Here is a 56167-nt window from a genome sequence, read left to right on the forward strand (position 1 = left end):
GGCCTCGCGCCTGCAGCTCGGGGACTACTACCGCCAGACGTACGCGTCCAAGCCGGACTGGCAGGGCCTGTAGACCCTCCGCCGGGCGCCGAGAACGACGCCGCTCGCCGTCGAGCACGACGTTGCTGTCGCTTTCGCCCCGATAACGACACCAGTGTCGTTCTCGGCGCCGGACATTCACCCGGCATCGAACTGGACGTCTGTCCAGTTGCCTGTCTAGCGTGGGGGACAGCCGGTGCCCGTACGCTCAGCCCCCTGCCAGTGCGGGCACCGGCGATCACGGCGGTGCCGCCTCACGCGTCCGACACGCCCGCGCCCTTGCCACCCCGAACCGCCGGTCCGGCGGTGGCACGGTCGCGCCCCAGGACGGTACCCGTCGCGCTCGACCGACCACGACCCGACGGGACCCACCATGAGCACCACGACCGGACGCCGCACCCTGGTGCGGGCCACCACCGCCGCCCTCGCCGCCTCCGCCGCGCTCCTCGCCGGCCCGGCCGCCCACGCCGCGGAGGGCGACACCTACGTGCCGTCCCAGCCGTCGATGCGCCTCACGACCCTCGTCTCGGCGTGCGAGGACGACGCCGCGTACCTCGACTACGCGATCGAGGTCGAGGGCACCGACCACGACACCGTCACGGTCACCTGGATCAACCCCGACGGCGAGAGCGTCGTCACGTCCGGGCTGCCGCTCCAGGGCCGCCTGCTGTGGCCGGGCTCCGTCGTCGACGACCAGGGCAAGGGCGTCGACTGGCCGGGGTGGCGCCTCGAGGACGGCGAGTGGGTCGAGGGCGACGAGTACGACTGGGTGCGCCCCGCCGTCGACGTGAGCTTCGAGGTCAACCCGCACGTCCTGGTGACCACGGTCTACCCGCCCTCGTCGCCCGACTGCGCGACGAACCCGCCCGGGCACGACGACCCGGTCGAGGTCGTCCCCGTCTCGAACGAGGTGAGCGCGTCCGCGTCGAACCCGAGCCTGGCGGAGACCGGCGCGACGGTCGGGCTGTACGCGGCCCTCGCCGCCGGCCTCGCCGCGGTGGGCGCCGCCATCGTGCTCCTGTCGCGCCGCGCGCGCCGAGGCTGAGACCCCCGCGCCACCACCCCGCGACGCCCGCCGGACGCAGACCCCTGCGACCGGCGGGCGTCGTGCTGCGTCACGACCCCTCCCCTTGACCCGCGCGCCCCCTCGGGCTACCTTCCTGACGTCAGACATCTGACGTCATCTGTTCAAGCGTCCTCGGCAGCGTCGCCGCGTTCCACGTCGTCCCCGCCGCGCCGAGCACCGACCGGAAGGAACGGCATGATCGGACACCTCCGCAGACCCGCGCGCCGCGCGCTGACCCTCGCCACCGCGCTCGCGCTGGGCGTGGGCGGTGCCGTCGTCCCCGTCACGACGGCGGCCGCGCACCACGCCACCCTCGCGCCGGACCACGACCTCGCTCCCGCGACGGGCGGCCCGGGCACGTACACCGAGCAGCAGCTCGCGACGAACGGCCAGGGCGGCTTCCCCAACTACCGGATCCCGGCGCTCACCGTCGCACCCAACGGCGACGTCCTCGCCTCCTACGACGGCCGCCCCACCGCGGCCGACTCCCCCGGGCCGAACTCGATCCTCCAGCGCCGGTCCACCGACGCGGGCGTCACGTGGGGCCCGCAGGAGGTCGTCGCTGCCGGGAAGACCACCGCGCCGATCGAGGGCTACTCGGACCCGAGCTACGTCGTCGACCGCGAGACCGGGACCGTCTTCAACTTCCACGTGAAGTCGTACGACCAGGGCTTCGGCGGCTCCCAGCCGGGGGTCGACCCGAGCGCCCGCAACGTCATCCACGCGAACGTGTCCGCCTCGACCGACGACGGTCGCACGTGGACCCACCGCACCATCACGGCCGACGTCACGGCCGACCTGGGCTGGCGCTCGCGCTTCGCCGCCTCGGGCCAGGGCATCCAGCTCCGCTACGGCGAGCACGCGGGGCGCCTGCTCCAGCAGTACACGATCATCAACGGCTCGGGGCAGTTCCAGGCCGTGTCCGTGTACTCCGACGACCACGGCGCGACGTGGCAGGTCGGGACCCCCGTCGGCACCGGCATGGACGAGAACAAGACGGTCGAGCTCTCGGACGGGCGCGTCATGCTCAACTCGCGCGACTCGGCGCGCTCGGGCTTCCGCAAGGTGGCCTACTCGACCGACGGCGGCGTGACCTACGGCGCGGTGACCCTCGACCGCGAGCTGCCCGACCCGACGAACAACGCGGCGATCGTGCGCGCGTACCCGAACGCGCCGCAGGGCTCCGCCGAGGCCAAGGTGCTCCTCTTCTCCAACGCCGCCTCGCAGTCCGGTCGCGTCAACGGCACGGTCCGCGTCAGCTACGACGACGGCGAGACCTGGCCCGTCGCACGGGTCTTCCAGCCGGGAGGCATGGCGTACTCCACCCTCGCGACGCTTCCCGACGGCACGGTCGGCCTGCTCTACGAGCCCGACGGCGGCGGCGGGGGCATCCGGTTCGCCAAGCTCGACCACGACTGGCTCCTCGCCGCGCCGAGCAGCACGCCGGGCGACATCGAGGTGACGCGAGCGAGCGTGACGAGCACGGCTCCCGCGGGCGGGTACGGCGTCGGCGACGTCGTCACGTACTCGTTCACGGTCACGAACCTGTCCGACGCCGTCACGACGGTCTCCCCGACCGGGGACCTCGAGCGGTTCGACCCGGCCCAGGGCGCGCCGAACTGCCGCTTCCGCGACCTCGCCGCGCGCGCCGCGTACACGTGCACGTCCGCGCGGCACACGGTCACGCAGGCCGACCTCGACGCCGGGTTCTTCGCGCCGCGCACGACCTGGACGTCGACCTCCGGCGCGACCGTCACCACGGTCGAGCACGACGACCCGGCCGTCTACTTCGGGGCGCCCGGGAACATCTCGGTCCAGGGGGTGCACGCGAACCCGCAGGAGACGTACGCCGTCGGCGACGTCCTGCGGTTCACGTACACGGTCCGCAACCTCTCCACGACGGCGACCTCGGTGGTCCCCACGGGCAACCTCGCCGGTCTCGACCCCGCTACCGCGGCCCAGAACTGCCGCTACCGCACCCTGCCGGCCGAGGGGTCGTACACGTGCACGTTCGCGCACCACGTGGTGACCCAGGGCGACCTCGACCGCGGGTCGTTCACGCCCGACACGACGTGGACGTCGACGGCGGGGTCGAGCGTGACCGTCGTCGAGCTCGACGGTCCGACGGTCGAGCTCGGCAGCGCGGTCCCGCTCGACGTCCGGGCGACGAGCCGGTGCCTCGCGGGCCGGGCGTACGTCGCCGTCACCGCGCGCAACACCGGGGACGCCCCCGCCGACGTCACCCTGCGCACGCCGTACGGCGAGCGCACGGTCGCGGGCGTGGCCCCGGGCGGCTCGGCGTACCAGTCGTTCGCGGTGCGCACGGCCTCGGTCGACGCGGGGACCGCGAGCGCCGCGACCGGGCCCGGTTCGGTCGAGGCCGCCTACGCGGCGACGACCTGCGCCTGACCCGCGAGCGCTGCGCACCCGGTCGAGCGACGCACCCCGACGTGCGTCACACAACCGGGTGCGCGGCGCTCGGCGCCGGCACGTCGACCGTCCGCCGCGACAGCAGCGCCGCGACGAGGAAGCACACCGCCCCGACGAGCGTGCCCGCGTCGTCCCACCACTCGCTCACGTAGGTGCCCGTGGCCGGGGAGACGTACGCCCCGACCGCCGACGCGCCGAACGCGACGGACCCGACCAGGTTGAGCCACGTGCCGTGCCAGGTGCGGGCGTCGCGGTCCCACAGGTGCCCGCGGTCGCGCGTCGCGACGACGGCGAACGCCGAGGAGACGAGGAACGCGACGGACCCGTAGGCGTCAGGCTTCCAGCCCACGCCCAGCCGCGTCGGGTCGTGGACCGCCGCCACGAGCGCCGCGGTCGTGCTCACGTTGAAGCACAGCGTGCCGACGAGCTGGACGGCCGCCGCCCACCAGTCCCACCGGTCGGCCGGGTGGGTCCCGGCACGCGGCGGACGCCGCCCGCTCAGGCCGAGCTGCACGAACGCGGCGGCGGTGAAGAACACCGCGCCGACGACGAACGTGACGTTCGTGGCCACCGCGCCGACGGCGTCGGCGTAGGGCGGGAGCGCCCCGACGAGGAAGCACAGCGAGCCGACCGCGAACCCCCACGCCTCGCGCCGCAGACGACGCTCCCGCCGGTCCACGACCGTCAGTGGTGGAAGCCCGAGCGCCGGCCCTCGGCGGGCATGGGCGACGTGAGCCCGTCGAGCCACGCCGTCTCGACCCGGATGTCCTCCAGCAGGTCGTCCGCGAGGTCGCGGCTCACGCCGTTGCGCACGACGATCCGCTGCACCGTGAGGTCGGCGAGGTCGTCGGGCATCGGGTAGGCGGGAACGAGCCATCCCTTCATGCGCAGCCGGTCCGAGAGGTGGTAGAGGTCCCAGTTCTCCGTGTGGCCCGGCCTGAGACGCCAGGCGAACACCGGGATGTCGGACCCGTCGTTCCACAGGTCGAACGCGCCGATGCCCTCGATCCCGTGCGCGAGGTACTTCGCGACGTCCTGGCACTCCTGCTGGATCGCGGTGTACCCCTCCCGCCCGAGCCGCAGGAACTGGTAGTACTGCAGCAGCACCTGGGCGCCGGGCCGGGAGAAGTTGAGCGCGAGGGTCGGCATGTCCCCGCCGAGGTAGCTCACGCGGAAGACCAGCTCCTCGGGCAGGGCGTCGAGCGTGCGCCACACGACCCAGCCGACGCCGGGGTACACGAGGCCGTACTTGTGGCCCGACGTGCTGATCGAGTGCACGCGCTCCAGGCGGAAGTCCCACACGACGTCCGGCTGCAGGAACGGCGCGATCATGGCGCCCGACGCCCCGTCCACGTGGATCGGGACGTCGAGACCGGTCCGCTCCTGGAGCGCGTCGAGCGCCGCCGCGATCTCCTGCACGGGCTCGTACATGCCCGTGTAGGTGACGCCCATGATCGCGACGACGCCGATCGTGTTCTCGTCGACGTACTGCTCGAGAGCGCTGCCGTCGAGGCACGGGTGCTCCTCGGTGATGGGCACGTAGCGCGCCTCGACCTCGAAGTAGTTGCAGAACTTCTCCCAGCACACCTGCACGGCCGAGCTCATGACGAGGTTCGGCCGGTCCGCCGGCTTCCCCGCGGCCCGTCGCGCGAGCTGCCACCGCCGCTTGAGCGCGAGGCCTCCGAGCATGCACGCCTCGGACGACCCGATGGTCGACGTGCCGATGCAGTCCCGCACGTCCGGCACGTTCCACAGCGACCCGAGGATGCGCCAGCAGTTCTCCTCGACCGCCGCCGTGCGCGGGTACTCGTCCTTGTCCACCATGTTCTTGTCGTAGACCTCGGCGTAGAGGCGGTCCGCCTCGTCGTCCATCCACGTCGCGACGAACGTCGCGAGGTTGAGGCGCGAGTTGCCGTCCAGCATCACCTCGTCGTGGACCACCTGGTAGGCGGACGTCGGCTCCATCTCGGCGTCCGGCAGGGTGAAGCGTGGCGCCACCGCCCGCACGCCGGGTCGCGTGTAGGTCGGGCGCAGCACGTGCTGCTCGTCGGTCATGCTGGTTCCTCCCGACACGCCGGGTTCCGGCTCGTTCGATGGTCCTGACGAGGTCGCGTCAGGCGAGGGCCTTGGCCTTGAGGGCGGAGAACTCCTGCTCGTCGATCGCACCCGCGTCGAGCAGCGCCTTCGCGTCCGCGATCTGCGACGACGGGGACGAGCCCGCGACGCCGCGGATGTACGCGTCGGTCGCCGCCTGGGCGCTCGCGACGCTCTGCGCGTGCCGCTCGCCCATGCCCTTGCCGCGCGCGATCAGGTAGACGAGCGCCGACAGGAACGGCACGACGATCAGCGCGAGCAGCCACACCGCCTTCCACCACCCGCTCAGGTGCCGGTCGCGGAACAGGTCCGCGACGATCTGGAAGAGGATCACCAGATACATGACGAAGAAGAACCACCACACCATGAGCCAGAATCAGTCCCAGAACGTGTCCATGTCCGTGCCTTTCGTGTCGGGGTCGTCCTCGCTCAGTCCGCGAGGATGCGTGCTTTCTGCGCCTCGAACTCCGCGGGGCTGAGCACCCCCTGGTCCCGCAGCGCGGCGAGCTGCGTGAGCTGCGCGATGCGCGCGTCCATGTCCGGCGCCGCCGCGGGCTCGGGGGCAGGCGGCGGCGCGTAGGCCGGCTGCGGGGCCGCGTACTGCTGCGGGGGCGGCGCGTACTGCGGCTCCTGCGCGGCCCAGCGCCCCGCCTGGCGACGGGAGACACGGTTGGAGACGGCGGTCGCGGTTCCGGCGACGACGGCGGTGCGCGCGACACCGCGGATCAGTCCAGGCACGGGGTCCTCCTTCGGGCGGCCGGATCAGGCGTCCGGCTCGGTGGCGTCCAGCGACGCGATGAGCGCCTGGACCGGGATGCGCCCGCTCGCGACGAGCTGGGCGCCGTTGCGGCGCAGGGCGGTCGCGAAGGGCGCCGCCCAGACGTTCTCGTAGACCAGCACGACGGCCGTCATGCCGGGCTCGACGGCGCTCGCGGCCTCGTCGAGGTCGTCGTCGCCGAGCAGGCCCGACCGCGCGCCCTCGAACACCGCGAGCTCGGTCGACCCGTCGTCGAGCTCCTCGAGGCCGAGGCCGACGACGCTCCCGTCGTCCTCCCGGCGCACGACCACGAGGTCGAGCACCCGGATGATCCCGCGGTCCACGAGGTCGACGAGGTGCGGGAAGGCGGCGTCGCCCGTCGCGCGGTCCGTCGGCAGCTCGATGACCAGGAAGTCGATCGGCCCGCTCTCCTCGAGGTCGCCGAGCTCGCTCCCGACCCCGTCGCTGAGTTCCTGCGTCATCGTCGCGTCCTCTCCGCGTCCGTCCCGCGCGCCGTGCGCGGGCGTGTCCTCAGGCTCGTCGCCGCCGTCGGCCGCGTCCTCACCCAGAACGAGTGAACTCCCGACCGGCCGCGCCGCCCGGCGCCTACCGGTCCGTCCCGTCGGTCGCGGGCAGCAGGTACTCCACGTGCACGGCGTCGATGCGCCCGTCGAGCGCGAACGGCATGCGGTCCGCGTACGCGCGCGACACCGCGCCGCCGTACGCGCGCCCGACGTCGAGGCAGTCGTTCGCGGAGAACAGCAGCGGCGCGCTCACGGGCACCGTGCCCGAGCCGACGTCGGCGCCGTCGACCCGGAGGACGACGTCGAGCGGACCGCCGGGCCGCGGCTCGACGTACGTCGTCACGACCTCCACCGTGTGGTCGCCGGCCGCGAGCGGTGCGCTCGACCGGACGACGGTCCGCTGGATGAGGAACAGGTTGTACTCGTACGTGAGGACGCCGTCGAGGAGGAAGCACGTGAGCCCGCCGCCCGCTCCCCCGAGCTTGTAGAGCACGCCGTTCGCGGCGTCGGGCACGGAGAGCCGGATCTCGACCCGGTTGGGGCGGTTGCCCAGCGCGGGCGCGCAGAACTCCGGGACGCGCACCGTGTCCCCGGACAGGTCCCACTCCGTGTACGGCGGGCTGATCCGGTCCTCGGGGTGCATTGCCGGGACCCACAGGCCGCCGCCCACGGGCAGGACGTCGTTGCGTGCGGCCTCGATCGCGAACAGCTCCTTGAGCTGGGCGAGCTTCTCGGGGTGCTGCGCGGCGAGGTCGTGCGCCTGGCTCCAGTCCTCGTCGAGGTGGTAGAGCTCCCAGGGGTCGTCGTCCGGGGTCCAGGTCCGGATCCCGGCCGGCATCCCCTGCACCCACGGCAGGCGCGGACCGGTCGCCGAGGCCATCCAGCCGTCGGCGTAGATCGACCGGCTGCCCATGATCTCGAAGTACTGCGTCCGACGACGGCCCTCGGCACCGGCGTCGTCGATCGAGTAGGCGAAGCTCGTCCCGTCGATCGGGTCCTGCGGGACGCCGTTCACCGTCTCGGGGTGGGAGATGCCGAGGATCTCGTAGATCGTCGGCACGAGGTCGACGACGTGGTGGAACTGCGTGCGCGGCACGGGGTCCGGCTCGATGCGACCGGGCCAGCTCACGAACATCGGGTTGCGCGTGCCGCCCAGGTGGGACGCGAGGAGCTTCATGCCCTGGTACGGCGACGACCCGGCCCACGCCCACGCGGCGTGGTACTGGTTGTCCGTCGCCGGGGTGCCGAGGGCGTCGAGCCCGCCGAGCTCCTCGAGCGCGGCGAGGTGCTGCTCGACCGTCGAGGGGATGCCGTTCTGGGCCAGCAGCTCGCTGATCGTCCCGTTCTGCCCCTCGCCCGACGACCCGTTGTCGCCCCAGATGTAGACGACGATCGTGTCGTCCGCGTACCCCAGCCGCTCGACCTCGTCGAGCAGCCGGCCGGCCTGCACGTCCGCGTGCTCGCCGAACCCGGCCGCGACCTCCATGAGCCGCGCCTGGAACGCCTTCTGGTCGTCGGGGATGTCGTCCCACCCGGCGAGTCCGTCCGGACGCGGCGTGAGCTCGGCGTCCTCGGGCACCCAGCCCGCCGCCTTCGCGCCCGCGAGCGCCCGCTCCCGGTAGACGTCCCAGCCGTCGTCGAACGCCCCGGCGTACCGGTCCGCCCACTCCTTCATGATGTGGTGCGGCCCGTGCAGCGCGCCGGTCGCCCAGTAGACGAAGAACGGCTTGTCCGGCGCGTTCGCCTTGTGGTCACGGAGCCAGCGCATCGCGTCGTCGGCGATGTCCTCGCTGAGGTGGTACCCCTCCTCCGGGGTCTTCGGCGGGAGCGTCGGGGTCGTGTTGCGCACCAGGTGCGGCTCGTACTGCGACGCCTCGCCCGCGAGGAAGCCGTAGAAGTACTCGAACCCGTACCCGGTGGGCCAGCGGTCGAACGGGCCGGCCGACGTCGTCTCCTCCGCCGGGGTGTTGTGCCACTTGCCCCACGCGCCGGTCGCGTAGCCGTACTGGCGCAGCACCTCGGCGATCGTCGCGCTGCTCTTCGGGATGTGCCCGGAGTAGCCGTCCCAGTCGTTCGCGAGCTCCGCGATCTGCCCGTTGCCGACCCGGTGGTGGTTGCGCCCGGTGAGCAGGGACGCGCGCGTCGGGGAGCACATCGCGGTCGTGTGGAACCGGTTGTACCCGATGCCGTTCGCGCGGACCCGGTCGAGCGTCGGGGTGCGCACGGCGCCGCCCAGCGTCGTCGGGAGCGCGGGCCCGGCGTCGTCGATGAGGATCACGACGACGTTCGGGGCGTCCGCGGGCAGGTGCCGCTCGGGCGGGCGCGGAGAGTACGTGGACTCCTGGATCGTGCGTCCGGCGACGCTGCCGGACCGACGGGGCGGGAACGGCAGCGATCGCTCGGCGGGCAGCGGCGGTCCGACGACCGTACGGCGGGGCTCGTCACTCATCGACTTCTCCTGTCTGTCCAGGACCTCACGGACGGCGCTCTCGACCGTAGGTCCGCCACCACGGGCAGGGCATCACGCAGATCGCGCGAACGACGCTCCCGCGCTCCGGGCCGGGCTAACCTCGGTCGCATGGCGCACCTCGTGACCGACCTGGAGGACTACACCCCGCGGATCTCCGAGGCGGTGGTCGCGGACCTCCGGTCCCGCCTCCGCGCGACCCGGTGGGTCGACGCCCCGGACGGGCTCGGGTGGGACGCCGGCACCGACGTCGCGTACCTGCGCGACCTCGTCGCGTACTGGGCCGACGGCTTCGACTTCGCCGCGCACCAGGCACGGCTCTCCGCGCTCCCGAGCCGGCGCGCCTCGATCGACGGCACCCGCGTCCACCTCCTCCACGCGCTCGCGAGCCCGCGTCCCGGCGACCCGTCCCCGCTCCCGCTCCTGCTCGCGCACGGCTGGCCCGACTCGGCGTGGCGGTACCGCAAGGTCGTGCCGCTCCTGACCGACCCGGGCGAACCCGCGGCCCCGGGTGAGGCGGGTCGACGCACCTTCGACCTCGTCGTCCCCGACATGCCCGGCTTCGGGTTCTCCGACGTTCCCTCCGGCCCGGCCCCGGACAACCGGACGGTCGCCGCCCTGTGGGCGGAGCTCATGACCGCCCTCGGCTACGACCGGTTCCTCGTCGCGGGCGGAGACATGGGCAGCCACGTCGCCCGGTTCCTCGCGCTCGACTTCCCCGACCGGGTGATCGCGGTGCACCGCACCGACGCCGGGCTGCCCGTGTTCACGGGCGACCCCGCGTCCCTCACGCCCCAGGAGCGCGACTGGCTGGAGGAGAGCGCGCGGTGGCGCACGGCCGAGGGCGGCTACGCCGCCGTGCAGGCCACCAAGCCGCAGTCGCTCGCGGTCGGCCTCACCGACTCCCCCGCCGGTCTCGCGGCGTGGGTCGTCGAGAAGCTGCGGTCGTGGAGCGACTGCGGGGGCGACCTCGAGTCGGTGTACACGCGGGACGAGGTCCTCGACCTCCTCACCGAGCACTGGGCGGCCGCGAACGTCGGGTCCGGCCTCCGCGCCTACCGGGCGAACGCCGCGATCCCCCGCGAGCAGCTCGCCCGCTACGTCGACGTGCCGTCCGGGTTCTCCGTGTTCGCGGGCGACGTCGTCCGGCCCCCGCGCGCGTGGCTCGACCGCGTCGCGCACACCGTGTACGCGACCGAGCCGTCGCGCGGCGGGCACTTCGCCCCGTTCGAGCAGCCCGAGGTCTACGCCCACGAGCTGCGGGCGTTCTTCGGCCGGTTCTAGCCGCCCGTCAGGCTGCCGTGCGCGCTCTCGTCGCTGGTCGTGGGCTCGGTGCGGGGGCTGCCTCTGCTGCCGCGGACCGGCTCCGGCGCAGGCGAGGGAGCCGGACGGTACGGCCGGCCGCACGCAGCGCCCAGGCGATCGCGAGGACGTCGACGGCCTCCTGGAGCCACGCGCCCACCACCGCCGGCAGCGCACCCGTGGTCGCGACGAGCATGAGGGCGACGCTCACGGCGATCCCGATCCAGATGCTCTGGCGGGCGACGTCGACGGTGCGGCGCCCGATCTCCAGCGACTCGGCCACGCGCCCGACCTCGTCGGGGAGGATGACGACGTCGGCGGACTCGGTCGCGGCGCTCGAGCCGCGGGCGGCCATGGCGACGCCGACGTCGGCCGCGGCGAGCACCGGGGCGTCGTTGACGCCGTCCCCGACCATGACCACGGGCCGCTCGGGCACGTCGCGCACGGCCGCGACCTTGTCCGCGGGCAGGCACCCGGCGCGGACGTCGTCGATGCCGACCTGGTCGGCGACGGCGCGGGCCGTCGCCTCCTCGTCGCCCGTGACCATGAGGACGTGGCGGATGCCGTGCGCGCGCAGGCCGGCCACCGTCTCGGCGGCGTCGGCGCGCACCTCGTCGCGCAGGACGAGGCATCCGGCGTAGGCACCGTCGACCGCGACGTGGACGGCGAGCTCGCCCGGGGTGAGCCCGGGCACGGGCACCTCGGACCCGGTCAGCTCGGCCACGAACGTCCGCTTGCCGACCACGACGCGGACGCCGTCGACGGTCGCGGTCACACCACCGGCCGTCGTCTCGGTGACGTCCTGCGGCACCGGCAGCACGACGCCGCGGGCGGTCGCACCCCGCACGATCGCGTCGGCGAGCACGTGGACGGAGGCCTGCTCGGCCCCGGCGGTCAGGCGCACCAGCGTGCCCGCGTCGAGGTCTCCCGCGGGTCGCACGTCGGTCAGCGCGGGCGTGCCTCGGGTGAGGGTGCCGGTCTTGTCGAAGGCGAAGGTCGCTGCCCGGTGCAGCTTCTCCAGGGTGGCGCTGGACCGGATGATCGCGCCCCGGCGGGCCGCACGGCTCATGCCCGCCATGAACGCCACCGGCGCGCCGATGATGAGGGGGCAGGGCGTCGCCACGACGAGCACCTGGGCGAACCGGAGCGGGTCGCCCGAGGCCCACCAGGCGATCCCCGCGATCGCGAGGGCGAGCGCCGTGAACGGGAGGGCGTAGCGGTCGGCGAGACGCACCATCGGGGCGCGGCTCGCCGCGGCCTCCTCGACGAGCGCGACGATCCGCTGGTACTGCGAGTCCTCGGCGCGTCGGGCGACCCGGATCGTCACGGCGCCCGCGCCGTTGATCGCCCCCGAGTACACGGTGTCCCCCGCGACGCGCTCCTGCGGCAGCGACTCCCCGGTGAGCGACGAGTCGTCGAAGACCCCCGCGTCGGACACGAGGACGCCGTCGAGCGGCACGATCTCGTGCGCGCGGACCAGGACCCGCTCGCCCACCTCGACGTCGGCGACGTCGACGTCGCGCACCGCCTCGTCGGCGGTGAGGAGGTGCGCGGTGCGCGGGGCGTTGGACACGAGCGAGGTCAGGTCCTTGCGCGCCCGGCCCGACGCGTACTCCTCCAGGGCCTCGCCGCCGGTGAGCATGAGCACGATGACGGCGGCCGCCCAGAACTCCCCCACCGCGATCGTCGACCCGATCGCCGTCACAGCGAGGACGTCGACGCCGAAGGTCCCCGAGCGCAGCTCCGCGACCATCGCGACCGCGGCTCGCAGCGCCATCGCGCCCGCGTAGACGCCCAGCACCCACGGCACGGCCTCGGGCCGCACCGCCGACAGCACGCCCGCGACGGCGATCACGGCGAGGGTCGCGGTCACGTACGGAAAGGCGCGCGCAGCAGAGAAAATGCGGCTCATGCCAAACATGTTTGTCGATGATTCGCATTGATTCAAGCAAGCAGAGCCTTGCCGAACACCATTGATGGAAAGGCAAGAAAGGAAAGCCTCACCATAATGTGGGGGCCCGGGAACCGGGCGCCGGGGGCACGCGCTTCCTCCTCGGCGACCTAGCTCCCGAGGAGGCCGAGGGTCACGGCACGCTCCACGGCGGCGCCGCGCGTCGTGGCGCCGAGCTTGCGGTAGATCGCGCCGACCTGCGTGCTCACGGTGTTGCGGGAGACGAAGAGCCGACGGCCGATCTCGGCCATCGTGAGGTGGGTCTGGAGGTACGGCAGGAGGCGGAGCTCGGCCGGGGTGAGCGGCGGGGCTCCGCGCGTCGCGGCGACGGTCTCGAGCCGGGCCCGGAACGCGGCGACCTCGCCCACCAGGAGCCCCACACGGGGGCGGCGGCGCAGCAGCTCGGCCGCCTCGGCGGCGAGGTGGGTCGCCGTCGTGCGGTCCCCGAGGGCGAGGCACGCGTAGCCGAGCTGGAGCCGGACGCGCAGCGCGAGGTACGGCATGACGTACGTGCACGGCACGCGCGCCCGCATCCCGCGGGCGACGAACCGCTCCGCCGCGGTGCGCTCGCCCCGGTGCGCGGCGACGCGAGCACGCACGGCGAGAGCGATCGCCGTGGTCGAGTAGCCCTCCATGTGATGGTCGTCGACCGTGGCGACCGCGGCACGCGCGTGCCGTTCGGCGTCGTCCCACCGACCGTCGTCGATCGCGAGGATCCCCAGCTCCGCCTCGCTGAGCAGCACCGAGTCCGGGTTCCCCGCCTCCGTCCCGCACGCCACGGCCTCGACGAACGCCTCGCGCGCCGCGTCCCGGTCGCCCACGAGCAGGTGCGCGGAGCCGAGGAGGTGCAGCGCCTGGTCGCGCCAGGGGCTCCACGCGGGCTCGTGCTCGACGGCGTAGGCCGCGCACGCGAGGGACGCCTCCGGCCCGTCGGCGCACATGGCGGCCCGCACCTGGCACCGGGCGGACTCGAGCGCGACCCGGTCCTCGTCGGGGAGGAGGTCGGCGTCGAAGCCCTCCAGCACGGCGGCCCACCGCTCGGCCGCCGGGGACTCGCCGAGCAGCAGCGCGCGCCACGCGGCGACCACCGTGAGCTCGGGGAAGGCCTCGACCACGGCGTCGCCGAGCGTGTCGAGCCAGCGCGTCACGACGGCCACCCCGCCGTCCTGGTACGTCGGCAGCGCGAGGCGCCCGACGAGGACGGCCGCCTCCTCGACGTCGCCCGCCGCGAGGAGGTGCTCGACCGCGCGGGCCTCCAGCCCCTCCTCGACGTGCCACGCGGCGGCGCGCCGGTGGAGCGGCGCGACGGCGTCGGGCTCGACCCGGTCGAGCTCCGCGAGCAGGAACTCGCGGAACAGCGCGTGGTAGCGGAACCAGCCGCGGTGGTGGTCGAGCGGGACGAGGAACAGGCTCGCGTCCTCCAGCTCGCGCAGCCGCTCCGCGGCGTCCGTGGTGCCGAGCAGGGCGTCGCACGTCGCCGCCGAGAGCTGGTCGAGGACGGCCGTGGCCCGCAGGAAGTGCTGGGTCCGCGCGGGGAGGAGGGTCATGCACTCGCGGTACAGGTAGTCGGCGACGAACCGGTCGGTCCCCGTGAGGGACGACGGGTCCTCGCCCTCGCGCACGAGCAGCGCGCAGAGGAAGACGCCCGTCGGCCAGCCCTCGCACCGCTCGACCACACGGTCCAGCGCCTCGTCCGAGACGACCCCGGCCGCGCGGAAGATCTCGCGCGCGCCGTCGGCGTCGACCCGCAGGTCGTCGGGGCCGACCTCGACGAGGTCGCCCTCCACGCGGCGTCGCGCGTCGTACCCCGGGGCACGACGGCTCGCGACGACGACCTGCGACCCCCGCGGGACGCCGCCGAGCACGATCTCGAGCGCGTCCCGGCAGGATGCCGAGCCCGCCTCGTGGAGGTCGTCGACGAACAGGACGAACGGCGTGCCCGTGCGCGCGAGCGCCGACGCGAGCAGCGGGGCCGACCGGCCGAGCATCGCCGCGCCCGTGCCGCGCATCTCGGCCGCGACCGCGGCGACCTCGGGCGACACGCGCGCGCACGCGAGCGCGAGGAGCGTGAGCAGGGCGCCGGGGTCGTCGTCGAGCCGGTCGAGGCTGGCCCACGCGACCGCGCGGTCCTCGACGCTCGCCCACTCCGCGAGCATGGTCGTCTTGCCGTACCCCGGGGGAGCCGTCACCACGACGACCCGCGCGCCGTCGCGCCGCGCGCGCTCGACGAGCCCGCGCCGGGAGACCGCACCCCGGCGCGGCACCGGAGGCTCGACCTTGCCCGCGAGCAGCGCGGTGCTGAGATCCGGTCGCGCGGTGACCGCCTGACGGCTCCCGTCGGACACGCGAGCAGCCTAGGAGCGGCCCCCGAGGCCCTCAACCGGAGCGGGGGAAATCACCCGGGGCGCCGGGGCGCGCCCTCCGCCGCCGCGTCGTCCGCGGCGGCGTCGGCGTCGTCCCACCCCTCGACGGGTTCCAGGCCCAGGGCCAGCGCGACCCGCGGCGCGGCCGCCACGACCGTCGGCAGCCCGACGACCGGCACGACCGCCGCGAGGACGCCCACCACCTCCGCCGGGTCGATCCCGGCCTCGACCGCGGCGTCGATCTCGGCGCCGTACGTGGGGACCGACGCGCCGACGGCGACCGCGGCCGCGATCCGCACCAGGGCACGGTCGCGCCCGGACAGCGCGTCGTCCCCGAGCGCCGCGCCGTCGGCGACGCGCTCGTCGTTGATCGTGAGCCGCCGGAGCACCTCCGCATGGTCCACGCCGACCACCCACCCTTCCGACCCGGGCCCGGCCGGGGTCCCATCGCGCCTGTCCCCTGCCCGATCGCCCCTCCCCGCCAGCATGACGACGCCACGGCGCGGGGTCGTCACGCAGAACGCATGACGACCACGACGGGGCGCGGCGGCGCTCGTCCGGGTGCCGCGCCGCCCCAGCACGAACGGCGCGGCACCCCGATGGACCCTCAGGCCGGTCGGACGGCTTCCGACAGACCGATGAGGACGTCCCCGCCGGCGACGTGCTGCCCTGGCGCGCGGGCCAGGAGGATCTCGGTGAGCGCGGACTCGAGCGCGCGCGGCAGTCCGAGCGCGTGCAGGTGCGACACGCGCACCGACAGGGGCCGGTCCGCCGTGAGCACGCGGTGGGCGCGCTCCTTGTCGTCGTAGGGGACGCGAGCGCGGTCGAGCGCGGTGAACACGCGGGCCGCGACGTCGTTGTCCGCGAGGCGGGGGTCGTGACCGAGGTCGACGACGAGGCGGGACGTCGGTGCGACTGCCTCGACCGTGACGTGCAGCCCGTGGTCGTCGCGCTCGACGAGAGCGTCGGCAGGCGTGCCGTCGACCGTGACGACGGGCGCGACGTCGGCGGGGGCACGCAGGCCCCCGAGCGCCGGGAACGTCAGCGTCCAGCGCCGCGCCGCGGGGACCACGCGGACGTCGCCCTGGACGGGCCCGACGGCGGCGCGGCCCGCCGCCTGGTCGAACGTCACCGGCGTGCGCGCCTCGTGGGCGGGGTCCCCCGGGGTCTCCCGGAGCAGCCCGCCGGGGAGGCCACCCGACGGGAGGCCCTCCGCGTCCTCGACGAGGTCGAGCGCGCCGTCGGACCCGACGACGACGAGCACCTCGACGTGCTCGGGGTGCACGACGCCGTTGCCCGGGACGGTCGCGCCGTCGAGCGGCACGACCGCGCCGGTGCGCGCGAGGACGGGGATGCTCGCGAGGTCTCGATGCAGCCAGACCTCCCGGCCGCCGTCGTAGACGAGCCCGCCGAGCAGGTCGACCCACGTGCCCTCCGGGAGCCACGCGCGCACCGCGGCGGTTCCGGAGGCGCGGTCCGCAGGGGCGGTGATCGGCGCGACGACGAGCTCGGAACCGAAGAGGTACTGGTTGCGTGCCCTGTAGGCCTCGGGAGCCTCGGGCCACTCGTGGTAGAGCGGCTGGACGAGGGGGACGCCAGCGCGCGCGGCGCGGACGTTCATCGTGTGCAGGTACGGCAGCAGGCGGTGGCGCAGGCGCAGCGCCGCGACCTGCGCGTCGCGGGCCTCGGGGCCGAACGTCCACGGCTCCTTGCGCGTGAACGGGTTCCCCGCCGAGTGCAGGCGCAGGATCGGCGAGAAGACGCCGAGCTGCACCCACCGCGTCGCGAGCTCGTCGTCCTTGGTGCCGTGCATGTGGCCGCCGACGTCGTGGCTCCACCACCCGTACCCGATGTTGCTCGCGGTCGCGGTGAAGTACGGCTGGAAGTCGAGCGACTCCCACGAGATGACCGAGTCCCCCGAGAAACCGACCGGGTAGCGGTGGCTCCCCGGACCGGCGTACCGGGAGAAGGTCAGGGCCCGCGTCGCCCGGCTCGCGGCGGCGCGCGACGCTTCACCCGCGTTGTCGAGGTAGTGCACGTGGTTGAGCATCCACAGCGGATCGATCCCGGGTACGCGCGAGACGGCGCCCTGCTGCCAGTCGACCCACCAGAAGTCGACGCCGTCGCGCTCGAGCCCGCGGTGCAGCACCTCGACGTAGGCGCGCAGGAAGTCGCGGTCGGTCGCGTCGAACGCGACCGGCTCGCCGCTCTCCGGGTCGAGCCCGAGCGCCTCCGCCATCGCCGGGTAGGCGTCCTCGAACGCCCGGACCCCGTCGGCAGGGTGCACGTTGAGCGTGACGCGCAGGCCGTCGTCGTGCAGCGACCGCAGGAACGCCGCCGGGTCGGGGAAGAGGTCGCGGTTCCAGGAGTACCCGGTCCAGCCGCTCCCGTGCCGGGGGTCGACGTCGGTCACGTGCCAGTCCATGTCGAGCACCGCGACCGACAGCGGGACGCCCTCGCGACGGAAGCGCCGCACGAGCTCGGCGTAGGAGTCGGCCGAGTACCGGTGGAACCTGCTCCACCACGTGCCGAGCGCGTACCGGGGCAGCACCGGCTGCGGCCCGGACAGCGCGTACAGCGCCCGGAGCGCGGCCCGGTAGTCGTGCCCGTACGCGAAGACGTAGAGGTCCTGGCGCGACCCGTCGCGCGGAGCGACCCAGCCGTCGTCGTCCAGGACGAGGCCGGCCGAGTCGTCGATCACGGCCCAGCCGTCGCGCGAGACGACCCCGGGGCCCAGCGGGACCGGGCCGTCCGCCTCGTCGAGCGTGCGCGCCGTCCCGCCGAGGTTGCCCGGCCCGTTCCCGACGGCGTCGGGCTCCACGGGGACGGCCGTCGCCGGGACGCCCGGCCCGCGCTGCCCGTACCGCCACACCCCGTGGTAGGCCGAGTGCGCGCCGAGCACCTCGACGCTGAGCCCGCTCGCGCTGAACGGCCCCCCGTCGTACCGCAGGCGCAGCCGGTCCGTGACGATCTCGACCCCGTCCGCGGGCCCGGTGCCGGGCCGGGTCACCCGGAAGTCCGGCACCGGCAGGTCGCGGTGCAGCGCGAACGCCGAGGCGCGGTCCTCGAACACGCCGTCCTCCGCGCGCTCGAGGCGCACCAACCCGTCGGCGAGCACCGTGATCCGGTACTGGTCGCCGAGGATCGTCGCCCCAGGGCGGGCGACGGGGCTGGTGGCGAGGCGGGGCGGGAAGGTCATGTGCGGCAGTTCCTGTCGGTGCGGGTTCGGGGGTGGTCGTGGCGGGGCGGGGCTCAGGTCACGGGCGGGTCACCCCGCACGCGAGGCCGTCGAGCGTGGCGGCGTCGAACGCCGGGCCGGCTCCCAGGCCGGGGACGTGCGTGGTGCCGAGCACGACGAACGTCGTGCTGCGCCCCGGGCGCAGCGCGGTCCGTCCCGAGGCCGTGACCCGCGTGCCGTCCTGCGCGACGGTGACGCCGATCCCCGTGGCCACGACGTCGTCCGGCCTCGCGTACCACGCGAGCTCCCAGCCATCCAGCGGCTCGGTGCCGGTGTTGGTGACGCGCACGGTCGTGAGCGTCGTGCCCCCGACGGTGAGCGTCCCTGCCCCGACCGAGCACGTTGCGGGCGCGTTCTCGAGGAGGCCGTAGTTGCCGCCCTCGTCGTGGACGGTGCCCCACAGGTGGTGGTCGCCGTCGGGCTGCGAGGTGACGCCCGAGACGCGGACGTCGGAGAACCGATGGTCACCGCCGAGGCGCGCGGCGACGCCGTACGAGCCGGTCCGCTCGATCCTGGTGTCACTGACCCGCAGGTCGTTCACCCAGTGGCTGCCGCTCACCAGGAGCCCCTCGTACGTCGAGTCGAGGATCTGGGTGCCGCGGATCACGACGGGCGTCGTGATGTGGCTCGTGTCCGCGAACACCCAGATGCCCCCGAACGACGTGCTCCAGTTGGGCTCCCACCCGCCGGTGCGGATCAGCGTGCTGTCCTCGACGACCGTGGTCCCCGAGAAGGGCACGGGGTTGAAGCGCGTGCTCACCGCGACACCCGCGGCGGCGGTGAGCGTGTCGCGCACGACGAGCCCCGAGACGCTGTTCGAGTCGCCGCCGTAGATCGCGGCGCCGTTGCCGAGCAGCGGGCTCGTGACCGTGCTGCGCACGAACGACGAGCGCGTCACCGCGCCGCCCGAGGACCACATCGCCATCGCGTCGTCGCCGGTGTTGCGCACCGTCGTGTGCTCGACGCGCGTGTCCGTGACCCGACCGTGCAGGTGGACGCCGTCGGCGAACGTGTCCCGCACGCGGAGCCCGAGCGCGTACAGCCCGTCGGTGCCGGTGTCGGCCCAGAGGCCGACCTTCGTGTGCCTGACCCACACGTTCTGGACGAACGAGCCCTGCCCGAAGCTGCCCTCGAGCGCCGCGTCGAACCGGGCGTCGTCGCGGTACCGGACGTCGCCGTCGACCATGAGATCCGCGATCGTCACGCCGGACCCCTGCGCGTAGAACCCTCCCTTGCCGTCGCGGCCCGCGACCACGGAGTACCAGGGCCCTGCGCCGCGGACCGTGACGTCGTGCACGCGCACGCGGTCGGTCAGCGTGAAGCGGCCCGGTGGGACCCACACCCCCGTCCCGGCCTCGCGCGCCGCGGCGACCGCAGCGACGAACGCGGCGGTGTCGTCGGTCGGGGTGGCTGTGGACGAGTCCGTGGAGGAGTCGTCCGTGGCGCCGTGGTCGCGCACGTCCACGAAACCGAGAGGTGCCGTGAGCGGCGCGGGCGCGACCTCGGTCTCGACGAGGTCGACGGTGTACGGGAGGTCGGCGGAGGCGCTGTCGCGCTGGAGGCGCAGCGTCGTTCCGACCTTCAGCTCGCGCGGGAGGACGACGCGCGTCTCGTCGAAGAACCGCTGCGTCCCGCCCTGCGTCGGGTCGTTGCCGTACGGGTAGCCGCCGTAGACGTGGGAGTAGCGCGAGGTGACGTCGACGTCGGCGACCTTGCGCCCGCCCGCGTAGACGCCGAGCGAGCCGTCCTGGCCGGTCCCGTCGGCCGAGTCCGGGACCGACGCGCGCAGCACGATCGCGTTCGCCGGCTCCGTGAGGGTCCACTCGACCCGCTCGCCGGTGCGGTCGAGCGTGACGGCCTGTCGGCCGGACGCCTCGGCCGCGACCGTGCGGAACGCGCGGCTCGGCGCGAGCACCTCGCCGGTCGTGCGGCCGTGCTCGGCCTCGTACGTCGTCGCGGGCGTGGACGCGCCGCGGTCCGCGAACGGTTCGCCGCGCTGCAGCGTCACGCGGTCGATCTCCAGGCCCGACGGCGCCGGCGCACCCTGAGCGGACGCGTCCCCCTGGGCGCCCGTGCGGCGCAGCTCGACGCTGCCCAGCCCGGCGCGGAGCGGGAGGGTCACCGCGACGTCGCCCCAGCGCTCGCGCGGGGCCAGGACGAGACGCCCGACGGGCTGCCCGTCCACCGCGAGGACCACGTCCTGGTCGGCGCCGGTGCTGTTGCGGTACCGGAACGTCACGGTCTGGTCGCCGGCCTTCGCCGCGTCCACCGCGACGACGAGGCGCGCACGGGGTGCGGCCAGATCGACGCCCTCCACCCCGGCGGTTGCGCCGTTCGCGGTGAACGCGCTCTCGGCCTCGTACTGCTGCCCCGCACGTGGAGCGGTGGTGCGAAGGACGTCCGCGACGTCGTCGTACCGCGTGTCCGGGCCGGAGCCCGGCTCCGTGCCGGGCTGGGTCGCGCCGCCGCCGGGTACTGAGAGGTCGCCGACCGACGTCAGCGCGATCGCGTCGAGGTTGACGTTGCCCGTGTCGTCGGCGTCGAAGCGGTAGACGACGGTCTGCTCGCCCGCATCGAGCGACACGACCTCCTGGTGCACGAACCACGTGCTCCACGACGCCCCCACCGCGGAGGGCAGGGTGACCTGCCGGTCCTCGACCGCGTCGTCGTGCACGACGACCTGCGAGAGCGTCATGTCGGAACCGAGCCCGTTCGCGTACCGGAGGTTGAGGCCGTACTCGCCGGCCTCCGGGACGTCGAGCGTGAACGTCACGCTCGCGGTCCCGGTGTGGTCGATGACGAACCCGTCGACGAACCCGGTCCCGGAGAACCCGAGGTGGTTGTCGTTGACGCCCGCGCCCCCGACGAGCACCGCATCCTCCGCCTCGAGCTCGATCGGCAGCGTGGCGGTGACTGCCGGGGCGACCTCGGTCGGCAGGGCGGGAGCGACGGCGGGCTCCGCCGCCGCGGGCCCGGCGACCAGCGCGGCCCCGACGAGCGCGGCGACCACAGCCCCCGCTGTGGGCATGGAATGGGCCCTGTCGGAACGACGCGAGCGTGCCCAATTCATGCCCTCAGCGAGGGTGGAGGTGGGCCAGGTTCGGTGCACGACGATCTCCTTCGACCGCAGGGCGGACGGGCGGGCTGGTGGTGGTCTGTCGGGGCGCTCACCCGAGGGGGCCGTCGGGCGAAAAGCCGAACCCGGGGTTCTGGACCGGGGAGCGGCCGAACCCGGGGATACGGGCGGGTTCGGCACCGGGGGGTGCAGTGCAGCAACCCCGGGTTCGGCGGTGGGCGTCAGCCCTGAGCGGCGTCGAGGAGCGCCTGGGCCTGCTCTTGCACCTGGGCGACGAGCGCGTCGATGTCCGCGTCCTCGTCGGTGAGCACGGCCTGGACCACCGGGTCGAGCAGCGCGTAGATCTCCTGCGTCGAGCGTGCGGGCTCGGGGACGACCGGCTGGTCGAAGATGTTCTCCGTGTAGGAGCTCATCTGGTCCACCGGCACGTTGACGTACTCCTCGGTCCAGGCGCGCGACTCGAGGTACGTCTGCTCGTCGAAGACCGGGAGCTCCGGGGCGCCGACCGGCTGGTCGTTCGCGACGGCGGTCTCCGCGTCGAGCTTCGCCGCCGCCTCGTCGGTGAGCTTCTCCATGTAGTAGAAGTCGATCCACTCGACGCCGGCCGCCTGCTCCTCGGGCGAGGCCTTCGCGCTCACCGCGGCGAGCGTGCCGCCGCCGAGGACGCCGCCGTCGCCGACCAGCGGGATGACGGTGAGCCCGTAGTCGTCCGGGTTCATCGCGTTCTGCGTGAAGAGGTTGCCGTAGTTGCCGCCGCCCGAGACGTACATCCCGATCTGGCCCGCGGCGAAGTCCTGGTTGATGCTCCCCCAGTCGTAGAGGAAGTTCGCGCCCATCGAGTCGTCCTCCCACCGCAGCGCGTGCAGGTACTCGAGCACCTCGGTGAGCTCGGGCGTGTCGATCGTCGACGTCGCGGTCTCGCCGTCGAACTCCTGGACGGAGCCGCCGAACGCGTTGGTGAGCGTCGTGAGGATCCAGCCCCCGGTGTTGCCCGACGTCATGGTCGCGTAGCCCGCGACGCCGGTGGCGTCCGCGATGGTCTTCGCGTCCTCGCGGACCTCCTCCCACGTGGTCGGAGGGTCGTCGGGGTCGAGCCCCGCCTGCTCGAACAGCGTGCGGTTGTAGTGCAGGCCCTGGCTGTAGGCGGCGATGGGCACGGCCCACATCGAGCCGTCGGCGGCCTGGCCGGCCTGCGCGACGTTCGGGTTGAAGTCCTCCGCGTACGGGAGCTCGGCGACGAGGTCGCTGATGTCGGCGATCTGCTCGCGCTCGATGAGCCCGCGGCCGTCGGTGAACGGGATCGTGAAGACGTCGGGGAGCGTGCCGCCCGCGAGCTCGGTGGCGAAGGTCGTGCCCTCCCACGTGTACTCGCGCGCCGTGACGGTGATGTCCGGGTGCTCTTCCTCGAACTGCGCGACGCGCTCGTCGAACTTGGCTCGTGCGTCGTCGTCCAGGCCGGCGTCGATCGAGACCTCGATCTCGACCGCGCCGGAGGTGGCGGCGCCGTCACCCTCGGCGTCGTCGCCGGTGCCGCACGCGGTCAGGGTGAGGACCAGGGCGCCGGTGAGCGCAGCCGCGCCCACCGTGGTTGCTGACTTCATCGTCTCTCCTCGCTGAGGACTCCGGGCCATGATGCCCGCGTCTGCTGGGTGTCGGGAACGCGCTGCCCCTCGACGCCGCCGGTACGTCCCGTCGGTCGCCGTCCCCACCGTGAGCAGTGCAGGTTTAGCGGTATACGTTTAACGCTAAACGCGCTTAGGATCGGCGTCAAGCGACCGACGGGTCACGAGTTGGTCACGGTGCCCGGACGCCGTCGCCGCTACCGTCGACCCTCGGGCCGACCCGCGCCCCGCCCACGACCGAAGGAGCCGCGCCGACGATGGCCCGCGTCACGCTCAAGGACATCGCCCGCGAGGCGGGCGTGTCCGTCATGACCGTCTCCAACGTGGTGAACGGCAACCTCGGCCGCGTCTCCCCCGCGACGGCCCGCGAGGTCGAGCGCATCGTCGCCACGCGGGGCTACGTGCCCAACGGTCCGGCGCAGAGCCTCGCCGCGCGGCGCACCCGCCTCGTCGGCCTGCTGCTACCCGACCGCGCCGACGGCGGCAGCCTGCTCGGCAGCCCGCACGACGTCGCCGTCGCCGGGGCCGTCGAGGCGCGCCTGCGCGAGCGCGACCACCACCTCATGCTGCGGGGCGTCACGCACCACCGCGACGTGCTCGACTCCGTCCAGCGCTGGAACCTCGACGGGATCGTCGTCATGGGGTTCACCGACGACGAGCTCGCGACGCTCGACCTGCCGCGGGGCGTGCCCGCCGTCGTCGTCGACACCTACGTGGACGCCCCCGGTGCCGCGACCGTGCGCGCCGACGACTTCGAGGGCGGGCGGCTCGCAGGCGAGCACCTGCGCGCCCTGGGTCACCGCGAGGTCGTGCTGTGCGGGCCCGTGGGCACGACGAGCCAGGTCGTCCGCGAGCGCCTCGCCGGCTTCCGCGCGGGGCTCGGGCTCGACCCGGCCGACGCGGCCGAGCCGAGCGCGCCCGACCGTCACACCCGGGAGGAGCGAGCGGCGCAGGACGTGGTCCGTGGCGAGGCGGGGGACGGCGTCGTGCTGCATGTCGTACCGGCGAACACGACGTACGACGACGGCCTCGACGCGGCCGCGCGCGTCGCGGCCAGTCATCCCGGCGCGACGGCGGTGTTCGCCACGGCGGACGTCCTCGCCGCCGGGATCTCGCGCGGGCTGACCCAGGCCGGGGTCCGTGTGCCGGGCGAGGTGTCGGTCGTCGGGTTCGACGACGCGGAGATCGCGCGCTACGTCGACCCGCCGCTCACGACGGTCGCGCAGGACACCGCGCTCAAGGGGCGCACCGCGGCGGACCTGCTCCTGGACGCGCTCGACGACGGTGCGTCGCGACCGCGGCGGCCCGCCCAGGACGCAGCCCGCGACGAGCTGGCCGACCGACCCACCGGCGTTACCCGCATCGACGTCGCGCTGGTCGAGCGGCGGTCGACCGCGGCCGCGCCGTAGCCGCGGCTGCCTGCTCGCGCATCGGGGCCACGGTCGACAGGACGCACCCGTCGCGAGGACCTCATGACCGCGACGACCGCACCGCTCGTCACGACCCTCGCCGTCCCGGCCCGCCGGAGCGCGCGGTCGGCGTCTTCACCGCCGAGTGGGCCGCGTCACGCGCTAGGACCCGCCCCACGCCGTCGCCTTCACCTGGCACAGCGGGGAGCGTGCGGGCACTTCGCACTGACCGTCCCCGGCTTGCGGGTGCAGCCGGGCGCCCCGAGCGTGGTGAGGGTCCGGGACGGGCCGCGAGGCCGGTCCGCCGACGCGAGCGTCGTGCGCCGAGGCGACGCCCACCGAGGAGGCCGCCATGACCGAGAGCAGCAGCGGACGCCGCGCGTCCGAAACCGCGGCGGACGCCGAGGCCGGGCCTGCCCCCGACGCCGAGCGCAAGCCGGGCTCCCCCACCGACCTGCACAAGCCGTCGTGGGGGTTCGCGCTCAAGGGCGCGGTGCGCGAGTTCCTGGACGACCAGTGCACCGACCTCGCCGCGGCCCTCACGTACTACGCCGTGCTCGCCTCCGCGCCCGCGCTCCTGGCGCTGGTGTCGATCCTCGGGCTCGTGGGCGACGGCGAGAAGGCGGTCGACTCGGTCCTGACGAGCGTCGAGGGGGTCGTGCCGTCCACCACGCTGAGCATGATCGAGCCGCTCGTCGAGCAGGCCGCCGACACCGACAAGGCCGGGTGGGCGCTGGTCATCGGTGTCGTGCTGGCCCTGTGGTCCGCGTCGGGCTACGTCGGGGCGTTCGGCCGGTCGATGAACCGCATCTACGAGGTCGAGGAGGGGCGCCCGATCTGGAAGCTGCGGCCCGTCATGCTCGGCGTGACGGTCGTCGTGGTGGTTCTCGCGGCGCTCGTCGTCGCGAGCCTCGTGCTCTCCGGACCGATCGCGCGCCAGGTGGGCGAGCTCGTGGGCCTCGGGGACACCGCGATCGCCGTGTGGCAGGTCGTGAAGTGGCCGGTCGCGCTCCTGCTCGTGGTGGTCCTCGTCGCGCTGCTGTACCACCTCACGCCGAACGTGAAGCAGCCGCGCTTCCGGTGGGTCAGCCCCGGGGCGCTCCTCGCGATCCTCGTGTGGGCGCTGGCGTCCGCCGCGTTCGGGCTCTACCTGGGCAGCGGCCTCAGCAGCTACGGCGCGACGTACGGGACTCTCGCCGGCGTCATCATCTTCCTGCTCTGGCTGTGGATCACGAACCTCGCCCTCCTGCTCGGCGCCGAGCTCGACGCGGAGGTCGAGCGCAGCCGCGAGCTCCAGGGCGGGCTCGAGGCCGAGGAGCGCCTCCAGCTCCCGCCGCGCGACACGCGCGCGAGTGACAAGAAGGCGGCCAAGCGCGACGAGGCGGTCGAGCAGGCCCGTGCGCTGCGCCGGAGCGGCGGGCGCTCCGCGGACGCCGAGACCCGGGACGGCGGCCCCGGTCAGGAGTCGGGTCGCGGTGTCCACCGCTCCGCCGACGGGCCCGACGCCGCCGGAGACCGCGAGGTGTAGCGGGCTACCGGGCGGGCGCGGGGTCGGGGATCTCGTCGGGCCGGTAGCGCGGCAGGCGGCTCGCGGGGAGGATCGCCGTCGCGCTGACCGCGGCCAGGACGAGGAGGCCGATCTTCAGCGTCCCGAGGCGCGCGTCCTCGTTGAGCGCGACGGCGGCGTCCACCTGGGCGGGCGTCGCGTCGGTGCCCGCGAGGACCGTGCGCAGGTCGTCGTTGCTCACGAAGTTGACGGTGTCGAGGTCGACCTGAGCGACGAGCGACGGCGGCAGCTCGGGGTGCTCGACGACGGCGCGCCCGACGCTGAACGACAGGATCGTCACGAGCAGCGCCCCCGCGAGCGCCGTGCCGACCGCCGAGGCGAGGTTCTGCGTCGTGCCGCGGATAGAGCCGACGTCGCCCGCGAGGGTCTTGGGCGCCGCCGTGACGAGCACGTTGAACACGAGCGTCACGAGCGCACCCTGACCGATCCCGAAGACGACGAGGCCGAGGATCGTGGGCAGCGTCTCCCAGTTGTTCGTCACGACGAACGACAGCCAGAGCAGCGCGGCGGTCGTCAGCGTGAAGCCGAAGACCCCGATCGTGCGCGGCGGGTAGCGCCGGTAGAAGCGCACGACGAGCGTCGCGGTGACGAACACGGTGAGGTTGAACGGCATCATCGCGAGCGCCGTGTCGAACGGCGTGCGGCCCTGCACGATCTGGATGTACAGCGGCACGGTGAAGTTCAGCGCGGCCTCGAGGGCGACCACGACGAACATCGCGTAGACCGCTGCCCGTTCGCTGGGCCGTGCGAGGACGGACAGGTCGACGAGCGGGACCTTGCCGGCGGCGGTCCGGCGCCGCGTCCACCAGAAGAACGCCTGCCCGAGCACGATGCCGAGCAGGACGAGCACGGGTGCGGGCGAGACGCCGACCAGGTCGAACGGGGCGCCCGGCGCGGCGAAGAACAGCCCCCAGGCGTTGAGGTTGTTGAAGCCGAGGGTGAGCGCCACGACGGCCGCGCCGATGAGCACCGCGGCCACGAGGTCGATGCGGATGCCGGGGTCGCCCGCGTCGGACCGGAGCCGGAAGCTGAGCACGAAGACGACGACGGCGAGCGCGAGGACGATGCCGAAGGTGGGTCGCCAGCCGATGAGCGTCCCGAGCGCGCCGCCGATGAAGAACGCGCTCATGCCGGACACCGCGCGCGCCGAGCCGAGCGAGCCGATCGCCGTCGCCTGCTGGGGTCCCCGGTAGTTCTCCGCGATGAGGGCGACGAGCGCGGGCACGATGATCGCGGCCGAGGCGCCCGCGACGGCCTGGCCCGTGATGGCCCACGCGACGGTCGGCGAGAGGATCATGAGCAGCGCCGAGCCGGCGAACGTCGCCACGACGACCCGGAAGATCGCGACCCACCCGATCCGCTGGCCGAGCTTCGCCCCGGTCATGACGAGCGCGGCGACCGCGAGGCCGTAGACGACGATCGTCGTGCTCGCGACGGTCGGCGGGACGCCGAAGTCCTCCACCATCCCGCCCAGCGACACGGGCAGCGCCGCGACGTTGAACGACATGAGGACCTGGGCGAGGAACAGGCCGACCATGGGCACCCACGACCGACGGTCCTCGGTCGCCGGTGCGGCGGTGGCGTCGACGGCGTCTCGGGTGCTCACAGGGCGGCGTCCCTTCTCTCGGTCGGGCGGGTGGTCGTCACGGGGACGTGCGGGGAGGACGCGAAGAGGTTGAGGCCGAGCGTCCGCGAGAGGTACGCGGTCGCGCGCTGGCCGCGCACGCTGTTCCCGGCCGGGTCGAGCGGCGGTGAGAACGTGCCGATCGCCCCCTTGCCGGGGGCGACCGCGACGATGCCCCCTGCCACGCCGGACTTGGCCGGGAGACCGATCTCGAACAGCCACTCCCCGGACCGCTCGTACATGCCCGTCGCGGCGAGCACCGCGAGCGTGTCCCGGCAGACCTGCGCGGAGACCACGCGCTCGCCCGTGACCGGGTTGACCCCGCCGTCCGCGAGGGTCGCGCCCATGACGGCGAGGTCGCGCGCGCTCACGCGCAGCGCGCACTGCTTGGTGTAGACGTCGACGACCTCCAGCGGGTCGACCTCGATCCGTCCGTAGCTCTCCAGGAGCCGCGCGATCGCCTTGTTGCGCATGTTCGTCGCCGACTCCGACCGGTACACGACCCCGTCGAGCTCGAGCGGCCGACCGGCGAACCGGGACAGGCCGGTCCGCACGTTCTCCCACTGCTCGGCGAAGGACGAGCCGGGCATGAGCGCCGTGGTCGCGAGCGCGCCCGCGTTGACCATGGGGTTGCGCGGGTGGCCGTCGTGGAGCTCGACCGCCATGACCGAGTTGAAGGCGAGGCCCGTGTTGTCCACCCCGACCCGTTCGAGCACCCCCTCGTGACCGTAGGCCTCGCAGACGAGCGCGTAGACGAACGCCTTGGAGATCGACTGGACGGAGAACTCGACGTCGGCGTCGCCCACGGCGTGGACCGCCCCGCCCGACTCGGCGACGCACACCCCGAACAGAGCCGGGTCCGCCTCGGCGAGGACGGGGATGTAGTCGGCGACAGCACCGTCGTCGTGCGCGCGGTACCGCTCGTGGGCCGCGCGCACGTGCTCCTCGACGCGGTCCCACCCCGGGAGGGACCCGGTCGCGACCTCCTGCTCGACCCCGTCGACGTCCAGTCCCATCCCGTCCCCTCCGTCCGGATCGTCCGCAGCGACCACGCGCGATGCTGCCACGTCCGCCCCGCGGGCGCAGGAGGAGGCACGGGGCGGTGGGCGTCGCGGCCGGGGCGATCGGCTCCCGGCGCTGGGCCGCGGCCCTCAGTCGCCGTAGGCGGGCGCCTGCCAGTCGTGGTACAGCGACACGTGGGTGTCCCCGTCACCCTGGAGGCGCAGCACCATGTACACGTCCCACCGGAGCTCCTCCGTGTCGAACCCGCTGCCCGGCTCCTGGAGCCGGGAGAGGTGCTCGGCCGGCATCCCGAGCGCGTCGCCCACGCACTCGACGTCGTCCCAGGTCGTGCCCAACCCGCCGGGCCCCGTCGCCGCCTCCACCGCGCCGAAGTCGATCGACCCGTTGTCCCGGTCGAGGGTCGCGCCCGTGACGTCGAGATCGCAGGCCTCGAACGCCGTCGCCACGTCCTCGATGTTCGCCTCGCGGGCGAGGCGCGGGCGGACGGTGAGGTAGACGACGAGCGCGGCGGCGACGACGAGGACGAGGACGAGCGAGACGACGAGGACCAGGCGCCCGCGACGCCGGGTCGGGCTCGGGACCGGCGGGACCGGCGTACCGGCGGTGGACAGGTCGGGCTGCAGCGTCATGGTTCCCCCCGGGTGCTCGTGAGGCCGCCCGTCGGCGGCGCGAGCCGACCCTACTGCGCGCGCCGCGGGCTCCGCGCCGACGACCGGATCCGACGTCTGCCCGCGGTTCCGCTCAGGCGCTCGTGCGGCGGACGACGACGGACGGGAACGTGCGCTCGTCGTCGCGCCGGCGGCGGTCCAGCAGGGCTGCCGTCGCCGCGGCCGCGATCCGCTCGACGGGGTGGGTCGCGGTCGTCAGGCCCGGCCCGGCCTGCGCCGCGAAGGGCTGGTCGTCGAACCCGGTGACGGCGACGTCGTCGGGCACGCGGACGCCGTCCTCCGCGAGCGCGCGCATCGCGCCGACGGCGAGCGTGTCGCTCATCGCGACGAGCGCGTCGACGGCGGGCCAGCGCCGGCGGGCCTCGCGCGCCGCCTCCGCACCCGCGAGGGACGTGAGGTCGGCGGCCACGACGCGGTGCGGGAGCCCGGCCGCGCGCACGACGGCGTCGTACGCCTCGACCGCGCGCCGTGCGCCGGGGAGCCAGCCGGGGCCGGTGAGCATGACGACGTCGCGCCGACCCTCGGCGAGCACGTGCTCGACCAGCGCGGCGATCCCCGCGGCGGCGTCGACGTCGTACGAGGGCACGCGCCCGTCGGCGGGGCCGATCGCCGCCACACGGGAGAGCAGCGTGCGCGGCACGCTCGCGAGCACCTCGGCCGAGTAGTCGACGAGCAGCACGCCGCCCACGCCGGGGTCGCGCGCGAGACGGGCCAGCTCGTCGCGCGGGTCGCGCCCGAGCCAGCGCAGCGCCACGCCGACGCCCTGGGTGTCGGCCGCGCGGCTGGCCGCCGCGACGACGCGCGCGACGTAGGGGTCGCCCAGCAGGTCGGCGGACGGCGACCCGACCGCGACCACGACGCGCTCGCCGCGCCCGCTCGCGAGCGACCGCGCACCGGGGTGCGGGACGTACCCGAGCTCCTCGACGGCGGCGAGGACGGCACGGCGCGCCGCGTCGGAGACGGGGCCCGTGCCGCGCACGACGCGCGAGGCCGTGGACCGCGAGACGCGGGCCGCCGCGGCGACGTCGTCGAGCGTGGTGGGCGGCATGGCGATCTCCTGGGCGGTCCGGTCGGCGATGACGGGCGGCGCCCGGAGCACCACGCTAACCCGCGGAGGGCCGTCGGTGGAAGCGTTCCCACGGTCGTGTCGGAGCCCGGTCCGTCGTCGATCCCGGGATCGCTCCTCAGGACCGGCGCGCGGTGGGGACCGAGCCCGGGTTCGTCGCGCGCTCCCGGCGGGCCGCGAGCCGGAGCGCGACCACGGCGAGGACCGCGCCGAGCAGCGCCCCGATCGAGTTGGAGAGCCAGTCGTTCGTGTCGCACGACCGCCCGAGCGCCGGGACGAGCGCCTGGACCACCTCGACGAGCGCGGAGGCGACGACGCCGCCGAGGAGCGCGGCGAGGGGCCTGCCCAGCGCGACCGCGGCCAGCAGCACCGGCGGCACGAACAGCACCACGTTCGCGAGGAGCTCGACCCGACCCGGGGTCGGCAGCGACCAGCTCACGGTGCACACCGCGAAGAGCTCGCGGTCGACCGGCACGAGGGTCAGCAGGAGCACCGGGAGCAGCGAGACGCCGAACAGCACCCACGCGAGCGGTCGGCGGCCCGCCAGCCACGCGCCCACGAGCGGACCCGCCACGACGAGGACGAGGAGGGCGAGCGGCGACAGCCAGGGGTGCGCGACGAGGACGGTGGCGATCATGGGCGGCCAGTCTCGCAGGTGCCGGATGCCCTGGTGCGTCGGCGCCCGGGTGCCGGGTGACGGGCGACGCGTGTCGGCGGGTCACGGTAGACCTGTGCCCATGACGACGACGCCGTCCCCCGAGCCCCTCGCGCCCGACGCTCCCGCATCCCGCGAGGAGTGGTGGATCTGCCGCACGTGCGCGGTCGAGCACGCCGAGCGACCCGACGTGTGCGCCATCTGCGCGGACGAGCGCCAGTGGGTCCCCGCGACCGGGCAGGCGTGGACGACGCTCGCCGAGCTCGCCGCGGCCGGCGAGCGCCTCGTGCTGGAGGAGCTCGAGCCCGACCTGTTCGGCCTGTCGAGCGAGCCGAGCGTCGGCATCGGCCAGCAGGCCAAGGTCGTGCGCACCCCGGCGGGCAACCTCCTGTGGGACCCGCCCGGCTACGTGGACGACGACGCCGTCGAGCAGGTGCGCGCGCTCGGCCCGGTCGTCGCGATCGCGGCGAGCCACCCCCACATGTTCGGCGTCCAGGTCGCGTGGAGCCGCGCCCTCGGTGGCGTCCCGGTCCTCGTCGCCGAGGCGGACGCGCACTGGGTCGCGCGCCCGGACCCGGTCATCGAGACCTGGACCGGCGAGCGCGAGGTGCTGCCCGGCGTCGTCCTGTCGCAGCCGGGCGGCCACTTCCCCGGGAGCGCCGTCGTGCACTGGGCGGCCGGCGCGGAGGGCCGGGGCGTGCTGCTGTCCGGCGACACGATCTTCGCCAACCCGGACCGGACGTCCGTCAGCTTCATGCGGTCCTACCCCAACCGCATCCCGCTGTCCGCCGCCGTCGTGCTGCGCGTCGCCGAGCACGTAGCGCGACGCCCGTTCGAGCGGCTGTACAACAACTTCGAGGGCGTCGTCCCCGCCGACGCGCGGCAGGTCGTGCTCCGCTCCGCGCAGCGGCACGCCGCCTGGGTCCGGGGGGACTTCGACCACCTCACCTGACCGGTCGCCGCCCGCGGGTCCGTCGACCAGGGTCATGGATCCGTGACCCCTTCGGCGACGGTTCGGCCCCTTCACGGTCTCCGTCCCGGATCCTGCCGTTCTGTCCCGCCGACGCCGCCGACGAGAGCCGAGAATCGTCGGATGGCGGACATCTTCGAGGCCACCCGACCGGACGACTACCTGATGCGCCTGGCGGCGTCCGACCTCGGGCGCGGCTACAAGGCGATGGTGACCGCGGAGCTCGCCCTGGCGGACGGCCACACCGTGGTCGACGTCGGGTGCGGCCCCGGTGCCGACCTCCTCGCCTTCAGCGCGGCGGTCGGCGCCGACGGGCTGGTCGTGGGGATCGACCACGACGTCGAAGCGGTCGAGGCGGCGCGGGAGCGCGTGGCGGGGACCCGCAACGTCACGGTGCGGACGGGCGACGCCCACGAGCTCGACCTCGACGCCGGGAGCGTCGACCGCGCCCACACGGATCGCGTGCTCCAGCACGTCGCGGACCCCGGCCGCGCCGTCGACGAGATCGCTCGCGTGCTCCGCCCGGGCGGGCGGGCCGTGCTCGCGGAGCCGGACTGGGGAACCCTCGCGATCGACGGGCCGGACCGCGCGACGACGCACGCGTACCAGGCGTACGTGGTCGAGGAGGTGGTACGCAACGCGTGGACGGGCCGGCAGCTCCCCGCGCTCGCCGCGCGTTCGGGGCTCTCGGTCCGCCGGGTCGTCCCGGTCACGGCCGTCTTCCGGGACGTCGGCGAGGCCGACGCCGTGCTGGGTCTCGGGCGTGTCGCCCGGCGCGCGCGGGGGGCCGGGTACCTCGACCCGGACGCGTACGAGCGCTGGGTCGCGCACCTCACGACCGCGGCGTTCTTCGCGTCGGTCACCCTGTTCGTCGTGGTCGCCGACCGCTGACCGAGGCCGCGTCCCTGTGGGTGGCCCGCGCGACGATGCCCGGATGAGCACCCACGCGCACGGCATCCACCACTCGATCGACTACGTCGAGCTCCCCGTGACCGACCTCGCCGCGGCGCAGGCGTTCTACGGCGCGGCGTTCGGCTGGGAGTTCGTCCCCTACGGCCCCGGGTACGCGGGGATCCGCACCGCCGCGGAGTCGGGTGCGGACGAGGCGGGCGGGCTGCGCCTGGCGGAGGCGGCCGACGTCTCGCGGGGCGGGCCGCTCGTGCTGCTGTTCTCCGCGGACCTCGACGCGACGCTCGCCGCCGTGCAGGGCGCGGGCGGCCAGGTGGTCGAGGGCCCGTACGCGTTCCCCGGTGGCAGGCGGTTCCACTTCCTCGACCCGAGCGGCAACGAGCTGGGGGTCTGGGCGACGTCCTGAGGACGCGCCGCCTCAGCCGCCGAGGAGGAGCGACACCCCGATCGTCGCCATGACGACGGCGATCGCGCCGTCGAGCACGCGCCACGCGCCGGGCCTGGCGAACACGGGTGCGAGCAGGCGTGCGCCGAAGCCGAGCGCGGTGAACCAGGCGATGCTCGCGACCATCGCGCCTGCCCCGAAGAGCCAGCGGGCGGCGTCGGGGTCGCCCGCCCCCCCGGCGTGCGCGGCGGCGTAGCCCGCTGCGAGCGACCCGAGGAGCAGCACGGTGTCGAGGTAGACGTGCGGGTTGAGCCACGTGAGGGCGAGCGACGTCCCGACGGCGGAGCGGGCGCTCGTCGCGCCGGCGCCCGACACCTCGCCGGACGCTGCGTCGAGACCGCCGGGTCGCAGGGCGCGGCGGGCGGCGAGGACCGCGAGCGTGAGAAGGAACGCGCCACCGCCCCACCGCACCGCGGTGAGCAGCGCGGGCGCGCCGGTCACGAGCGCGCCGAGCCCGGCCGTCCCGGCGGCGATGAGGACGAGGTCGGAGAGCGCGCAGACGAGCACGACGGGCAGGACGTGCTCGCGGCGCAGGCCCTGGCGCAGGACGAACGCGTTCTGCGCCCCGATCGCGACGATGAGGGACAGCCCGGCGGCCAGACCGGCGGCGAGGGGCGAGAGAGCGGCGAGCACGCCCTCGACGGTAGGTACGCGGGCCGATGAAGTACAGCGAAAGATTCTGCACTTCCCTAAGATCTGCTTCATGGTGGACCTCCAGCCCGACCAGCTCCGGACGCTCGACGCGATCGCCGCCGCCGGGACGTTCGAGGCCGCCGCCCAGCGCCTCGGGGTCACCCCGTCCGCCGTGAGCCAGCGCGTGCGCGCGCTCGAGTCGGCGGTGGGCCAGGTGCTCGTGCGACGTGGGAAGCCCGCCGAGCTGACGCCGCCAGGCCAGGTGCTCGTCCGGCACGCGCGCCACCTCGCCCTGCAGCAGGCGGACGTGCTCGCGGAGCTGGGGATCGGGACCGCGACGCGTCCGAGCGACCCCGAGGCCGACGGCGGTGTGCCCCTGCCCGAGGTCACGCTCGTCGTCTCCGGTGACGCCCTGACCACCTGGGCGCTGCCGGCGCTCGTCGAGGCGTCGGGGTGGGCCCGGCTCGAGGTGCTGCGCGAGGACGAGGAGCACTCGATCGGTCTGCTGCGCGACGGCACGGCCGTCGCGGCGGTGACGTCGGTCGCCGAGGCCGTCCCCGGCTGCCGCTCGACCCTGCTGGGCCGGATGCGCTACCGCCCCATGGCGAGCCCCGCGTTCGCCGCGCGCTGGTTCCCCGAGGGCCCGACCGCCGTCGCGCTCTCCCGCGCGCCCGTCCTCGCGTTCGACCGCAAGGACGACCTCCAGGAGCGCTACCTGCGGCTGCGCGCCCAGGAGGCAACGGGGACAGCGGCGGGGGCAGTGATCGACCCGCCCCGCCACCACGTCCCCGCGTCGAACGAGTTCCGCCGCGCGATCGAGCTCGGCATGGGGTGGGGCATGCTCCCCGACCTCCAGAGCGCCCGGGCCGAGCGCGCGGGACGCCTCGTGGGCTTCGACGACGCCCGGGCGATGGACGTGCCGCAGCACTGGCAGCAGTGGCGGCTGCACTCCACGTCTCTCGACCGCCTGGCGACCGCCGTCGCGCGCGCGGCCCGCGCCGCGCTCGGCGACCCCTGAGGTCCGGCCGCCGACCCGTCCGCTCAGACGCCCGCGAGCGCCCGCACGACGTCGGCCGCCGGCCCGTCCGACGCGTTCCGGTAGCCGGTCCCCGCCCACAGGTGCAGGCGGTCGGCGTCGCCCGCCGCCGCGGCCGCCTGCCGCAGCCCGCGGGTCAGGTGGTGCACCGCGGGGTAGGCGACGGGTGCGCTCCCCCGGTGGCGCTCGACGAAGCCGTTGCGCAGCGCCCGGGCCGGCCGGCCGGTGAACGCCCGGGTCAGGACCGTCTCGGTGAAGGCGGGGTCGGCGAGGGCGCGACGGTAGGTGGGCGACGTGCCCGCCTCGTCGGTCCGCAGCAGCAGCGTGCCCACGGCCACGGCCTGCGCCCCGGCGTCGAGGAGCGCACGCGCCGCCCCGGGTCCGTCGACGCCACCGGCGGCCACGACCGGCAGGTCCACCTCGCGCCGCACCCGCCGGACGAGCTCGGTCGTCGCGACGGGCTCCGGGTCCCGGCCGGGGTCGTGGACGGCGCTGTGGCCGCCCGCGTCGGAGCCCTGGACCACGAGCCCGTCGACTCCGACGTCGCGCGCGAGCCTCGCCTCGGAGGGAGCGGTGACGCTGGCGAGCACCCGGGTCCCGACGGCGCGGAGGGCGGCGACCGCGGCCCGGTCGGGCAGCCCGAACGTCAGGGACACCGCCGGCACCGGCCGCGCGAGCAGGAGCGCGAGCTTCTCCTCCCAGCGGTCGTCGTCGGCGACGGGCGTCGGGTCGAGCACGACCCCGAGCGCGTCCGCCTCCGGCGCGAGCTCGGCGGCGTAGGCGGCGAGCGCGTCCGGGTCGACGACGTCGCGCGACGGCACGAACAGGTTGACCCCGAAGGCGTGCCCCGTGGCGCGGAGCGGCTCGATCTGGGCCGCCAGCGCCTCGGGCGTCGTGTAGCCGCCGGCGAGGAACGGGAACCCTCCGGCGGACGCGACGGCGGTCGACAGCGCCACCGTCGTCGGGCCGCCGGCCATCGGCGCGGCGACGATCGGGAGCGGGGAGTCGAGGATCGGCGCGCTCATGGTCGGATCCTCTCAGGTCGACGGAACGGCTCGACCTCGCCCCCGTGGTCGCCCCTCGGACGTGTCGGTGCCGCCGACGGGCACCGGCCGCCGTCGCACCGGGGCACACTCGTGGGGTCACCCGCTCGCAGAGCCGAGCGACCACCCCCACCGAGGAGCACGATGGCGTACTTCTTCCGCACCGGCCCGACGACGTTCCGCGCGAGCCCGCACGTCGGCGGGGCGTGGCGCACCGACGAGCAGCACGTGGCGCCCGCGCTCGGGCTGCTCGCGCACGTCGTCGAGACCGACCGCGTCGCCCGGGGGCGCGACGACCTCGCGGCGTCGCGCCTCGCCTACGACATCTGGGGCGTGTTCCCGATCGGCGACGTGGAGACTCGGGTCCGCGTGGTGCGCCCGGGGCGGGGCGTGGAGCTCGTCGAGGCGACGCTCTGGTGCGCGGGGCGCTGCGCCGTCTCGCTCCGGGCGTGGCTCGTGCGGACGGGCGACACCGCCGACCTCGCCGGCGGTGCGCCGGCGCCCGTGCCGGGACCGGACCGGACGCCGCCCTGGGACCCGGCGACCTTCTGGCCCGGCGGCTTCATCGACTCCGTCGAGGTCCGCCGCACGGCCGTCGAGCCGGGGCGCGCGACGGTCTGGGTGCGCACCGACGTCCCGCTCGTCGCCGACGAGGAGGTCGGGCCGCTCGCGCGCACCGCGGGTCTGCTCGACGCCGCCAACGGCATGGCCGTGCGCGCGGACCCGCGGGAGGTCGCCTTCCCCAACGTCGACCTCACGGCCCACCTCTTCCGCGCGCCGCTGGGCGGCTGGGTCGGCCTGGACACCTCGGTCGTCTTCGGCCCCGCAGGTTCCGGCGTCACGCACAGCACGCTCCACGACGAGGACGGGCCGTTCGGGACGCTCGCGCAGGCCCTCGTCGTCCGCGCGCTCGCCACGCCGGGCGGCGCTCCTACCGGCGCGTGACCGTCCCGCCGGGGCTCCCCTCGCGCGACGCGTCGAGCACGCAGCGCTCGACGTCGCGCACGACCTGCTCCGCCGTCGCGTCGTCCACGCGCGTCGTGTCGGCGGTGAGGACCACGTCGATGCCCCCGCCCGGGGCGTCGACGAGGTGCAGCGTGAGGGTGACGCCGCCCTGCTCGTCGGACGCGTCGGCGCGCGCGAGCCGCCGCGACGGCGTGGGGCGGGCGCGCAGCGTCCGGTCGGGTCCGGTGCCGCGGCGGTCGTTGTACCAGCAGGTGCCGTCGTGGGCGGTCGACGGGTCGGCCGCGGCCTCCGCCTGGAGCCGGTCCTTGTCGTAGTACGCCGACCGGTACGCCGTCATCGCCGCACGCCAGACCCGCGCGCCCACCTCGTCGAACGGCGCGTCGAGACCGTCGACGTGCACCAGGCCCTCCATCGCCGTCGTCACGACGGCCGTCGCGAGCTCCCGGCGGAAGCGGTTGCTCACCATGACCTGCAGCGCGAGGTCGTCCCGGCCCGCAGCGGCGGCGAGCGCCCGGCACGACGCCGCGAGCAGGACGCCGGACGCGCTCGTGCGCCAGCGCGCCGCCACCCGCTCGGCCGCGGGCCCCAGGCGTCGCGACCGCAGGACCGTCTGCCGGTACCGCGGCCCCCCGTCGAGGGCCTCGGCGGGGCGCGGCGCGAAGACCTGCGTCGGGGCCGCGCGCATGGTGCGCAGGGTGCGTGCGCGCGCGGCGGCGTCGTGCCGCCGACCCTCGTCCGAGGTCTGCCAGGCCGCCTCGTCGAGCGGCGTCCACGCCTCGACGTCCGGCAGCGTGGCCGCCGCCGCGAGCGCCGTGAGGTCGCCGTCGAGCACGGGCAGCCCCCAGCCGTCGAGCGCGGTGTGCGCGACGACGAGCACGGTGTGGTGCACCGCGCCGTCCACCGTCACGAGACCGACCCGCACGGGCAGCTCGGCCGGGTAGTCGAACGCGCGGCCCCAGAGCTCGTCGCGCAGCCGCGCGCCGTGCGCGGCGACGTCCGCCACGTCGGGCACGCGCTCCTCGACGACCTCGACCGCCCCGGCCCCGCACAGCTCCTGGACGTAACCGTCCCCGCTCGGGTGGATCCGCGTGCGCAGCGAGTCGTGCCGCTCCACGAGCCCGCGCACGACGGCGGTCGCGGCCTCGGTCGGCACGGGCGCGTCGAGCGGGCCGCCCCACACGAGGTTGAACTGGTGGTCCAGCGGCTCCAGGGCGGCGAGCGCCCGCCGGATCGCCGTCTGGCCCCACGTCGCGGGTCCCGCGCCCGCTCGCCCGTTCACCTCGACACGGTGCACGACCCTCACCCCGCACCTCCCACGCCCGTACGCAGCGGGGGCGACGGATGCTCCGCGCCCCAGACCCGGGTACGGAGCGCGTGCGGCCGTGGCCCCGGCGTCGCGCAGGCCGCGACGGCACCGGCAGGTGCCGCCACGTCGCTCACCCACCACTCCTGCCCGCGCCACGGGCCGTCGTCGGCCCGCACGATCCCCGGGGTCCGCACGTCGAGCCCGAGCACGTCGAGCAGCCGTCCCCCGACCGCCTTGGCGCACGCCTCCAGCCGGGAGAACCGGCGCCACGGGTCCCCGTCCGCGTCCGACCGCGCGTCCCCCGGCACCAGGAACCGCGCGGCGAGGCGGTGGACGTCGACGCGCGGGTCGCGCACCTGCACGTCGACGCCCACGTCCGTCCCGGCGAGCGCCACGAGCGCGTGGTCGCCGCTGCGGCTGAGGTTCCACCGCTGCCCGACGACGGGGCCCGGCTTCCCGTGCGGCCCCACCTCCCAGCGCACGTCCGCGGGCGACAGGCCCGTGCGCGCCGCAAGGATCTCGCGCGCGGCGACGTGCGCGCGCACGTACCGCGCCGCGTCGGCGGGCGAGGCGAGGCGACGAGCACGGTCACGCTCCACCACGTCCAGCACCCCGGCGCCGAGCACGACGTCACCCGCCGTCGAGCACGACCTGGCTGTCGGAATGGAGCCCAGAACGACACTCATGTCGTGCTCGGCGGGGGGCGGGGTCGTGGTGACGAACCACAGCTCGACCTCGGGCTCCGGATCGACCGCGCTCATGCGACGAACTCCGGCAGGCCGTCGTCGAGCTCTTCCGGCGGCTCGTCGAGCGCTCCCTCGGCCGCGCCCCCGAACGCGCCCGTGCCGCGCGTCGTCACGACGACCTCCACCCGGCGGTCGACCGCGCGCGCGACGACCGGGCGTAGGTCCGCGACGCCGTGGTGCGCGCCGGGGACGTCGTCCGGGCCGACGGCGAGCACGGTCGCGCCCGCGCCCCGACCGGCGGCGACCCCCGCGGCGGAGTCCTCGAGGACGAGGCAGCGCCGCGGGTCGACGCCGAGCAGCCGCGCCCCCGCGAGGAAGCCCTCCGGGTCGGGCTTGCCCCGCTCCACGTCCTCCGCGCACACGAACCGCGCCGGCACGGGCAGCCCGGCGGCGGTCAGGCGCGCGAGCGCGACCTCGCGCGCCGCCGACGTCACGACCGTCCAGGCGCGCGGGTCCAGGCCGTCCAGCAGGTCCGCCGCGCCGGGCACCGCGACGACCCCCTCGGTGTCGTCGCACGAGATGCGGTGCAGCCACTCGACCTCGCGCGCGACGTCGGCGTCCGGCGCCACGAGGCGGACCACCTCGACGTCGCGGCGGCCGTGCGACGCCGCGACCACCGCGTCGCCGTCGAGCCCGAGCCGGGCCGCCCACGCGAGCGTGTGCCGCTCGATCGCGGCCGAGGAGTCGACGAGCGTCCCGTCGAGGTCGAGCAGCAGGGCAGCGCCGCGCCACGCCCACACGCCGGTCGACGCGGGCGCCGACGCACCGGTCGGGGCCGCGTTCACAGCAGCTCCACCGCGCGCGCGAGCCGCGCCTCCGCATGGAGGTCGGCGTACCGCTGCGCGAGCCCGGGCATGTGCTGCAGCCCCAGCGTGGCCGGGCTCGGCCGGCCCGGTGCGTCACCGTCCGCGCGCGCGACGACCGGCAGCACGTGCGCGGCGTCGGCGTCGACGAGCGCCACCAGGACGTCCGCCACGGTGAGGTGCGCCGCATCGGCATCGGTGAGCGTCACCAGTGCCTCCGCCACGGTGCCGTGCGCGGCGGGGGACAGGGGCGCCGTCGTGCGGTGCGGCTCGCGCGTCGTCGCGCCCGGCGGTGCGAGGACCGCCCTGCGCGCCACCCACAGCCCGCGCGAGACGTGACGCCCGCCGGGTTCGACGCCGAGGAGCCCGCGCGGCTCGACGTGCTCGCACGCGAGGATCTCGACGACGGCCCGGCCGCCCGGGCCGTCCGCGCCGTCGGGCGCCTCGCGTGCCTCGCGTGCGTCAGGCGCATCAGACGCCTCGGGTGCCAGGGGTGGCGCGGGACGGTCGGACGGGCCGGAGGGCGTCCCGCCCCCGCCCGCGGCGCCGTCGGCCCCGGCGGCACGGTCCTCGCCGGTCCCGGCGACACGGTCCTCGCCGGTCCCGGCGACCCGGTGCTCGGCGGCGCCGTCGAGGTCGACCTGCGCGGTCAGGCGCCGCACCGCGTCCTCGGCGCGCGCGCCGCACGCCGCGCAGTCGTGCACGACGACGCGCACCGGCACCGCCGGACCCGCCGCCCGGCACACGACCTCGGCGTCGCGCTCCCCGAGGAGCCGAGCGGCGGCAAGCACGGCCCGGTCGACCGCGACCCCCGCCGCGCCGTCGCGCACCCCCACCCCGCCAGCGGGTGCCGAACCCGGGGTTGTGGGCGACCCCGGCGCCGAACCCGCCCGTAGCCCCGGGTTCGACGGGGTGCCGGTCCACGACGAGCCCGTGAGCAGCGCGTCGAGGGCGAAGGCGACGAGCTCGTCGACCAGGTGTTCCGGGCGGTCGGCGGGGAGGAGGCCGGAGAGCACCCACGTCCGGACCGCGGCGGCCCGGTGCGCCGAGGCGTCGGGACCGGCCGGCGGCGGCCAGTCCGTGCGGGCGACGTCGTGGCCCAGCAGCCAGCACGCCGCGCCGAGCTCGACGAGCGCGTCGCGCGAGACCCGGCCGAGCGCCGGGGAGGCGCCCGCGACGAGCGCCGTCACGTCGTGCACGACGGCCGCCGGGTCGACGCCGAGCCACCACGACCACGCGTCCCAGCCCCAGCCGAACGGGTGCTCGAGCGGTTCGCCGGTGCCCGGACGGAGCACGCGCAGCGTGCAGCGGGAGCGTTCGAGCGTGACCGCGACCGGCCGGAGGGTCGCCGGTGAGCGCGACGGCTCGCGGTCGAGGCCGGGCCGGTCCCACGCGTCCGGGTCGACGGCGTCGCCCGCCGGGACGGTCGCGTGCCGGGCCCCGTGCGCGTCGTTGCCCGCGAGGCTCGGGCCGTCGCCGTGCTCCAGCAGGTGCGGCAGCGTCGCGACGACGGGGTAGCCCTCGCGCGCGCAGAAGGTCACGACGGCCTCGTCGTCGTCGCGCTCGTCGTCGGGCAGCGTCGCGAGGTGCGTGGCGAGACGCAGCGCGCCGTCCGCGGGGAGGACGAGTCCGAGCGTGGGCACCCACTCGTCGTGCCCGAGCGGCGCCCACGCCTGCCCGGCGACGGCCGCGGCGCGCACGAGGTAGGCGTTGCGCGGGCTGTTCCAGTTCGAGTAGAGCGCGACGGCGTGCCGGTCCCGCGCGCGCACGGCCCGCAGCACGAGCTCGGCGAACCCGGGGACCGGGGCGACGTCGTCCTGGAGCACGAGGTGGTGCGTCGCACCGGGCGCCACGGCGGCCCACGCGCGCTTCGCGGTGCGCAGCGGGCTGGGCGGGCCGTCCGGCTCGGGGTCCTCGACGACCCGCGCGTCGAGCGGCGCGCACGCCGCGACCAGGTCCGACACGTCGCCCCGCGCCGGGTGGTGCATGACGACGACGCTGAGCACGGGCTCCGAGGCCTCCGAGCCCGGGCCCCCGGCCGCCGTCCGCACGACCGCGCCCGTTCCCGGCACGTCGCGGACCGGTGCGGTGCGCACCGGGGCGGTGCGTTCCGGCGCGTCCTGTACCGGCGGCGTCGTCCCCCGCGCGGTCACGACGCGACCCCCACGGCCGCGCCGGCCTGCTCCGCCGGCTCGGCCGTCGCGCGCCGCCGGACGAGGCGCACCGCGACGGGAAGCATGACGACGAGGCCGACGACGTTCGTCACCGCGATCGTCGCGTACAGCGCGGCCGGTCCCCCGCCCGCGCGCGCGAGGACGCCGCCGACGCCGAGCGAGACGGCGTGGTAGAGCACGTTGAGGGTCACGGCGACGCGCCCGTACCCGAGCTGTTCGAGCAGGGTCAGGAGGAAGAGCACGAGCCCGACGCCCGCGTACGACGGGCCGACGACCCGCAGGTAGAGCGCCGCCTGCGCGGCGACGTCCGGGTCCGCGGAGAGCCGGCCCGCGACGAACGGCGCGGTCAGGAGGACGAGCGCCCCCACGACCACGTACACGCCCGCCACGACGACCGTGCCCGCGCGCAGCGTGCGCGGCAGCAGCCGGAGCTCGCCCGCGCCCCACTGCTGGTTCATGACGATGCTCACCGCCGCGGCGAGCCCGATCGCCGGCACGATCACGAGCGTCTGGACCGTCGCGGCACCGCCGAACCCCGCGACGACGTCCGTGCCCGACGGCCCGAGGACCCACACCATGACGAGGTTCGTCACCGTGAGGAGCAGGTAGGACAGGCCGACCGGCAGGCCGACGCCGAGGAGCAGCCCGCGCACGTCGACCCGCTCGGCGACCACACCCTCGGAGGGCGCGTCCGACGTCGACGGTTCCGCGATGTCCGGGGCGGCCGGGGGGACGGACGCCGCAGCACCCGGCCGGCCGGGCCGTGCCGTGGCCGGGGTCGGAGCCGTCGTCGTCGCGGACGACGGCGGCAGGGGCGGAGGTGGGGGCGGAGGTGGGGTCGGCGTCGTCCACGAGCCGGCGGGCAGCGCCCGGAGCACCCGTCGCCACCACGCGGCCACCCGCTGCGGCGCCGGGTGGTGGCGCAGGGCGAGGGCGCGGCGCAGCCCGGGGACGTGACCCGGCCGCGGGAGGAGGCGGGCCCGCACGAGGAGCGCCCAGGCGACGGCGGCGCCGACGAGCGTGGAGCCCGTGATCGCGACCGGGACCGCGAGCACGCCGAACCCGCCCACGAGCCCGACGAGCCACACGACGAGCACCTGGAGGCCCGCGACGAGCAGCGCCACGGTCGCCGACGCCCCGGTGCGCGCCCACCCGCGCAGCGCGGCGGCCGCGACCGCCGTCGGGACGGACAGCACGCTCGCGACCACGGTCCAGCGCGCGAACGCGACGAACTCGGCGACGAGCGGCGCGGGCACGGACAGCACGTCGGCGAGCGCCGGCGCGGCCAGGACCACCAGCAGGGCGACCCCGCCGAGCACGGCCGCACCCGCCGCCACGAACCGCCCCAGCAGCGCCGCGGTGGCCGAGGTCGGGACGTCGGCCGCGCCGCCGTCCTCGCCCGCGCCGGCCCCGCCGCCGTCCTCGGCGTCGGACCCCTCGCCCCGGCCCCGGGACCCGTGCAGGCGCGCGAAGCCGACCTGGGTCGAGACGTCGAGGCCCTCCTGGACGGCGAGGACGAGGAACGTCACGGGGATGAAGAGCGACCGGACGTAGAGCGCGTCGTCGCCCATGTGCCCCAGCAGCGCGGCGATGACGAGCTGTGCGAGCGCCCCCACGACCAGGGCCGCGCAGATCGGGGCGGCGAGGCGGACGACGCGACGGCGCAGTGCCCCGACCGTCGGCCCCGCGGACGGTGGCGGCGGCACGGGCGGCAGCGCCTCCGGTCGCGGCGAGGCGGTCGCGACCGGGGTCGCGGCCGCCTCCCTAGACGAGCTCGGCATGCCGTGCCCTGCCCTGCAACCAGCCCTGCGCGAGGGTGAGCCGCTGCACGGTCCGCGTGCCCTCCATCATCTCCAGGCCGGGCACGTCGCGGACCAGCTTGTCGAGGTACGGGTGCTCCCACCGCGCACCCGGGCCGAGCAGCGGCGGCACCGCGTGCGTGACCTCCTCGGCGAGGTCGAGGGCGGTGGCCTTGGCCGCCGCCGGCAGCGTCCCGTCCGCGGGGTCGGCGTCGGCGGCACGCGCGGCCTGGAGCACGAGAGCGCGCGCGGCGTGGAGCCGGTCGTCGAAGGTCTCCAGGCGCCACCGCTCGTCGGCGGTGAACGACGACCGCTCGGCGCGCACGTGGTCGAGCGCCGCCTGCGTGACGCCCACGGCGAGCGACGCGACGACGGGGCGCAGCCGGTTGAAGGTGCGCACGGCCCCGAGGAGACCGCGGCGCGACGGCGACAGGTGCCGCCCGAGCGTGTCCTGGGCGAGCAGCGGCACGTCGTGCAGCCGCACCTCGCCGAGCTGCACGGCGCGCATCCCGGTCGTCACGAGCGGCGCGGCGTCGAAGCCCGGCCGGTCGGTGTCGACCAGGTAGACGCCGACGCCCAGCGGGCCCGGGCGGTGCCGGGCGAACACGACGCCGAGGCTCGCGCGCGCCACGTTGCCCACGTACTTCTTGTGGCCCCGCAGCACGGGAGCGCCGTCGGCCTCGGCGACCGCGGTCTCCAGCGCCGCCGCGTCCGAGCCGCGCTCGGGCTCGGTGAGGCCGAAGAACGTCCACGTGCCCGGCTGCGCCACGCGACGGTAGAAGCGGTCGCGCTGCTCGTCGTCCGCGAGATCGTCCACGACGACCCCGGACATGGACGGCCCCGGCGCCCCGACGACGACGGACGCGTCGCCCCACGCGAGCGCCTCGGCCACGACCACGCGCTCCACGCACGTGCGCACGTGCACCGGCACGCCCCGCACACGCAGCGGGTCGTCGAGGTAGCCGGGCGGGAACCCGCCGAGCTGCCGGTACGGCAGGGCGCCGGAGTCCAGGAGCACCTGGAGCGCGGCGGGGTCGGCGTCGATCGCGAGGGCGTGCTCGCGGAGCGCGGCGCCCACGGGCCGCAGGTGGTCGCGCAGCGCGACGAGGTCGACGGTGCTCATGCGTCCTGGCCCTCCCGGCCGTGGGGTGTCTCGGTGTCGCGGCCCGGCAGCGTCCCGCTCGCGTGGCCGAGCAGGTCGATCGTGCGCGCGAGCCGCGCGGCGTCGCCGTCGACGTACCCCGACGCGCCGAACAGGTTGTGGACGGCACGCGACGAGCGGTCGAGGACCGTGGTGACGCGCGCGAGCGACGTCCCGGAGACCGCGGGCCCGCGGTCGGGCGACCCGGCGGCGGCGTCCCCCGCCGCGACCCCGCCCAGGAGCGCCTGCGCCTCGAGGTGCGCGAGCGCCGCGTCCGCGAGCACGAGGCGGACGGGCGGCAGGTTCACCGTCGCCGTACCGCCGACCGTGCGGCCCCGCAGGCGTTCCACGGCCCGGTCCGTCAGGCGCTCGCACAGCCCGGTCCGGACCCACGCGACCCCGACTCGCCAGGCGGCGTCGGCCGCGCGGGCCGCGGCGCCCCCGTCGGTGGCGGGTGCGGCAGGTCCGGGTTCCCGGGCTGCGGGCGCGACCGACCCGGGTGCCACGGCGGCGCGGGGCGCCCGCCACACGCGCAGCGTGCCGACGTCAGACGCCACCTCGCCGACCCGCGCCCACCCGTCCGGCGGCGGGACGTCGTCGGGCAGCAGGACGCACTCGCCCGGCAGCGCCGCGACGGGCAGCAGACCCCCGAGCGCGGTGAGCGCCGCGACCGCGCCACGTTCGCGCGCGACGGCGCGGAGGTCGGTGGGGCCGTCCACGGTGCCCTCCTCGGGCAGCACGCCCGCCCCGACGGGGGCGGGGGCGACGACGTCCGTGCTCACGCGAGCACCGCCTCTCGGGACAGGTCGTCGACGTCCGGGGACGCCTCGACGGGACGCGGGCCGAGGACGAGGGAGCAGCGGTAGCCCAGCTCGAGGCACCGCTCGTGCAGCACGACCGGTGCGTCGGGGACGTCGTCGCACGCGGCGAGGACCTCCCAGACGCCCGTCGCCGCCGCGCCCGGGTCGGCGCGCAGCACCACGCCGTCGAGATCGGGTACGTCGCCCGGGTCCATGTCGACGCCGAGCACGACGCGCCGGGCGCCCGGTGCCGGGGCGCTCTCCCCGGCCGACGCGGGAGCACCGTCGCGGGACGACTCCGCCGCGTCCGGCCGGGGGCCGCGCGGCGCACGCGCGACCGACAGCGCCTCGACCGGCCGGCCCGCGCCGCCGTGGCCCACGACGAGCGCGACGACCCGGTCGCGCGCGGGGACACGCGTCGCCGTCGGGGGCAGCGTGCACTGCTCCAGGACGAGGACCAGGGCGTCGCCCCCGAGCCCGGTGCCCGTGGGGCCGCCGTGCGCGAGCTCCTCGTGCGCGAGGCGCAGCGCCGTGAACGGTCCGGCCAGCCCTTGCTCGGTCACGCAGAACGTGTACGGCCGGTCGTCGAACAGGTCGGCGACGAACCCGCCGAGCAGGCGCTCGTGCTGCAGGTCCGGGGTGGTGACGACGAGGACGACGAGGCGCACGTCGTCGAGCAGGCCCCGGTCGCCCAGCGCGGCGCGCGCCGCGCGGATCATCGTCGGGTAGTCCCGCCCCGGGCCGCTCTCGAGCCAGTCGGTCGGCTGGTCCTCGCCGTACACGTACCGCAGGTCCTCGGCGACCGACCGGCGCGTCCCGTCCCCGACCGGGACGAGGTCGTCGACCGGGACGTCCACGACGCCGCGCACGCGCAGGGCGGCGCCGCCGGGTCCCGTCCAGGACGCCGGGCCGGACGACGACCCGCTGCTGCCCCCGAGCGTCACGTCAGTTCCGGGTCGAGTGCTCGACGACGAAGTCCGTCAGCGAGCCCACGGTCTCGAGGTGGTGCTGCTCGAGCGACTCCGGGTCGACCTCCATGTCGAGCGAGTCCTCGAGAGCCATGAGCAGGCCGAGGACGCTCGTCGAGTCGAGGTCGAGGTCGTCGAACAGGCGGGTCGCGTCCGTGACGTCGGGCAGCGGCCGCCCGAGGACGCTCGACAGCGCCTCGACGACCGCGCCGACGACGCGCTCGCGGCCGAGGGCCTCCTGGGACTCGGTGTTCGTGCTGGTGCTCACGATGTTCCTCCGGGTGGTGGGTCGGGCGCCCGCGGGAGCGGGTGGCGGGTCGCGGCCGGTCGGCCGGCGGGTCAGGGGGCGGCGACGGCCTCGGCGGGGGCGACGCGCGCGCCGAGGTCGTGGAAGACCTGGCGGGACAGGAGGTCGTCGGGCGTGTCCGCGTGCCGCACGAGGAACGACTCGTCGCCGAGCGTCAGCACCTCCGCGGGGTAGCCGTGGCTGAGGAAGTGCACGGGCGACGCCGTCGCGCCGTACGCGCCGGAGCGGTCGACGGCGACGAGGTCGCCGGCCGCGAGGTCCGCCGGGAGCGGGACGGCCTTGCCGATCGTGTCGTTGGGCGTGCACAGCGGACCCGTGACGTTCCACGGCACGTCCTCCGCGCCGGTCGCCGGGCCCACCTTGCGCATCGGGAAGTTGCGCTTGACGAACGAGCCGATGCCGACCGCCGCCATGTGGTGGTTGGTCCCGCCGTCGGCGACGGCGAACCGCTCGCCCATCGACTCCTTCACGTAGCGCACGCGTGCGACGTACGTGCCGCACAGCGCCACGAGGTAGCGCCCCAGCTCCATGACGAGGTCGGTCGCGGGGTGCCGCTGCACGAACGCCTCGACCACGGGGTTGAGCGCCGCGGTGAGGACCTCGACGTCGAGGTCGCGCTCGCGCTCGAAGTACGCCACGCCCAGGCCCCCGCCGACGTCCACGAGCTCGAGCGGGAAGCCGAGCCGGTCCGCGAGGCGCTCCGCGAGCTCGAAGATGCGCGTCGTGTTCTCGACGATCGTGCCCTCGTCGAGGATGCGCGTGCCCATGTACACCTGGACCCCGACGACGCGGGCCGTCGTGAGCCCGGCGCACAGGTCCGGCGCGTCGAGGAGCTGCTGCTCGTCGATGCCGAACTGGCGCGGCTTGCCGCCCATCGTGAGCCCGGAGCCCTTGACGGAGAACGACGGGTTGACGCGCAGCACCACGCGCGCGGCGCGCCCCGTCGCGCGCGCGAGCTCGTCCACCAGCGCGAGCTCCGGCAGCGACTCGACGATGATCGCGCGCACGCCCGAGTTGAGGCACGCGACGAGCTCGTCGCGGCTCTTGCCGGGGCCGAGGAACAGGACGTCCTGCGGCTCGACGCCGGCCGCGAGCGCCGTGCGCAGCTCGGTGAGCGACGACACCTCGGCGTTCGCGCCGAGCGAGTGCAGCAGCCCGCAGATGCTGACGTTCGGGTTCGCCTTGAGCGAGTAGAAGATCCCGAGAGCGGGGTGCAGCCGCTCGCGCAGCGCGCGGTAGTTCGCGGCGAGCACGTCGCCGTCGTACACGTACACGGGCGTGCCGAACTCCTCCGCGACCGCGGCGAGGTCCGCGCTCCCGGGCGTCGTCGGCCGGCTCGGGGTCGTGGTCATCGGGGGTCTCCTTCGGTCGGGGTCGCGGCCGTCGGCGCCGGGCGCCGGGCGGTCCGTTCCGTCAGCCGCTCCGTCACGGCGCGGTCGAGGCGGGTGAGGGCGTCCTCGTCGGGCGCGACGAGGAGGCCGTGCAGCCGGCCGGCGAACGTGCCGCCCGAGGCCGCGGCGGGCGCGCCGGCGTTGACCGTGCCCGTCCCCTGGACGACGAGCCCCGCCTGCCCGGCCGCGCCCGGGAGCAGGTCGCCGAGGGCGTCGTGGAGCGCCGCGAACGACAGCGGGGCGTCGAGCACGAGCGGGTACTGGCGCGCGAGCGCGACCCACCCGTCCGGCTGGAACCGCTCCTGGAGCGGCACGGTGTACGTGGACATGTTGCTGCGCGCGTTGATCTCCAGGACCGGCAGCAGCGACCCGTCCGTGCGCACGAGCGCGTCGACCCCGACGAGACCGTGGAACCCGTCGGCGGCGAGGCGCGCCCCGAGCCGGGACGACAGCTCGGCCAGCGCGTCGACCTGCGCCGCGGGCAGGCGCGACGGGATGCGGTGGCCCTTGTGGACCCCGCCCTCGGTGATCGCCTCCTTGACGAAGTCGAACGCGACCGAGCCGTCCTGCGCGACGGTGAAGTGGTAGTTGAGGTCGGTCGCCTTGTCCGCCCAGACCTCCACGACGACGGCGAGGCGGTCGTCGCCCGAGCGCGCGGCCCGGCGCGTGACCATGCGCACGAGCTGGTCGAGGCGACGCGGGTCGTCGACGACGAGGATCCCCTTGCCGGAGACGCCGTACGCGTCCTTGACGCCCACGGTCGCGCCGTCCGCGACGAGCCGCGCCGCCTCGGCGCACGCGCGCTCGAAGTCCTCGACGGTCCGGCACGCCCAGCCGCGCGCCTGCTCGATCCCGAGCTCGTCGCACAGCCCGCGGCTGTAGACCTTGCTGTTGACGGCCTTGGTCGTGGCGGCGTCGGTGAGCACCGAGCGCAGGCCGGTGGCGGCCGCGAGGTCCTCCTCCGCCGACGACGTCCCGTGCGCGAGGAGGCGCACGCCGTCCGCCGCGAGGTCGCCCAGGCGAGCGAGCAGGGCGGGCGAGTCGAGCGCGTCGAGCGTGACGGTGCGCAGCGGGTCGCTCGACTCGGCGACGTGCACGGTCGGGAGCCCGACGCCGAGCGCGTCCAGGTGGGCGAGGTGGTCCGGGTCGGGCTCGGCCTTGAGCACGACGTGGTCGTCCGGCCCGGCGAGGAGCAGCGCGAGCTCGTCCATGCGGTTGACGAGCGCGGCCGTCGCCGACGCGCCCCCGACCGAGGGCAGGCCGACCTCGCCGACCGCCCACGCGTCCTCGACCTCGAAGTTCCCGAGCAGCACGAGCGGCGCGTCGGGCGCGCCTGCGAGCGCGCGCTTGGTCCGCGCGAGGAACGGCTCGGGAGGGGCCCCCGTCAGGGCGTCCGGGGCAGCGTCCTGGGCGGCGGCCTCCGCCACCTGCTCGACCGTCATGCGGGCTCCTCCGTCTCGTGGGGCGCGTAGCGCAGGACCATGGCGGAGAACGTCGCGCCCAGCCCGACCGCCACCATGAGGAACGGGTCGCCGGGGCGCAGCCGGCCCTCGGCGCGCGCGGCGGCGTAGCCGATGAACGAGTCGGCGCCGAAGCAGTGGCCCGTCACCGGCACGTCGTCGAGCCGGACGCGCGCGATCGGCAGCCCGAGGCGCGAGCACAGGCGCCGCCACGACACGCGGTTCACGTTGTGCGGCAGGACGAGCGCGAGGTCGTCCAGCGTCAGGCCCGCGCGCTCGACGGCCTCGACCACGACCTCCGCGAGCACCTCGGTGTACGCGACGCCGAACGGCGCGGCCAGGTCCTCCGGGAGCGGGACCTGGTGGTACTCGCCCAGGGTGCGCGTCGCGTAGGAGAGGACGGGGCTGCCCGCGCGCGCCGAGACCCCGGTCGGGTCGGCCCCGACGAGGACGGCCGCGGTGCCCTCGCCCATGATGGTCGTGCCCTCGATGAGCCGGGAGCCGGGGCTGAACGCCTTCTCCCCGGTGAGGACGAGCGCGAGCGCGTCCGGGTCGCCGTCGGCTGCGAGCAGGCGCCCCGCGACGTCGACCGCGAGCAGCGCGGACGCGCACGCGTGCTGGGTGAGGGTCCACACGACCGCGTGGTCGAGCCCGAGGCGGTCCGCGGCGTCGTGCAGGGGGTTGACCCCGACCGGGGCGACGGTCGCGATGGTCCGCGCGCCCAGCACGTACCGGACGCGGTGCTCGTTCCCCGCGAGGCCGGGCACGGCGCGCGCCGCGGCGACGAGCAGGTCGGTGAGGCTCTCGTCCGGCGCCGTGCACACCTCGCGCAGCCCGAAGAACCGCTCGAACACGCCCAGTTCGAGATGGTCGAGCCCCAGCTCGTCCGCCAGGTCGCGGATGGGCACGCGCGTCGCGGGGACGTGCGCGCCGACGTCGACGAGGGTCGTCATGCCGCCGTCCCGGGGACGTCCACGACGCTGCGCAGGTGCTCGGCGAGCGCCCGGGGCGTCGGGTTGTCGACGACGGCCTCCGGGTCCAGGTCGACGCCCAGCGCGTCCTCCAGGTCGCCCAGCAGCGCCAGGACCTGGACCGAGCCGAGCCCGAGCCCGGCGAGGTCGCCCGCCGGGTCGACGTCTGCGGGCGCGACGCCCAGGGCGGCGGCGACGTGCCGCAGCACGAGGTCGTCGAGAGCGTCGGGCAGCGGTGCGGTCATGAGCGGGTCCCTGCGAGCTCGGTGCGCGCGCGGTCGCGGGACGCGCGCAGGGAGTGGAGCGCGGCGAGGTCGCCCGCGCCGTGCAGGTCGCGCGCCCGACCGCGCTGGATCTTGCCGCTCGTGGTCCGCGGCACCTGGCCGGGACGGACGAGGACGACGTCGTGCACGCCGGCGCCCGAGACGGACGCCAGGTGGGAGGCCATCTGGCGCACCACGGCGTCGAGCTCGTCCTCGGCGCTCGCGCCGTCGAGCCGCGCGCCCGGCGTGGGGCGGAACTCCTGTACCGCGCACAGCGTGCCCGGCAGGCCCTCCGCCTCGAACACCGCGCCCGGACGGCCCTCGGCCCCGGGGTGCAGGCGGCGCAGCTCGCGCTCGAGGTCGTAGGGGTACAGGTTGCGCCCCGCGACGATGAGGAGCTCCTTGATCCGGCCCGTGACGACGAGCTGGCCGCCGTGCAGCGCGCCGAGGTCGCCGGTCCGCAGCCACGGGCCGGTGCCGTCGGCCGCGACCGCGCCGAACGTCTCGGCCGTCGCGCCCGCCGCCGCGTCGCCCCAGTACCCGGCCGCGACGGTCCCGCCGCGCAGCCAGACCTCCCCGACCGCGCCGTCGGGCACCTCGACGCCCTGGTCGTCGACGAGGCGCAGCTCCACGCCGCTCGGCAGGCCGCAGCACACGAGCCGCGCGCCCGGGACGCTGCCCCGGCCCTGCGCCGCGGCGTCCGGGAGCGCGGAGAGGAACGACGCCTCCTCGAGCACGACCAGGCGGCCGTCGGCGAGCGCCGCCTCGTCCGCGGTGATGACGAGCGGGAGCCGGCGGTCCGGGTACGTCGCCGTCAGCGTCGCCTCCGCGAGGCCGTACCCCGGGCCGTGCGCCGAGCCGCGGAAGCCCACGGGCTCGAACCGGCGCGTGAAGGCGTCCAGGACGGCGGGATCCACCGGCTCGGCCCCGCCGAGCGCCCAGCGCAGGCGGGTGAGGTCGAGCTCGGCGAGCTGGTCGTCGCGCACGCGCCGCGCGCACTGGTCGTAGCCGAAGTTCGGCGAGGCCGTGACGGTCGCGCCGGTCTCGGTGATCGCGGAGAGCCAGCGGACGGGGCGCTTGAGGAAGGCCGTGGAGGGGACGATGACGGCCGTCGCGCCGAGGCCCAGGGGGACGAGCAGCATCCCGACGAGGCCGAAGTCGTGGTACCCCGGCAGCCAGCTGCAGAAGACGTCCTCCGGGACGAGGCCGAGGGTCGTCGAGAAGGCGTCGTGGTGGTGCAGGACGTTCGCGTGCGTGACGACGACGCCCTTGGGGCTGCTCGTGGACCCGGAGGTGTACTGCAGGAACGCGACGTCCTGCGGGCCCGGGCGGCCGCGCCGGGACGGGCCGCCCGTGGCGCCGTCGACCACGGTCACGACGACGGGGCCGCCGTCGGCGCGCCGCAGCGGCTCGGCCCACTCGGTGGTCTCGCTCGCGGCGGTCGGGTCGACGAGCACGACGGCGGCGTCGCAGTCGACGAGCATGCCGCGCACGCGCTCGCGCTGGTACGCCTGCCCGCCCGGGAGCGGTGACGGGACGGGGATCAGGCCCGCGTAGAAGCAGGCCACGATCCCGACGACGAAGGACGCGGTCGCCGAGTAGAGCACGAGGGCGCGGTCGCCCTGCTCGTGCCGGTCCGCGAGGTCGGCCGCGAGCGCCGCCGCCTGCGCGTCGAGCTCGGCGTAGGTCAGGGTGCGCCGCTCGCCCACCTCCGGCACGACGACGACCGCCGCGTGGTCCGGCCGCTCGCGTGCGTGCTCGTGGACGAGGTCCACGAGGGTCAGGTCGTCCGGCTGCGCGCCCATGTGGCCCCCTCCGTCACCGGCGCCGGGACCGTCCCGGCACGTAGGACGCCGGGCAGCACGAAGCCCGACCCGGCGGTCCGGGGGAAGCCTGGCAGCGGAAGGCCGCGGTGTAAACAAATCCGACGTGTCCGGAAGAGGACAAATGCCCGCTGACCTCCCCGTTCGTCACACAGGTCCGACCGCCGGGACGGCCCTCTGCACGCCGAGGGAGGTCGGCTAGAGTCCCACCGTGTGACGTCGACGGAGCGAGACCCGGCCCTCGGCGCCAGGCACTCCGCGCGGGCCGTCGCGCTGCGCCGCGCCCGCGACGTCCTCGTGCTCGACTCCGGCGTCGGAGCGGCCCCGGAGCCCTTGTGGACACGGGTGCGCGAACGGGCGCGCCGCGACGCCCGCGTCCGTGTCGTGACGGTCGAGCCACCCGAGCCGCCGAGAGACGGGGCGCTCGACGACACCGCCCCGGACGGCGGCGCCGTCCCCGACGGACCGCTCGTCGGCACGCCGCCCGCTGCGGACCACCCGGGCCCGGACGCCCCCGAGGCCGAGCGCGACGACGAGTTCGACGACGGCCCCGGCGTCGAGCACCGCGTGGCACCGGCGCTGCCCCTGACCCTCGTCGCCCTCGACGACACGGTCGTGCTCGTCGCCCGCCCGGACCGCACGCGCGCCGTGACCGACCGGGACGCCGTCCGCGCGCTCCGGGCCCTCGCCGAGGCCGAGTGGGACCGGGCGCGGGCGGCCGACGACGCGCTGGCCCCGAGCGAGGACACGCTCCTGCGGCTCCTCGCCGAGGGCAAGACGGACACCGCCGTCGCCGCGCGGCTCGGGGTGTCCCCGCGGACGGTCCGCCGTCACGCCGCCGGGCTCATGGGGCGCCTCGGCGCGACGAGCCGGTTCGAGGCCGGGGCCCGGGCAGCCCAGCGCGGCTGGATCCGGATCACCGACCGCTAACGGGCTGCGGCCGCCGCGAGCTCGGCGTCGCTGCGCAGGATGCAGAACTCGTTGCCTTCCGGGTCGGCGAGCACGACCCAGCCCCCGCCGTCGGGCGTGCGCCGGTCCGCGACCTGCGTCGCCCCGAGCGCGAGCACGCGCTCGACCTCCTCCTCGCGCGTGCGGTCCGTGGGCCGCAGGTCGAGGTGGACGCGGTTCTTCAGCTCCTTGTCGTCGGGCACCTCGACGAACAGGACGTGCCCGCGGCTCTCGGCGGGCGTCGTCGCGTCCGCCGGCGGGATGATCATGCACTCCTCGTGGCCGGGGAGGTTGGGGTCGCCGGGCACGTCGGTGTACCCGAGGACCTGGGCCCAGAAGACGGACTGCGCGTAGGAGTCGCGCGCGTCGAACGTGGTGTGGGAGATGCGAGAGGTCATGGGCGCGACCCTGCCACGCCCTCGCCGCGCGGGCACCGCCTTTTCGTCCGAGACTGGCGCGCGTGAGCGCATCGACGAGGCACGTCGTGTGGTCCGGCTGGGACGACGACCCGGACCGCCTGGAGGCCGCGACCGTCACCGTGCGCGACGACCGGCTGGCGGCGCTCGGCACGTCGCGCGCGGCGGCGTACGCGACCGCGTGGGCGCTGCGCACCGGTCCCGGCTGGGTGACCGAGCACCTCGACGTCTCCGTGCGCGGGCTCGGGTGGTCGCGCCACCTCGACCTCCTCCGGACGCCCGACGGCGCGTGGCGCGACGACGTGCGCGAGTCGGGGACGCCGCCGTCGGGCCTCGCCGCGCCGGGGATCGCCGACCCGGCCTCGCTCGACGGCGCGCTCGACTGCGACATCGCGCTGTGCCCCGTCACCAACACGATGCCGATCCTGCGCCTCGGGCTGCTCGGCGACCGCCCGCCGGCGGGCGAGACGCGCCTGGTCATGGCGTGGGTCGACCTGCCGTCCCTGGCGGTCCTGCGCAGTGACCAGGTCTACGCCGCGCGCGAGCCGCTCGACCCCATGACCGGTCAGGGCGTCGTCACGTACACGAGCGCCACGCGCGACTTCACGGCAGACCTCACCGTCGACGCCGACGGCCTGGTGCTGGAATACCCGCACCTGGCCCGCCGCCTCTAGCCCTCCGGCCTCCCGCCGAACACGACACGGGGGTCGTTCTCCGGCCCTTTCCGTCCGTCAGGTCGTGCTCGACGGCGGGTGACGTCGTGCTCGGCTCAGTCCTGCGGCAAGCGACGCAGGCGCTTGACCTCGGTCCGCCGCTTCTTGGCGCCGATCCGGCGCTCCACCGAACCGCGCGTGGGCCGCGTCGCGCGGCGCGGCGGCCCGGGCGGGGCGACGGCGTCGGCCAGCAGGGCGGCGAGGCGCACCCGGGCGGCCTCGCGGTTGCGCCGCTGCTCGCGGTGCTCCGACGCGGCGACGGTGACGACGCCGCCGACCACCCGCCTGCCGAGACGGTCCAGCACCCGGACGCGCTGGGACTCCGTGAGCACCGCCGACCGCGCGACGTCCCACGACAGCTCGACGCGCGAGTCGGTCGTGTTGACGCCCTGCCCGCCGGGCCCGGACGACCGCGAGAACCGCCACGACAGCTCCGCCTCGGGGACGACCAGGGTGGTCGTCACGCGCAGGCCGGGACGGGCGTCGTCGGGCATCCGTCCATCGTGCCCGACGGCGGCCGTGCGGCCCAGGGGATTCGGTCGCGACCCGCGCGCGGAGGCGGGCGACGGCGGCGACGGCGGGCGACTGCCCGGCGGTCAGCGGTCGAGCTGCGCGTCGATCTCCGCGACGCGGGCCGCGACGAGGTCGCGGACGACGTCGTCGGGAAGCGGATGGTCGCTGGAGAACCGGACCGTCCCCTTCGCGTGCGAGTACCCGTCCAGCCGCGCGTCGACGGCTGTCACCGCGGCCGGGCTGAACGGGTAGACCGCGAGGTGCTTCGCCGAGGCCATCGCGCTGAGCAGCGCCTTGCCGCGGTAGAGCAGGGCGGGCATGCCGTAGCTCGTGCCCTCGGTGGCGTCCGGGACGACGCCGCGCGCGACCTCGACGACGCGCGCGAGCGTCGCGCGGTCCGGCTCGTCCACGCCGCCCAGGTAGTCGGTGACGGTCCCCATCCGGTCATCGTCCCGCCGTCGGCGCTGGGCCGCTCGGCGAGCGGGACCGCACGTCCGACCTGCAAGATCACAGTGCGCCCACCTTGACCTCAACCGTGGTCGAGGTCCTAGCGTGGCTGCATACCGACGGAAGGAACCTGAGGAACCATGCCTGTCTACACTCTCCCCGAGCTGTCCTACGACTACGGTGCGCTCGAGCCGCACATCTCCGGGCGGATCATGGAGCTGCACCACTCCAAGCA

The 56167-nt window shown here is 75.5% G+C and carries 48 protein-coding genes and 1 pseudogene; 13 read left to right on the forward strand and 36 right to left on the reverse strand.

Annotated features, from left to right (window positions below):
- The first annotated feature begins 412 nt into the window (after nt 1-412).
- Together ACTJIY_RS18610 and ACTJIY_RS18615 are read left to right on the forward strand one after the other, a co-directional pair.
- Nucleotides 413-1084 (forward strand): peptidase, encoded by a 672-nt coding sequence (locus ACTJIY_RS18610; protein ID WP_253051721.1) that lies wholly within the window; start codon nt 413-415, stop codon nt 1082-1084.
- A gap of 216 nt (nt 1085-1300) precedes the next feature.
- Nucleotides 1301-3514, forward strand: a complete 2214-nt coding sequence (locus tag ACTJIY_RS18615; protein WP_440675174.1) for a sialidase family protein — start codon at nt 1301-1303, stop codon at nt 3512-3514.
- A 46-nt stretch (nt 3515-3560) separates the two neighbouring features.
- Here the strand turns inward: ACTJIY_RS18615 and ACTJIY_RS18620 are convergent, their stop codons facing one another.
- The 6 genes from ACTJIY_RS18620 to ACTJIY_RS18645 form a co-directional block, all read right to left on the reverse strand.
- Nucleotides 3561-4214: a YrhK family protein gene (locus tag ACTJIY_RS18620; protein WP_253051719.1), complete on the reverse strand. Its 654-nt coding sequence runs from the start codon at nt 4212-4214 to the stop codon at nt 3561-3563.
- A gap of 5 nt (nt 4215-4219) precedes the next feature.
- Nucleotides 4220-5590, reverse strand: a complete 1371-nt coding sequence (locus tag ACTJIY_RS18625; RefSeq protein WP_440675173.1) for a glutamate decarboxylase — start codon at nt 5588-5590, stop codon at nt 4220-4222.
- 58 nt (nt 5591-5648) lie between these two features.
- Complete coding sequence (locus ACTJIY_RS18630) at nt 5649-5996, reverse strand: SHOCT domain-containing protein (RefSeq protein ID WP_440675172.1); 348 nt, start codon at nt 5994-5996, stop codon at nt 5649-5651.
- Between the two features lie 62 nt (nt 5997-6058).
- Nucleotides 6059-6367 carry an SHOCT domain-containing protein gene (locus ACTJIY_RS18635; protein WP_440675171.1) on the reverse strand — a complete coding sequence of 103 codons (309 nt, stop codon included), beginning with the start codon at nt 6365-6367 and terminating at the stop codon, nt 6059-6061.
- 24 nt (nt 6368-6391) lie between these two features.
- Nucleotides 6392-6868: a DUF6325 family protein gene (locus ACTJIY_RS18640; protein ID WP_253051715.1), complete on the reverse strand. Its 477-nt coding sequence runs from the start codon at nt 6866-6868 to the stop codon at nt 6392-6394.
- Between the two features lie 124 nt (nt 6869-6992).
- Nucleotides 6993-9359 carry an arylsulfatase gene (locus tag ACTJIY_RS18645; RefSeq protein WP_440675170.1) on the reverse strand — a complete coding sequence of 789 codons (2367 nt, stop codon included), beginning with the start codon at nt 9357-9359 and terminating at the stop codon, nt 6993-6995.
- A gap of 129 nt (nt 9360-9488) precedes the next feature.
- Here ACTJIY_RS18645 and ACTJIY_RS18650 point away from each other — a divergent pair, with 129 nt between their 5' ends.
- On the forward strand, nt 9489-10661 hold the full coding sequence (locus ACTJIY_RS18650; RefSeq protein ID WP_440675169.1) for an epoxide hydrolase family protein: 1173 nt from the start codon (nt 9489-9491) through the stop codon (nt 10659-10661).
- Nucleotides 10662-10668: 7 nt separating this feature from the next.
- Here ACTJIY_RS18650 and ACTJIY_RS18655 read toward each other — a convergent pair whose 3' ends face one another.
- The 6 genes from ACTJIY_RS18655 to ACTJIY_RS18680 all read right to left on the reverse strand — a co-directional run bounded on the left by ACTJIY_RS18655 (nt 10669) and on the right by ACTJIY_RS18680 (nt 22908).
- Nucleotides 10669-12591 (reverse strand): heavy metal translocating P-type ATPase, encoded by a 1923-nt coding sequence (locus ACTJIY_RS18655; protein ID WP_440675168.1) that lies wholly within the window; start codon nt 12589-12591, stop codon nt 10669-10671.
- 149 nt (nt 12592-12740) lie between these two features.
- Nucleotides 12741-14975 carry an AAA family ATPase gene (locus ACTJIY_RS18660; RefSeq protein WP_440675167.1) on the reverse strand — a complete coding sequence of 745 codons (2235 nt, stop codon included), beginning with the start codon at nt 14973-14975 and terminating at the stop codon, nt 12741-12743.
- 50 nt (nt 14976-15025) lie between these two features.
- On the reverse strand, nt 15026-15397 hold the full coding sequence (locus tag ACTJIY_RS18665) for a carboxymuconolactone decarboxylase family protein (RefSeq protein WP_353707032.1): 372 nt from the start codon (nt 15395-15397) through the stop codon (nt 15026-15028).
- Nucleotides 15398-15600: 203 nt separating this feature from the next.
- Nucleotides 15601-18192 carry a TIM-barrel domain-containing protein gene (locus ACTJIY_RS18670; protein ID WP_440675166.1) on the reverse strand — a complete coding sequence of 864 codons (2592 nt, stop codon included), beginning with the start codon at nt 18190-18192 and terminating at the stop codon, nt 15601-15603.
- A 58-nt stretch (nt 18193-18250) separates the two neighbouring features.
- On the reverse strand, nt 18251-21259 hold the full coding sequence (locus tag ACTJIY_RS18675) for a CBM35 domain-containing protein (RefSeq protein ID WP_440675165.1): 3009 nt from the start codon (nt 21257-21259) through the stop codon (nt 18251-18253).
- Nucleotides 21260-21528: 269 nt separating this feature from the next.
- Nucleotides 21529-22908, reverse strand: coding sequence for an ABC transporter substrate-binding protein (locus tag ACTJIY_RS18680; RefSeq protein ID WP_253051707.1), 1380 nt, complete (start codon nt 22906-22908; stop codon nt 21529-21531).
- Between the two features lie 278 nt (nt 22909-23186).
- Between ACTJIY_RS18680 and ACTJIY_RS18685 the strand changes: the two genes are divergently transcribed.
- Nucleotides 23187-24338, forward strand: coding sequence for a LacI family DNA-binding transcriptional regulator (locus ACTJIY_RS18685; protein WP_440675164.1), 1152 nt, complete (start codon nt 23187-23189; stop codon nt 24336-24338).
- 352 nt (nt 24339-24690) lie between these two features.
- On the forward strand, nt 24691-25866 hold the full coding sequence (locus tag ACTJIY_RS18690; RefSeq protein ID WP_440675163.1) for a YihY/virulence factor BrkB family protein: 1176 nt from the start codon (nt 24691-24693) through the stop codon (nt 25864-25866).
- 4 nt (nt 25867-25870) lie between these two features.
- Here ACTJIY_RS18690 and ACTJIY_RS18695 read toward each other — a convergent pair whose 3' ends face one another.
- From ACTJIY_RS18695 to ACTJIY_RS18715, 5 genes are all read right to left on the reverse strand, one after another.
- The gene (locus ACTJIY_RS18695; protein WP_439158748.1) at nt 25871-27511 is read right to left on the reverse strand and encodes an MFS transporter; all 1641 of its coding nucleotides are present in this window, start codon (nt 27509-27511) and stop codon (nt 25871-25873) included.
- Nucleotides 27508-28545, reverse strand: coding sequence for a glutaminase A (gene glsA / locus ACTJIY_RS18700; RefSeq protein ID WP_440675162.1), 1038 nt, complete (start codon nt 28543-28545; stop codon nt 27508-27510). Before glsA ends, ACTJIY_RS18695 begins: the two co-directional genes overlap by 4 nt.
- Nucleotides 28546-28680: 135 nt before the next feature.
- Entirely contained in the window at nt 28681-29181 is a 501-nt protein-coding gene (locus ACTJIY_RS18705; RefSeq protein WP_440675161.1) for a hypothetical protein, read from the reverse strand.
- 112 nt (nt 29182-29293) lie between these two features.
- A complete protein-coding gene (locus ACTJIY_RS18710; RefSeq protein WP_253051701.1) occupies nt 29294-30268 on the reverse strand; it encodes a LacI family DNA-binding transcriptional regulator in 975 nt (324 codons plus the stop codon).
- A gap of 136 nt (nt 30269-30404) precedes the next feature.
- Nucleotides 30405-30923 carry a VanZ family protein gene (locus ACTJIY_RS18715; RefSeq protein ID WP_253051700.1) on the reverse strand — a complete coding sequence of 173 codons (519 nt, stop codon included), beginning with the start codon at nt 30921-30923 and terminating at the stop codon, nt 30405-30407.
- A 100-nt stretch (nt 30924-31023) separates the two neighbouring features.
- Here ACTJIY_RS18715 and ACTJIY_RS18720 point away from each other — a divergent pair, with 100 nt between their 5' ends.
- From ACTJIY_RS18720 to ACTJIY_RS18730, 3 genes are all read left to right on the forward strand, one after another.
- Nucleotides 31024-31893, forward strand: a complete 870-nt coding sequence (locus tag ACTJIY_RS18720; protein ID WP_440675160.1) for an MBL fold metallo-hydrolase — start codon at nt 31024-31026, stop codon at nt 31891-31893.
- Nucleotides 31894-32034: 141 nt separating this feature from the next.
- Complete coding sequence (locus tag ACTJIY_RS18725) at nt 32035-32802, forward strand: methyltransferase domain-containing protein (RefSeq protein ID WP_440675159.1); 768 nt, start codon at nt 32035-32037, stop codon at nt 32800-32802.
- Nucleotides 32803-32845: 43 nt separating this feature from the next.
- Complete coding sequence (locus tag ACTJIY_RS18730) at nt 32846-33226, forward strand: VOC family protein (RefSeq protein WP_440675158.1); 381 nt, start codon at nt 32846-32848, stop codon at nt 33224-33226.
- Nucleotides 33227-33238: 12 nt separating this feature from the next.
- Here ACTJIY_RS18730 and ACTJIY_RS18735 read toward each other — a convergent pair whose 3' ends face one another.
- Entirely contained in the window at nt 33239-33898 is a 660-nt protein-coding gene (locus tag ACTJIY_RS18735) for a LysE/ArgO family amino acid transporter (protein WP_253051696.1), read from the reverse strand.
- A gap of 70 nt (nt 33899-33968) precedes the next feature.
- On the opposite strand from ACTJIY_RS18735, the gene ACTJIY_RS18740 reads away from it, so the two are divergent.
- Nucleotides 33969-34916, forward strand: coding sequence for an ArgP/LysG family DNA-binding transcriptional regulator (locus ACTJIY_RS18740; RefSeq protein ID WP_440675157.1), 948 nt, complete (start codon nt 33969-33971; stop codon nt 34914-34916).
- Between the two features lie 23 nt (nt 34917-34939).
- Here the strand turns inward: ACTJIY_RS18740 and ACTJIY_RS18745 are convergent, their stop codons facing one another.
- Entirely contained in the window at nt 34940-35959 is a 1020-nt protein-coding gene (locus tag ACTJIY_RS18745; protein ID WP_353707020.1) for an NAD(P)H-dependent flavin oxidoreductase, read from the reverse strand.
- A 162-nt stretch (nt 35960-36121) separates the two neighbouring features.
- On the opposite strand from ACTJIY_RS18745, the gene ACTJIY_RS18750 reads away from it, so the two are divergent.
- Nucleotides 36122-36922 (forward strand): thioesterase family protein, encoded by an 801-nt coding sequence (locus ACTJIY_RS18750; protein WP_440675156.1) that lies wholly within the window; start codon nt 36122-36124, stop codon nt 36920-36922.
- Here the strand turns inward: ACTJIY_RS18750 and ACTJIY_RS18755 are convergent.
- The 14 genes from ACTJIY_RS18755 to ACTJIY_RS18820 form a co-directional block, all read right to left on the reverse strand.
- Nucleotides 36909-38222 (reverse strand): condensation domain-containing protein, encoded by a 1314-nt coding sequence (locus ACTJIY_RS18755; protein WP_440675155.1) that lies wholly within the window; start codon nt 38220-38222, stop codon nt 36909-36911. The two genes, ACTJIY_RS18750 and ACTJIY_RS18755, sit on opposite strands and share 14 nt — an antisense overlap.
- Before the next feature lie 20 nt (nt 38223-38242).
- On the reverse strand, nt 38243-39010 hold the full coding sequence (locus tag ACTJIY_RS18760) for a 4'-phosphopantetheinyl transferase family protein (protein ID WP_440675154.1): 768 nt from the start codon (nt 39008-39010) through the stop codon (nt 38243-38245).
- Complete coding sequence (locus ACTJIY_RS18765; RefSeq protein ID WP_440675153.1) at nt 39007-39780, reverse strand: HAD-IA family hydrolase; 774 nt, start codon at nt 39778-39780, stop codon at nt 39007-39009. Before ACTJIY_RS18765 ends, ACTJIY_RS18760 begins: the two co-directional genes overlap by 4 nt.
- Complete coding sequence (locus ACTJIY_RS18770) at nt 39777-41894, reverse strand: hypothetical protein (protein WP_440675152.1); 2118 nt, start codon at nt 41892-41894, stop codon at nt 39777-39779. Before ACTJIY_RS18770 ends, ACTJIY_RS18765 begins: the two co-directional genes overlap by 4 nt.
- 53 nt (nt 41895-41947) lie before the next feature.
- A complete protein-coding gene (locus ACTJIY_RS18775; protein WP_440675151.1) occupies nt 41948-43753 on the reverse strand; it encodes an MATE family efflux transporter in 1806 nt (601 codons plus the stop codon).
- On the reverse strand, nt 43737-44894 hold the full coding sequence (locus ACTJIY_RS18780; protein ID WP_253051687.1) for an acyl-CoA dehydrogenase family protein: 1158 nt from the start codon (nt 44892-44894) through the stop codon (nt 43737-43739). Before ACTJIY_RS18780 ends, ACTJIY_RS18775 begins: the two co-directional genes overlap by 17 nt.
- Complete coding sequence (locus tag ACTJIY_RS18785; protein WP_440675150.1) at nt 44891-45694, reverse strand: acyl-CoA dehydrogenase family protein; 804 nt, start codon at nt 45692-45694, stop codon at nt 44891-44893. The genes ACTJIY_RS18780 and ACTJIY_RS18785 overlap by 4 nt, the downstream gene beginning before the upstream one ends.
- On the reverse strand, nt 45691-46656 hold the full coding sequence (locus ACTJIY_RS18790; RefSeq protein ID WP_440675149.1) for a hypothetical protein: 966 nt from the start codon (nt 46654-46656) through the stop codon (nt 45691-45693). Before ACTJIY_RS18790 ends, ACTJIY_RS18785 begins: the two co-directional genes overlap by 4 nt.
- A gap of 1 nt (nt 46657) precedes the next feature.
- Nucleotides 46658-46948, reverse strand: coding sequence for an acyl carrier protein (locus tag ACTJIY_RS18795; protein WP_253051684.1), 291 nt, complete (start codon nt 46946-46948; stop codon nt 46658-46660).
- 71 nt (nt 46949-47019) lie between these two features.
- Nucleotides 47020-48339: a type III PLP-dependent enzyme gene (locus tag ACTJIY_RS18800; protein WP_353707010.1), complete on the reverse strand. Its 1320-nt coding sequence runs from the start codon at nt 48337-48339 to the stop codon at nt 47020-47022.
- Nucleotides 48336-49820, reverse strand: a complete 1485-nt coding sequence (locus ACTJIY_RS18805; RefSeq protein WP_440675148.1) for a hypothetical protein — start codon at nt 49818-49820, stop codon at nt 48336-48338. The genes ACTJIY_RS18800 and ACTJIY_RS18805 overlap by 4 nt, the downstream gene beginning before the upstream one ends.
- Nucleotides 49817-50791 (reverse strand): 3-oxoacyl-[acyl-carrier-protein] synthase III C-terminal domain-containing protein, encoded by a 975-nt coding sequence (locus tag ACTJIY_RS18810; protein ID WP_440675147.1) that lies wholly within the window; start codon nt 50789-50791, stop codon nt 49817-49819. Before ACTJIY_RS18810 ends, ACTJIY_RS18805 begins: the two co-directional genes overlap by 4 nt.
- A complete protein-coding gene (locus tag ACTJIY_RS18815) occupies nt 50788-51054 on the reverse strand; it encodes an acyl carrier protein (RefSeq protein WP_440675146.1) in 267 nt (88 codons plus the stop codon). Before ACTJIY_RS18815 ends, ACTJIY_RS18810 begins: the two co-directional genes overlap by 4 nt.
- Nucleotides 51051-52877, reverse strand: coding sequence for a fatty acyl-AMP ligase (locus ACTJIY_RS18820; protein WP_440675145.1), 1827 nt, complete (start codon nt 52875-52877; stop codon nt 51051-51053). The genes ACTJIY_RS18815 and ACTJIY_RS18820 overlap by 4 nt, the downstream gene beginning before the upstream one ends.
- A 231-nt stretch (nt 52878-53108) precedes the next feature.
- On the opposite strand from ACTJIY_RS18820, the gene ACTJIY_RS18825 reads away from it, so the two are divergent.
- A complete protein-coding gene (locus ACTJIY_RS18825) occupies nt 53109-53825 on the forward strand; it encodes a helix-turn-helix transcriptional regulator (RefSeq protein WP_353707008.1) in 717 nt (238 codons plus the stop codon).
- Here ACTJIY_RS18825 and ACTJIY_RS18830 read toward each other — a convergent pair.
- Complete coding sequence (locus ACTJIY_RS18830) at nt 53822-54241, reverse strand: VOC family protein (RefSeq protein ID WP_205201125.1); 420 nt, start codon at nt 54239-54241, stop codon at nt 53822-53824. The genes ACTJIY_RS18825 and ACTJIY_RS18830 overlap by 4 nt on opposite strands.
- A 62-nt stretch (nt 54242-54303) precedes the next feature.
- Here ACTJIY_RS18830 and ACTJIY_RS18835 point away from each other — a divergent pair, with 62 nt between their 5' ends.
- Entirely contained in the window at nt 54304-54933 is a 630-nt protein-coding gene (locus ACTJIY_RS18835; RefSeq protein ID WP_353707007.1) for a putative glycolipid-binding domain-containing protein, read from the forward strand.
- A gap of 95 nt (nt 54934-55028) precedes the next feature.
- Here the strand turns inward: ACTJIY_RS18835 and arfB are convergent, their stop codons facing one another.
- Both arfB and ACTJIY_RS18845 read right to left on the reverse strand, forming a co-directional pair.
- The gene (gene arfB / locus ACTJIY_RS18840; protein ID WP_353707006.1) at nt 55029-55466 is read right to left on the reverse strand and encodes an alternative ribosome rescue aminoacyl-tRNA hydrolase ArfB; all 438 of its coding nucleotides are present in this window, start codon (nt 55464-55466) and stop codon (nt 55029-55031) included.
- A 102-nt stretch (nt 55467-55568) separates the two neighbouring features.
- A complete protein-coding gene (locus tag ACTJIY_RS18845; protein ID WP_353707005.1) occupies nt 55569-55925 on the reverse strand; it encodes an iron chaperone in 357 nt (118 codons plus the stop codon).
- 147 nt (nt 55926-56072) lie between these two features.
- Here ACTJIY_RS18845 and ACTJIY_RS18850 point away from each other — a divergent pair.
- Nucleotides 56073-56167: pseudogene (locus ACTJIY_RS18850) on the forward strand (superoxide dismutase); the annotation flags it as partial.

This window comes from Cellulosimicrobium sp. 22598 (genome assembly GCF_052044445.1).
Lineage (GTDB): Bacteria > Actinomycetota > Actinomycetes > Actinomycetales > Cellulomonadaceae > Cellulosimicrobium > Cellulosimicrobium cellulans_G.

Coding starts and splice junctions, on each gene's coding strand:
- ACTJIY_RS18610 (WP_253051721.1), top strand. CDS start 413: ATGAGCACCACGACCGGACGCCGCACCCTGGTGCGGGCCACCACCGCC.
- ACTJIY_RS18615 (WP_440675174.1), top strand. CDS start 1,301: ATGATCGGACACCTCCGCAGACCCGCGCGCCGCGCGCTGACCCTCGCC.
- ACTJIY_RS18625 (WP_440675173.1), bottom strand. CDS start 5,590: ATGACCGACGAGCAGCACGTGCTGCGCCCGACCTACACGCGACCCGGC.
- ACTJIY_RS18630 (WP_440675172.1), bottom strand. CDS start 5,996: ATGGTGTGGTGGTTCTTCTTCGTCATGTATCTGGTGATCCTCTTCCAG.
- ACTJIY_RS18640 (WP_253051715.1), bottom strand. CDS start 6,868: ATGACGCAGGAACTCAGCGACGGGGTCGGGAGCGAGCTCGGCGACCTC.
- ACTJIY_RS18645 (WP_440675170.1), bottom strand. CDS start 9,359: ATGAGTGACGAGCCCCGCCGTACGGTCGTCGGACCGCCGCTGCCCGCC.
- ACTJIY_RS18650 (WP_440675169.1), top strand. CDS start 9,489: ATGGCGCACCTCGTGACCGACCTGGAGGACTACACCCCGCGGATCTCC.
- ACTJIY_RS18655 (WP_440675168.1), bottom strand. CDS start 12,591: ATGAGCCGCATTTTCTCTGCTGCGCGCGCCTTTCCGTACGTGACCGCG.
- ACTJIY_RS18670 (WP_440675166.1), bottom strand. CDS start 18,192: ATGACCTTCCCGCCCCGCCTCGCCACCAGCCCCGTCGCCCGCCCTGGG.
- ACTJIY_RS18675 (WP_440675165.1), bottom strand. CDS start 21,259: ATGCCCACAGCGGGGGCTGTGGTCGCCGCGCTCGTCGGGGCCGCGCTG.
- ACTJIY_RS18680 (WP_253051707.1), bottom strand. CDS start 22,908: ATGAAGTCAGCAACCACGGTGGGCGCGGCTGCGCTCACCGGCGCCCTG.
- ACTJIY_RS18685 (WP_440675164.1), top strand. CDS start 23,187: ATGGCCCGCGTCACGCTCAAGGACATCGCCCGCGAGGCGGGCGTGTCC.
- ACTJIY_RS18690 (WP_440675163.1), top strand. CDS start 24,691: ATGACCGAGAGCAGCAGCGGACGCCGCGCGTCCGAAACCGCGGCGGAC.
- glsA (WP_440675162.1), bottom strand. CDS start 28,545: ATGGGACTGGACGTCGACGGGGTCGAGCAGGAGGTCGCGACCGGGTCC.
- ACTJIY_RS18705 (WP_440675161.1), bottom strand. CDS start 29,181: ATGACGCTGCAGCCCGACCTGTCCACCGCCGGTACGCCGGTCCCGCCG.
- ACTJIY_RS18710 (WP_253051701.1), bottom strand. CDS start 30,268: ATGCCGCCCACCACGCTCGACGACGTCGCCGCGGCGGCCCGCGTCTCG.
- ACTJIY_RS18715 (WP_253051700.1), bottom strand. CDS start 30,923: ATGATCGCCACCGTCCTCGTCGCGCACCCCTGGCTGTCGCCGCTCGCC.
- ACTJIY_RS18720 (WP_440675160.1), top strand. CDS start 31,024: ATGACGACGACGCCGTCCCCCGAGCCCCTCGCGCCCGACGCTCCCGCA.
- ACTJIY_RS18725 (WP_440675159.1), top strand. CDS start 32,035: ATGGCGGACATCTTCGAGGCCACCCGACCGGACGACTACCTGATGCGC.
- ACTJIY_RS18730 (WP_440675158.1), top strand. CDS start 32,846: ATGAGCACCCACGCGCACGGCATCCACCACTCGATCGACTACGTCGAG.
- ACTJIY_RS18740 (WP_440675157.1), top strand. CDS start 33,969: ATGGTGGACCTCCAGCCCGACCAGCTCCGGACGCTCGACGCGATCGCC.
- ACTJIY_RS18745 (WP_353707020.1), bottom strand. CDS start 35,959: ATGAGCGCGCCGATCCTCGACTCCCCGCTCCCGATCGTCGCCGCGCCG.
- ACTJIY_RS18750 (WP_440675156.1), top strand. CDS start 36,122: ATGGCGTACTTCTTCCGCACCGGCCCGACGACGTTCCGCGCGAGCCCG.
- ACTJIY_RS18760 (WP_440675154.1), bottom strand. CDS start 39,010: ATGAGCGCGGTCGATCCGGAGCCCGAGGTCGAGCTGTGGTTCGTCACC.
- ACTJIY_RS18775 (WP_440675151.1), bottom strand. CDS start 43,753: ATGCCGAGCTCGTCTAGGGAGGCGGCCGCGACCCCGGTCGCGACCGCC.
- ACTJIY_RS18780 (WP_253051687.1), bottom strand. CDS start 44,894: ATGAGCACCGTCGACCTCGTCGCGCTGCGCGACCACCTGCGGCCCGTG.
- ACTJIY_RS18800 (WP_353707010.1), bottom strand. CDS start 48,339: ATGACCACGACCCCGAGCCGGCCGACGACGCCCGGGAGCGCGGACCTC.
- ACTJIY_RS18805 (WP_440675148.1), bottom strand. CDS start 49,820: ATGACGGTCGAGCAGGTGGCGGAGGCCGCCGCCCAGGACGCTGCCCCG.
- ACTJIY_RS18810 (WP_440675147.1), bottom strand. CDS start 50,791: ATGACGACCCTCGTCGACGTCGGCGCGCACGTCCCCGCGACGCGCGTG.
- ACTJIY_RS18815 (WP_440675146.1), bottom strand. CDS start 51,054: ATGACCGCACCGCTGCCCGACGCTCTCGACGACCTCGTGCTGCGGCAC.
- ACTJIY_RS18820 (WP_440675145.1), bottom strand. CDS start 52,877: ATGGGCGCGCAGCCGGACGACCTGACCCTCGTGGACCTCGTCCACGAG.
- ACTJIY_RS18830 (WP_205201125.1), bottom strand. CDS start 54,241: ATGACCTCTCGCATCTCCCACACCACGTTCGACGCGCGCGACTCCTAC.
- arfB (WP_353707006.1), bottom strand. CDS start 55,466: ATGCCCGACGACGCCCGTCCCGGCCTGCGCGTGACGACCACCCTGGTC.
- ACTJIY_RS18845 (WP_353707005.1), bottom strand. CDS start 55,925: ATGGGGACCGTCACCGACTACCTGGGCGGCGTGGACGAGCCGGACCGC.